This is a genomic window from Kitasatospora sp. NPDC096147 (genome assembly GCF_044763225.1).
Taxonomy (GTDB): Bacteria; Actinomycetota; Actinomycetes; order Streptomycetales; family Streptomycetaceae; genus Kitasatospora.
The window spans coordinates 1-57,671 of the sequence record NZ_JBIWFX010000021.1; the positions used below are offsets into that span (position 1 = coordinate 1).

Consider the following 57,671-nt stretch of genomic DNA (forward strand, 5'->3'; position numbering starts at 1 on the left):
GACCTGGGGCGGACGGCGAAGACGGGGGCGGAGGAGTTCAAGGAGGCGGTCAAGAACTCGGGGCAGACGTTCACGGAGTCGTTGCGGGACGGTCTGGGGTCGAAGGCGGGTTCGCACGCGCGGGGTGGGTTGGACCACGCGGCGGGGCGTGGTGGCGACTCGGGTGGGAGTGACGGTTCTGCGGGGACGGACGCCTCGCCGTCGACCAGGTCGGACGGTTCGCAGTCCGGGAGCTCGTCGCCGTCGACGGGTGGTACGCCGTCGTCCAACTCCTCGCCGTCCACGGGAAGTTCACCGTCGTCCAACGCTTCGCCGTCCACGGGCAGTTCGCCGTCGGGTCAGGGTGGCTCGCACAGTCCTTCCACGGGGAGCGGTGGTTCGGCGGACGGTGGTTCGCCGGGCCGGTCGTCGGAGGGTGGGCCGGAGGGCGGTACGCCGAGCCGTCCGCAGCCGACGGTGGCGCCGCAGTCTGCGGGGGACACCCGGAACTCGCCCGCGCTGGACCCGTTCGGTACGCGGGTGGGTCCGGAGGCGGCGGCTGACGGTCCGTCGCGGACGCCGGTGACGCCGACCTCCGCACCGGAGGGCAGCGCCAGTACGCCGCCGGCCCGCAACGACGACCCCGGATCGCGGACCAACACCCCTGCGCCGGAAGGCCGTTCGACGCCGGAGGGCTCCGGCCCGGCGCGCACCCCGGACCACGACCCGGGCTCCACGCGTCCGGCGGCGAACGACGGCCCGTCGCGTACGCCGGACCAGGACCCGGGTACGACGCGACCGGCGGCGAATGACGGTCCCTCCCGGACGCCGGACCAGGACCCGGGTTCCACGCGTCCGGCGGCGAACGACGGTCCGTCGCGCACGCCTGAGGGTGACAGCGGCACCCGCCCGGCCGCGAACGATGGCCCGTCGCGGACACCGGACCACGACCCGGGTTCCACGCGTCCGGCGGCGAACGACGGTCCGGCGCGTACGCCCGAGGGCGACAGCGGCACCCGCCCGGCCGCGAATGACGGTCCGTCGCGTACGCCGGACGGCGACACCGGGTCCACGCGTCCGGCCGCGAACGACGGCCCGGCGCGCACTCCCGACCACGACCCGGGTACGACGCGACCGGCGGCGAGCGAAGCCCCGGCCCGGTCGCCCGAGCAGCCCTCCTACGGGCCGGTGCGTCCGTCGGAGCAGGCACCCGCGCCGCAGCCCACACACACGCCTGCCCCGGAGGCGACCCGCCCGGCGGACGTCCCGACGCCGCGTCACGAGCCCGCCCCGGAGCCCGCGTCCACGCGTCCGGACGCCGCCGCCACGCCGGCCCCGCAGCAGCACCAGCCCTCGGCGGAGCGGCCGGCCCCGGCCGATCCGGCCGGCGCCCCGGCGGACCCCCGCACGCACGCGCCTTCGCAGGCGCCTGCGCCTGACGGTGCGTCGCCCGCGCCCACCCGGGTGGACCCGAGGACCGCGTTCGCCAACGACCCGACCCCCGGCGGCCCGACCCCCACGTCGTCGGACCCGTCCAGCGCGACCCCGGCCGGCACCCCGCGCCTCAACACCGCCGGCCTCGGCGCCACCGCGACCGCCCCGCCGCCGTCGGACCACCGACCGGCCCCGGGCCCGTTCCCGACCGGTGACCCGACCCCGGGCAATGCCCCCGGCACTCCTGGCACCCCCGGCACCCCCGGTGCCGCCCCGCACGTCGGAGCCCCGACGGCCGCGCACCCGACCCCCACCTCCACTCCGACGGGGAACCGGCCGACCGCGCCGAGCACCCCTGCCGGGCCCTCGACCCCGACCGGGCCGGTGCCCTCGCAGCGCCGCCCGGACTCCGACGGGCCGACCTTCGGGCCGCGCCCTGCCGCCGACCGGGGTCCGGTCCCCAACCGGCCCGACCCGCGCACCACCTTCGCCAACCCCCGCCCGGACATCGGCAACCGTCTCGATCCGAACGGGCAGAACACGGCGGCGCCGAAGCCGGACAGCACTCCGCGTCCGGATCTGGGCAACCGTCTGGACCCGGAGGGCCGGAGCACCACGCCGCCGAAGCCCGACACCACCCCGCGTCCCGACCTGGGCAACCGTCTCGATCCGAACGGGCAGAACACGGCGGCGCCGAAGCCGGACAGCACTCCGCGTCCGGATCTGGGCAACCGTCTGGACCCGGAGGGCCGGAGCACCACGCCGCCGAAGCCCGACACCACCCCGCACCCGGACCTGGGCAGCCGCCTCGACCCGGACGGGCAGAACGCCGCGCCCCCGAGGCCGGACACCGACACGGGCACCGACCGTCCTGACATCGCGTCACGTCTCGACCCCAGCGACCCCAGCGACCCGAGCAACCCCAGCGGCCCCAGCGACCCCAGCGGCCCCGACACCAGCGGCGACACCCCGCGCCCGCTCGCCGACAGCCGCCCGTACGACACCCCGGGTGGACTCGACCGGCCTGATCCGCAGCACCAGCAGGACCTGGAGAGCCGGATCCCCCGGGACCCCGACGGGACCCCGCAGCGTCACCCGGACCCGAACGGCGACTGGCCCGGTGCGGTCAACGGCGACGGCCACCGCGCGCCCGGCCGGGACAACAACTGCCTCGACGTGGCGCTGTCCACCGCCGACACCTACAGCGGCAATCCGACCGCCGCCGCGTCCCGCAACGACTCCGGTCCGGACGGCGAGCACGGCGGCCGGGACCGGGCGGAGCGCCAACTCGGCGCGCCGTTCCGGGACATGGGCAACGGGGACGACGCGTTCCGGCGGATCGAGGACCAGCTCCGGGACGCCGGGCACGGCTCGCAGGCGGTCATCGTCACCCAGGACGCCAACGGCCGGGCGCACGCCTGGAACGTGGTCAACCACGACGGGAAGATCACCTACCTCGACAACCAGACCGGTCAGCGCGGCGACAAGCCGCTGCACGACGGCGACCACGGCGTCTTCGCCGTCCCGCTCGACCCGGACCGCCGCCCGATCCCCGCCGACGCGACGCCCTCGGACCGTCCGAAGGACCGTCAGGACGACGGCACCGACCGGCGGCCCGCCGATCCGGCGGGCCAGCAGAAGCCCGGCCCGGACGACGGGAAGGGCGAGGACGGCAAGGACGAGCAGGACCCGAAGCAGAAGAAGCCGTCCCTCGCCGAGCAGCACAAGGACGACCCGACCCACCCGATCCACGAGCCGGCCCGGACCGAGCACGAGCGGCTCGCGGCCCCGGAGAAGCCCGACGACACCGTCTACGGCCTCAAGGGCGACGAGGTCCAGCGGGACCTGCGCACGACCAACGACGTCCGTCCCGTGGGCATGGAGTACGTCTACGACCGGATGAACGAGTGGGCGGACAGCGGCGACCTCGGCCGGGCGCTCGACCGCACCACCGGCGACAACCCGATGACGCTGCGCCGCTCCGACCTGGAGCAGGCACTGCCCGGCTTCCGGGACATGCACCCGGGCGAGCAGGGTGCGGTGGTCGCGGCGATGGGGCGGATGAGCGACTCGTTCCACCAGCAGCACGGGGTGGGCGTGAGCCCGGAGCCGAAGCCCTACCCCTACTCCGAGAACCCGGACGAGCCGGGACCGCTGCCCGGCCAGGACGAGCACGACAGCCGGGGCGGCGTCGACCACGAGGTCACCAAGTCCGACGGCGGGCTGAAGCTCTCGCCGGACTCCAGCGACCTCAAGCGCGAGATCAAGGAGACCTTCGGGGTCGGCAAGTTCGAGGACAGCTTCGACGCGGCCACCCACCGCCCCGACTTCACCGGGAAGAACTACGCGGTGCTGGAGGTCTGGGACCCCACCACCAAGCAGATCAGCTACGTGGTGGAGAGCTCGGTGCCGGCCAGCGGCGACCGGGCCGGCATCACGCCGCTGCACTCGGAGACCCATGCCGGGAACTGGATCCGCAACCTCAACAACGGCCGCTCCGAAGCGGACCGCTACCAGGTCCTGAGCCTCTACACCGAGCGCGAACCCTGTGGTCGGGGGCCCGGGCACGCGAACTGCTCGGGCTACCTGGCGGGCAGTCACGAGGGTGTGCCCGTGCACTACGGGACTGGTTATCGTAAGGGCGAGAAGGTGGGTCCGACCGGCATGCCCGACAAGCTGACCCCGCGCCAGCACATGAACCGGGACTTCGGTGACCACGTCGCCGAGGTCGCCAGGATCTGGCTGGTGACCGAGCAGCAGCGTCTCGACGGCTGAGGCGCCGTCGGGTCAGCAGGGTGAGCAGGGGCAAGGGCAAGGGCAAGGGAGCACGGAGATGACGGGGCTGGACGAGGCGGCGGTGGAGTCGGCCGTCGAGGCGCTGACCGAGCGGTTGCGGGACGGCGGCCCCGGCCCGGTCCTGGTCCAGGGCCCCTCGGGCAGCGGCCGGAGCGCGGTGCTCCGGGCCGTGGCCGAGCGGTTCCCGGAGGCGGTCCTGGTCGACGCGGCCGGCCGGAGCGCCGACGCGGTGGTGGCCGAACTCATCGAGCGGATCGGTGCGTTGAGCTCGCGGAGGCCGTCCTACCGCGACCTGATCGGCCTCGGATCGGCCCTGCGCAGGGAGCGCGCACCCCGGACCGTCCTGGTGGCCAACGGCGAGCTCGCCGGCTCGCTCCGCTCGGGGGGCGAGCCGCTGGTGGTGCGGGCGCTGCTGCGCACCCTCTGGTACGCGGCCACCGAGGGCAGGCTCCGGCTGGTGATCGAGACCGGCACCGCCGCTCCCTACGACCAGTGGCCTTCGAAGCCCGGGCTCACCGTGGTACCGCTGTCGGACGGTCCGGGGCCGGAGCAGCTCCGCGAGCTGACGGCGGCGGTGTCGGCCGAGACGCTGGCCGCGCTGCGCGCGCTGGCCGACGGCCAGCTCCGCCGGGTACCGGCGGCGGCCTGGGCGCAGCTCTGCGAGGCGGCCGAAGTGCCCGTCGACGCAGCGCGGTTGACCACCCTCGCGGCCGAGCTGCGATGGCTGGACGAGAGCCGGGACGGCATCGGCTTCAGCACGCCGGCCCTGGTCGCCGAGCTGCGCCGGCCGGCCGCGGAGGCCGCCGCGTTCCACTCCCGGATGACCGACCGCCTGCTGGCCGGTGACCTGGCCGAGGACTGGGCCGTCCGCTCGCTCCCCGGGCACGCCGTGGCCGCCGGGCGGTTCGACGAACTGCTCGCCGACGCCCGGGCGGTGGCCCGAGTCCCGCAGTCCGCGCTGGTCGAGGGATTCCGGGCCGGCTACCGGGAGACCGGCATCGCGCCGGACACCCACGCCGCCGCCCTGCACTTCCTCACCGGCTACGGCCTGGAGGGCGCCCCGCACGGCGAGTGGGTGGCGCGGCTGGCCCACGACGCCTTCACCCGCGGGCAGTCGGAGCGCGCGGAGGAGCTGGCCCGGGCCTGCCCGGAGCCGCTGCCGTTCCGCACCGTCTGGTCGCACTGGCGGCCGGCCGGGGACTTCACCCCGCCCACCGGCCCGGTGCACCACGGGGACGTGGAGATCGTCGAACCGGTCGACCTCGACGGCCGCCTCGCGGTGGTCACCGAGGGCAGCGGCGACGTCCGCCTGCTCCGGGACGCCGCCACCGGCGAGCTGCTCGCCGAGCTGTCCGACCCGGCGTACGACGGGCCGCAGCCCGTCGGCCTGCCGCCGGAGGCCGCCGCCCTGACGGTCCGTCCGAGCTGGGGGTACACCTACGTCCTGCCGACCGGCGCGGACCCGAAGGCCGAACCGCTCGGGGTCCTCCACCACCCGGAGGCCGACTACGCCAACGCCGTCGGCGAGCTGCTCGTGGTGACGGCGGCCCGGGGGGCCTACGCGGTCCGGCTGGACGCCGGGCTGCTCCGCGAGGGGCCGCACGGACAGCTGCGCTCCGTGGTCGGCGCGCACGGCCGCGTGCTGCCGAGGGCCTTCGACCCGTCGAAGGTGGCGGACCTGCGGGGGCTGCTGGAGCGGGCCTTCGGTGCCGAGCGGCTGCACCGGCCGACCGAGGACGAGCTGCCCGCCGGGATCACCGACCCGGCGACCCGGCGGCTGCTCACCACCGTCGGCCTGCCGCGGGTGGAGGGGCTGAGCGGGCTCTGGCTGACGCCGCAGGACGGGCTGCCGGTGCGGGAGTGGGAGTCCACCCCCGACGCCGGGCAGCCGTCCGGCAGCGGGCCGTTCCACCTGATCGGCGACTGGATGGGCGGTCCGCTGGTCCTGGACGGCTCCGACGGTCGGGTGCTGCGGATGCTCCGGCCGGACACCCCGGAGTACCAGCTGCCCCGGCAGCCGCTGGTGGGCCGGTCGCTGGAGTCCTTCCTCGCGATGGTGGGGCTGGAGCGGCAGTACCTGCGGGTGTACCGCACCGGCGGGCCGGACACCGCCGAGGTGCTGGCGGAGCTGCAGGTGCAGCTGGCGGGCGTGGACGGTGCGGCGGCTGCCTCGGACGTCTGGCAGTACGCCCTCGACCCCGACAACCGGGGCGACTGACGGCCCGTCGGCCGGCCCGGCGAGTCCCGGTGCCGGACACCACCACGGCGGCCCGGCGGACGACGATGCCCCGGACCGTCCGGCACCCGACTGAGCAGAGGAAGAGATGGCACCGACACCCGGCACTCCCGGCGCCCCGCCGAGCGCCGTCCTGCCCGACGGCGCGGCCGGACCCGACCGGGCCTGGCTGGAGCGGGTGTTCGGCGCGGACGGCCTCTGGCGCCCGGCCGACGCCGAGCTGCCGGACGGGCTGACCCACCGTCCGACCCGGTCCTTCCTGACCACGGTCGGCCTGCCCGCCGTCCGGATCGGGCGGCTCGGACTCGACGCCCGGTTCCTGCGGGAGGACGGTCTGTGGGTCCAGCAGGCGGACGAGCTGTACGGCGGGTCCCGCCCCCGGGGTGACGGCGCCCCCTCGGACGGCTGCGTGAAGCTGATGGAGCATCCGGACTTCCACTTCGTGCTGGACGGCGAATCCGGCGCCGTCGACCTGTTCCTCCCGGACGCGTGGGACCGGGGGGAGGGATTCGGCGGGCACTACGCGCGCTCGGTCCCGCGCCTGGTCGCGGACCTCGGGCTGGCGGCCACGGCGGTGGCCGGCGTGGACGACGTGGAGACGGACCTCGAACCGGCGCTGGAGACCTTCCTCGGTCACCTCCGCCACCTGGACCGGCTCGACCGGCCGGGTCCGCCGCCCGACCGCCCGGAGCTCTGGGCCGACGTCTTCGAGTACGTCGACGAGTACCACGAGTAGGCCGCCGGCCCCCGCGACCACCTGTCCCGTCCCCACCTTGGAGCCCACGAAATGACCGTCCCGGCCGTCCACCAGCCCCACCCGTACCTGGGCGGGAGGGAGCGTGCCCTGCGCGAGCTCGCGCACTGGCACTCCGACCGGCCGTCGGCGCCCAAGGTGCTGCTCGTCACGGGCGGTCCGGGCAGCGGGCGCTCGCGGCTGGTCGACGGATTCCTGATGCTCTGCGACCCGGAGCACCGGCAGGGCATGGACGTGGCCTCGCTCGATCCGGCCACGGTGCCCGCCGCCGACCGGCCGGCCCCGCTGGTCTTCGACGCCCGGGGCCTGACGGCCGCTCAGCTGCTCTGGTCGGTGGCCGACACCTTCGGGATGGAGGCCACCCGCACCGAGGAGGTCCACCGGCTGCTCGCCGAGCCCGCGGGTCAGGGCACCCCGCCGGTCCCGGTGGTGGTCCCCGACGTCGACCGGGCCGGGGTCCTGCGCCTGCGGGACGAGCCCGCCCTGGTCGCGGAGCAGGTGCTGCTCCCGCTCGCGCTCGCGCCCGCCGTGCGGCTGCTGGCCGACGTGCCACGGCAGCAGGCCCGCTGGCTGGCGGACCGGCTCCCCGCCGGATCGGCACTGGTGGTCGATCTCGACGAGGAGCCCTGGGCGGATCCGGCGGCTCTGCTGCTCCAGGCGGAGCACACCCTCGGCCGTCCCGAAGAGGCCCCCGAAGTGGCCCGGCACGCGGCCGGCCCCTTGGTGGTGCGGCTCGCCGCCGGAATGCTCTGGGCGGTGCCGGACGGCTCCCCGGCGGCGCACCCGGACAGCATCGGCCAGGCCCTCGACCTGCACGCCGAGCGCTGCGGCACCGACGAGTTGACCCTGCGTCGGCTGCTGGCCCCGCTCGCGCTCCTGGCGGACGGCGCCACGCTGCCGATCGCGCTCTGGGCCCCGCTGGCCTCGGCCGTGGCCGGCAAGGACCTGACCAAGGCGTTCGCCGACGGGCAGCGGCTGCTGCTCCCGTTCTTCGAGCTGGTCGAGGAGGAGGACGGCCCGGCGGTCCGCCCGGTCCACCCGGCCGTCGCCGCCGAGGTCCGGGAGCGGCTCGGCAGCACGACCCGGGAGGTCCAGCGGCGGATCACCGCCGCACTGCTCGCCACCGTGCCCGACGGCGCGGGCCCGGCCCGCTGGGCCGAGGCCCCGCCTTACGTCCGCCTCCGGCTGGCCGGGCACGCCCTGGAAGGCGGGGCCCTGCCGGAGCTGCTGGCCGACCCGGGCTTCGTGCTGCACGCCGGGCAGGCGCTGCTGCGCAGCGCGGTCGAGCACCTGGCCGCCACCGGCACCGAGCTGCCGCCGCTGGGCCTGACCTGGCTGCGCCTGGCCCCGCTCCTCACCCGGACCGAGGCGGGCCCGCTCCAGCGGGCCGCGCTGATGGAGCACGCCTGCCGCCAGGACGGCCTGCCGGCCGTCGACTTCGGCCTCGCGCTGCCCTGGGAGACGCTCTGGGCGGTTCCGCTCCCCGGGGTCGACGCGCTGACGGCCGCCTTCACCCCGGACGGAACCGCCGTCGTGGTGGCGCACGTCCCGGGGGACGACCCGGTGACCCTCGTGCACGACCAGCGGACCGGCGCCCCGGTGGACGTCGATCCGGAGCTGCTGGTGCTCCCCGGCGAGCAGCAGCGGGCCGACTGCCCGGTACGGTTGAGCGTCGGCGGTGACTACGTGCGGATCTGGCGGCGGGACGAGGGCGGTCCGCTGGCGGTGTTCCTGTCGCCGGGCCCGCTCGGCGGCGTCGACGTCAGCCCCGACGGCGTGCTGCTGGTCGCCGACGGGCGCGGCGTGAGCGCGCTCCGGCTGACCGCGCCGGAGCTCGGCTAGCCGTCCGGAACGGCCCGGACCACTCACATGACCTCAGAGGAGAACGACCGCGTGACGACCCGTGAGCAGGCGATCGAGGCGGCCCACCGGTGGATCAACGGTGCGCTGCCCGAGGACCGGTGGCACCCGATCGGTGTGCACGAGTTCGACCTGGGCTGGGTGCTCTGGCCCGAGCAGCCCGCCGCCGAGCCGGACCCGGCCACCGGTGCGCGCCGCGCGCCCGCCGAGATCGGCACCGCCTGCGCGGTGGTCGACCGGGAGACCGGCGAGCTGACGCACTGGCCCTCGGTGCCGGTGGACGAGGTGGTGCGGCTCTACCGGGACAAGCTCGGCGCCGGCACCCACGACCCGGCCCGCCCGCCGGTGGTCGGCCCGGGCGCCTCGGCGGTGCTCGGCTACCGGGACGCCGAGGGCGAGGAGCAGTCGCTCTTCCTGCTCTCCGCGCCCGGTGAGGGCCACCCCGAGGTGCGGGCCTGGCGCATCCTCCAGGAGCGCGGCGTCCGCCCGGAGGACGTGCTCTCGGTCTACACCGACCTGCGCCCGTGCGAGCTGCCCGGCGGTTACTGCGCCGCCGTGCTGCTGGCCGAACTCCCGGTCGCGTCCTTCTCGTTCGGCCACGACTACGGCCCGCGGTACGACCGCCGGGCGGCCGCCGTCCGGGCCCTGACCGAGGCCACCGAGGCCACCTTCCGGGCGGCCGGCCGCCCGCTGCCGCCCCGGCCCAACCGGGTGCCGTTCCCGCGCGCCGTCGCGCCGGCCGCCCCCGAGCGGGACGCCGCGCTGGGCCGCCGGCTGGCGGAGCGGTTCGGCACCGACGGCGTGCACCGCTTCGACGCCGACGACGCGGCGGCCACCGCGCTGCCCGAGACGACCCGTCAGACCCTGGTCTGGGCCGGGCTGCCGACCCGGGTCGAGGGCTTCTTCGAGCTGCTCCCCGGCCTCCCGGACGTGACCGGGCACCTCGCGGCCGTCGGCCGGGGGACCAGGCTCTCCGACCGGGCCCGGGCCCTGCTGGCCGAGTACGTCCTGCTCGGCACCGACGGCCACGCCCTGGTCGCCGTCCAGTGCACGGAGGACGGCCCCGGCCGGGTCTGGGCGGTGGACCCGGACACCGGCAGCGGCCGGTACCTCAACGCCGACCTCAACGCCTACCTCCGCTGCCTGGCCCTGCTCGCGGAGCGCCGCCCCGCCCTGCGCGGCCTCGACCCGCAGGCGGCGGCGGCCGTGGTGGACGCCTTCCAGCGCGACCTGGCCGCCCTCGACGGCACGGTCCTCGGGGACCCGGAGAACTGGTGGGCCGTCATCGTCGAGCAGCTCTGGGACGGCCTGCTCTGACCCCGGCCCCGCTCGGGGCGGCAGTACGTGGAACGGCCCGGCCGGAGGAATCCCTTCGACCGGGCCGTTCCACGTACCGGCATCCCGGGGCTGCCTCCTCGGTGGGGCCGGGCGGAGCAGGACCCCCTAGCACGGATGCTGCGGGCTGGGGGACGGTTCGCCGGAATGGTCGTCCTGACGGGCGAAACGGGGCGGATTCCGGTGTCCCGGGCGGTGGGCGGCGGAAGGCTGGAGCCTGCACCGGGCCGAGTGGCAGCGACCCCTTGAGGGGGGCATGTCGCTTGGGATGCACTAGCTCTGACGATTCGTCAGATCAGCACTCCGGAATCCGTACGTCCGTGCCGGTGCGCCGTCCCCGTCCCTTCGATCGTTTGAGGCGCTGATGCTGCGTGCTGGGCCGTCAGGCGGAGGCAGAGTCTCCGCGTCCGTACTCGGGTGGCTGCTGCCGGCGGTCGTGATGCCGGCCACCGCCGTGGTGGCGGTCTCGCTGAGCTCCGCCGGGGCCCGGGCCGGGGTGGTCTGGTGCGGGGTGGTGGGCACGCTGGCGGTCGGGGTGCTGACCGCCGAGGTGCTGCGGCGCGGGCGGGCGCTGACCGCCCTGAACGACCGGCACGCGCGGCACGAGATCGAGCTGCGCGGACGGCTGCTGCGGCAGGAGGCGGAGACCGTCCGGCTGGCCCGGGTGACGCTGCCGGAGACCGTCTCGCGGTTGCAGCGCGGCGAGTTCACCGAGGACGTGCTGCGGGCCTACGAGTCCCAGGACGGCGGCGCCGGCCCGGAGTTCCAGGCCGCCCGGCACGCGGTGCTGCGCACCGTGCTGGAGGCGGTGGACGCGGAGGAGGGTCTGCGTGAGTCGGCCCAGCGCGCGTTCGTGAACATCGCGCGCCGGGTGCAGGCGATCGTGCACCGGCAGGCGCAGGACCTGCGGGAGATGGAGGACCGGCACGGCAACGACCCGGCGGTCTTCGAGGACCTGCTCCGGCTCGACCACGGGAACGCGCTGGTCGGCCGCCTGGCGGACAGCATCGCGGTGCTGGGCGGGGCCCGTCCCGGCCGCCAGTGGAGCCGGGCCGTGCCGCTGTACAGCGTGCTGCGCGGTGGGATCTCGCGGATCCTCGACTACCAGCGGGTCGAGCTGCACCCGGTCTCCGAGGTGGCGGTGGTCGGCCCCGCCGCCGAGCCGCTGATCCACGCGCTGGCCGAGCTGCTGGACAACGCGACGCGCTACTCCCCGCCGCACACCGACGTGCACCTGACCGCCGTCGAGGTGCAGACCGGCATCGCGATCGAGATCGAGGACGCCGGTCTGAGCCTGAGCGAGGAGGGCCGGGCCCGGGCCGAGCGGATGCTCCGCGAGGCGCAGGAGGGCATCGACCTGAACGACCTGGGGGAGACGCCCCGGCTGGGCCTGGCCGTGGTCGGCCGGCTGGCGCAGGCGTACGGCTTCCAGGTCTCGCTCCGCCCGTCCGCCTACGGCGGCGTGCGCGCGGTCCTGATCGTCCCTCAGGAGCTGATCACCACGGCGCCCGCCACCGGGCGGGTGCACGGCATCGGTGCGGTGCCCGGCGTCACCGCCGTCGGCTCCGCCGGCGGGTCCTGGTCCGGCCCGGCCACCACCGTGCTGCGATCGGTCAACGACTCGCTGGGGGGCCGGCCGGGCGGCCTGACGGACGGTCATCCCGGCCTCCTGTCGGGCGGTCCGGTCGGCGGGACGCCGCCGTGGGGCACCAGCACCGGGCCGGGCCCGGACCCGGCGGAGACCGGCGATGCGGGCCGCCCCGGACTGCCGCAGCGGCGGCGGCACGCGGCGCCCTCCCGGGAGACCCCCGGCGAGGTCTTCGGATCCGGCTTCGGCACGGGTTACGGGGCGCCGGTCCAGGCCCCGCCGGTCCAACCCCCGGCCCCGGAGCCGGTGGTGCAGCCCGGGATGTGGCTGGCGGCGTTCCACGAAGGGGTGAACGGCGAGTCGCCGTACACCGGGGCGGCCGACCACAGCAGTGACGAGCCGGCGAGGAAGGGCGAGCAGTGAATCTGCAACGGACCAACATGGACTGGATGTTGAAGGACCTGGCGGACAGCGTCCCGCACGCCCGGAACGTCGTGGTGCTCTCCTCGGACGGTCTGCGGATGGCCCAGTACGGCACCGGCGACGACGCCGCCGACCGGCTGGCCGCCGCCTGCGCCGGACTGCAGAGCCTGGCGGCGGCGGTCGGGCACGAGTTCCCGCACGGCGACCGCCGGATGCGGCTGGTGGTGATCGAGATGAGCGGCGGCTTCTTCTACCTGATGGCGGCCGGCGCCCGGGCCTACCTCGCGGTGCTGGCCGACGAGGGCGTGGACGCCGGGCTGATGGGCCAGCGGATGCGGGACCTGGTGGCCAGGATCGGCGAGCACCTGAGCACCCCGCCGCGCCGCAGCGAGCAGGTCGGATGAGCCCGGCGGACGGCGACGGGTGCACGGTGCGAGGAACGGTGGTGAACGGGTGCGGCGCGGACGGCGGTTGAGGGCAACCGGGCCGGAGTGGGACGCGGGCGGTCCCGAGCGGCTCTACGTGCTCACCCGGGGCCGCAGCCTCCGGGCCGAGCGGATGACCTTCGACCTGGTCACCCTGATCGTGGCCCGCTCGGAGCCGACGCCGACGATGCAGCCGGAGCACGCGGCGATCCTGCGGATCTGCGGGTCACCGCTCTCGGTGGCCGAGATCTCCGCCCACCTGCGGCTGCCGGTGAGCGTGGTCACCGTGCTGCTGGCGGACCTGCTGGCCGAGCGGCGGATCGAGGCCCGGGCCGGCGTACCGAAGGCGATCCTTCCCGACATCGCCCTGTTGGAAGCGGTGATCAATGGACTTCAGAAGCTCTGAGCCGGCCCCGGGGCCGCAGGGCACCGACCGGCTGCCGGACACGGCCACCACGGCGGTCAAGGTGGTGATCGTGGGCGGCTTCGGGGTCGGCAAGACCACCCTGGTCGGCTCGGTCAGCGAGATCCGCCCGCTGACCACCGAGGAGACCATGACCCAGGCGGGCGCCGGGGTGGACGACACGGCGGGCGTCGAGCGGAAGACCGCGACCACGGTCGCGATGGACTTCGGCCGGATCAGCATCGACGAGGAGCTGGTGCTCTACGTCTTCGGCACCCCCGGGCAGGAGCGGTTCTGGTTCCTCTGGAACGGGCTGTTCGAGGGCGCGTTGGGCGCGGTGGTGCTGGTCGACACCCGCCGGCTGGAGGTCAGCTTCGACGTGATCGGGCGGCTGGAGGACCGGGGCGTCCCGTTCGTGGTCGCGGTCAACACCTTCCCCGAGTCGCCGAGTTACCCGATCGAGGAGCTGCGGACCGCCCTCGACCTGCCCGCCGAGGTGCCGATCGTCGACTGCGACGCCCGCACCCGTAGTTCGAGCCGCGACGTGCTGATGGCCCTGATGCGCCACCTCTACGCGCTCGCGGCCACCCCCGTGTGACGACCACCTCCCGCGACCCCTCCCTTCCCCCTCACCGCCCCCGGAGCCCCCGATGACCAATCCCTACGACGAAGCGCCACTCACCCCGCCGCCCGGCTGTCCGGCCCACGGCCTGGACATCGACGGCCTCGACCTGGACTCCCTGGGCGGGATCGGCCCCGGCGGCGTCCGGCGGATCTACGGACCGGAGGCGGAGGCCGACCCGGCGGGCCTGTACGAGAAGCTGCGGGCCGAGCACGGCGAGGTGGCGCCGGTCCTGGTGCACGGCGACCTCCCGGCCTGGCTGGTGCTCGGGCACTCCGCCAACCTCACCGCGATGCGCACGCCGTCCCGGTTCTCCCGGGACTCCCGCCGCTGGACGGCCTTCCAGCAGGGCCTGGTCACCCCCGACTCCCCGCTGACGCCGGTGATCGCCTGGCAGCCGCTCTGCGTTTTCGCCGACGGCGCGGAGCACCGACGGCTGCGCGGGGCGGTCACCGACGGCCTGAACCGCTTCGACCGGCGCGGCATCCGACGCTACGTCACCCGCTTCGCCGACCAGCTGATCCGGGACTTCGGGCCGTCCGGCCGGGCCGAGCTGATCGCCCAGTTCGCCGAGCACCTGCCGATGCTGGTGATGACCCACGTGGTCGGCATGCCCGAGGAGTACGGGCCCCGGCTGGTCGAGGCCGCCCGGGACCTGATGAAGGGCACCGAGACGGCGATCGCCAGCAACGACTACGTGGTCGCCACGCTGCGCCGGATGATGGAGCGCAAGCGGGTGGCGCCGGGGGCCGATCTGGTCTCCTGGCTGATGCAGCACGAGTCGGAGCTGACCGACGACGAGGTGCTGGAGCACCTGCGGGTGGTGCTGCTCGCGGCGAACGAGTCGACCGTCAACCTGATCGCCGACACCCTCAAGATGGTGCTCACCGACGTCCGGTTCCGTGCCCACCTGTCGGGCGGTCACATGACCCTGCCGGACGCGCTGGACCAGGTGCTCTGGGACTCCGCGCCGATGTCGCTGGTGGCCGGGCGCTGGGCCACCGGGGACACCGAGCTGGGCGGGCAGCAGATCAAGGCCGGGGACATGCTGCTGCTCGGCCTGGCGGCCGGCAACGTCGACCCGATGGTCCGCCCCGACCTGGACAAGCCGCTGCACGGGAACCGGGCCCACCTGGCCTTCGGCGGCGGGCCGCACGAGTGCCCCGGCCAGGACATCGGCCGGGCGATCGCCGAGACCGGCATCGACATCCTGCTGGCCCGACTGCCCGACCTCCAACTCGCGATTCCGGAGGAGGAGTTGGCCTGGACCTCGGCCTGGATCTCGCGCCACCTGATCGAGCTGCCGGTCCGCTTCACCCCGCAGGGCGTCACCCCCGTACCGGGCCCGGCCGTGGTCACTCCCGCCACCCCGCCGCCGGCCGCCCCGGCCCGTCCCGCCGTCCCGCCGGCCGTCCCGTCCGCCGCCGTGCCCCGGCAGCAGCGCCGTTCCTGGTGGGACCTGCTGACCGGGGTCTTCCGCCGCTGACGGCGCGGCCGTCGGCCGGGGAGGCCGGAGGCGCGGGGTGCCGGAGGCTGCTGCACCGCACGGTGGAGCACCCTCCGGGGCCGGGCGTGCCCGACCGGCGCTGCGAGGTGGCGGGCCGATCACCGAGCGGTGCCGGTGCGCCGATAATGGCCTGAGCACCCCGTCCTCTCGCCGAAGGAAGCACCGTGCTCGAGAAGCTGCTCGCCCTGCCCGTCCTGCGGGACCTGTCCCCCTCCGTGACGCTCCGTCGGATGGGCGCGATCCCGGTGCTGGTGATCGACCACCCGACCGGCCGCGGGGCGGTGAGCGTGCAGGGCGCGCAGCTGCTCACCTGGCAGCCGGCGGGCGAGCAGCCGGTGGTCTGGCTGAGTGACGAGGCGTCATGGACCGAGGGCGTGGCGATCCGGGGCGGCGTGCCGGTCTGCTGGCCGTGGTTCGGCCCGGCCGGCACGCCCTCGCACGGCTTCGCCCGGGTGGTGGCCTGGACCCCGGGCGAGGTGACGGAGTCGGCGGAGGGCGTGCGGCTGTCGCTCACGCTGGCCGAGAGCGAGCAGACCCTCGCGCTCTGGCCGCACGCCTTCACCGCGACGGTGCGGATCGGGCTCGGCCGCGAGTGCACCGTCGAGCTGGAGGTGGCGGGCGAGCACCGGAGCACCGCCGCCCTGCACACCTACCTCCAGGTGGGTGCGGCCGAGCGCACCACCGTCTCGGGCGTCGGCGGCGACTACCACGACCGGGTCGCGGAGGCCGACGGCCACGGTCCGGGCACCGTGGTGCCGGACCAGCGGGTGGACCGCACCTACACCGCGCCGGAGCCGGTCAGCCTGGTCGACGACGCGGGCCTCGGCCGGGTCATCGAGGTCCACCACCACGGCCACAGCGACGTGGTGGTCTGGAACCCCGGCGCACAGCTCGCCAAGGAGGCGGCCGACATCGCCGACGAGGGCTACCGGGGCTTCGTCTGCGTGGAGACCGGCCGGATCGGCGAGGAGCTGACGGCCGCTCCGGGCCGCCCGGGACGGCTGGCCACCACGCTGCGGGTGCGCCGCCCGGCCGCCTGACCGGGGACCCTCAGCGACCGCGCTCCGCCCGCCGGTTCTGCCGGGAGCCTGCGCAACTCGGTCCGCACGTGCGAGAGTTGGTACGAGCGACAGCAGCCGGGCGGAGCGGGGGTTGTGGCATGGGCAGTGAGGTGCGCACGGTCGAGGTGCCGTTGGGGGACGGCAGCGACGAGGTGGTGCGGGTGCAGATCCGCGAGGTCGACCAATCCCTGGTCCGGGTCGGGCGGGCGAGCGGTTCGGTGATCCGGGCGTCGCGGACGTTCGGGGAGATGGTGGACGGCATCCGGCCGATCGCCGACAGCTTCGTCGGCCGGCTGAGCGGGCTGGTGCACCGGCCGGACGAGATCACCCTGGAGTTCGGGGTCTCGCTCTCCGCCGAGGCGGGCGTGGTGATCGCCAGCACCGCGACCGAGGCCAACTTCTCGGTGACCCTGACCTGGAACTCCCGGCTGCCGCAGGCCAATCCCTGAGGGCCCGGCGATGACCGAGCCGAGCCCGCCGGCCCCGGACGACCGGGCCGACGCGGTGCTGAGATCCGCCCTGCTCCGGGTGCTGGGCCCGGACGGGGCGGTGTACGGGGCGGGCCTGCTGATCGCGCCCGGGCTGGCGGTGACCTGCGCGCACGTGGTCGCCGACGCGCTGGGCGTCCCGCCCGAGGACCAGCGGAGGCCGACGGGCCGCCTCGTCCTGGAACGGCCCCTGGTGCCCGGGGCCGGACCGGCCGCCGCCGAGGTGGCGCAGTGGGTGCCGGTCCGGGCCGACGGCAGCGGTGACGTCGCCGTGCTGCGCCTGACCGTCCCGGTGACCGGTGCGGTCCTGCCCGCCGTGGCCGCGCCGGACGGCTTCTGGCAGCACCCGGTGCGCGTCCCCGGCTTCCCCGGGGACGCACCCGACGGGGTCTGGCACAAGGGGCTGCTGCTCGGCCCGACCGGCCAGGGCTGGGTGCAGCTCACCGGCGCCGAGCGGCAGGGCGTGCCGGTCGACCGGGGCTTCAGCGGCGGCCCCGTCTGGGACGACGCGGTCGGGGCGGTGGTCGGCATCATGGTGGCCGCCGTGGTCCACGGCGAGCACCGGCAGAGCTTCATGATCCCCACCAGGACCCTGCTGGCCGAGGTGCCCTCGCTCGCCCCGGTGCTCGCGCCGCCCTCCCCGTTCCGAGGTCTGAGCACCTATCAGGAGACGGACGCGGCGGTGTACTTCGGCCGTGGCGCGGAGACCGAGGACCTGGTCGGCCGGCTGACCACCGGTGCCTGGCCGGCCGTCACCCTGGTCGGCCCTTCGGGGAGCGGGAAGTCCTCGCTCGCCTTCGCCGGGGTGGTGCCCGAGCTGCGCGCCCGGGGCTACGAGGTGCTGGTGCTGCGCCCGGCCGACGGGGCCCCGCTCCGCACCGCACTGGCCCTGGAGCTGGCCCGCGCGGCGCGTGACGGCGGACCGGAGCAGGCCGCCGGTGGTTCGGAGGGGGCTGTCGGCGGTTGGGAGGGGGTCGTCGGCGGCCCCGGCCACGCCGTCGGCGGCCCCGGCCACGCCGTCGGCGGCCCCGGCCACGCCGTCGGGGGACCGGAGCAGGCCATCGGGGCGGCGGAGCTGCGGGAGTTGACGGAGGCGCTGGACCGGGACGGTCTGCTGGTGACGGCCCGGGCCCGGCTGGGCCGGCGGGCCGACCGGCTGTTGGTGGTGCTGGACCAGGCCGAGGCGCTGCTCACCACCGCGCACGGTCCGCAGGACGCCGTGGCGCTGCTCTTCCCCGAACCGCACCCGGCCGCCCTGCGGGTGCTCTGCACCCTGCGCGCGGACCTGCTGGAAGCCGCCCTCTCCCATGCCGAACTGGGACCGGCCCTGAGCCGTTCGGTGATCCGCCCGCTGCTGCCGATGACCCGGGACCAGCTGGCCGAGGTGATCCGCCGTCCGCTGGCCGACCTGCCCGCCGTCTCCTACGAACCCGGCCTGGTCGCCCGGATGCTGGACGACGCCGGCCAGGAGCCCGGGGCGCTGCCGCTGCTCGGCTTCGTGCTGGCCCGGCTCTGGGAGCGGCAGCGGTACGGACGGCTGGAGTTCGCCGCCTACCAGGAGACCGGCGGGGTGCGCGGCGCACTGGGCCGGCACGCCGAGCAGGCGTGGCGGTACGGCGTTCGGGAGGAGGAGCAGGACGAGGCGCTCCGGCTGCTCACCGCGCTGGTCCGGCGGCTGCCGGACAGCGAGTCCGTGCTGGCGACGGTGCTGCGCCGGTCCGAGGCGGGCGAGGAGCGGTGGCGGATCGCCGTCCGGCTGGCCGAGCAGCGGATCCTGGTGCTCGGCGCCGACGCCGACGGCGGCCAGACCGTCCGGCTGGCGCACGAGGCGCTGATCGTCGCCTGGCCCACCCTGGCCCAACAGGTCGAGCGGGAGCGGGACTTCCTCGCCTGGCGGGCCGCCGTCCAGCACGATCTGGGCCGATGGCAGGAGCTCGGCCAGGCCGCGGACCAGCTGCTGACCGGCGCGGTGCTGGACGCCGCGATCGATGCGAGCACCGGCCGGGAAATGGAACTCGGCCGGGAGGAACGGCAGTTCATCACGGCGAGCCTGGCCCGCCGGGCCGCCGAGGCGGCCCGGGCCCGCCGTGGCCGAGCGCTCCGGCGGGCGGGCATCACCGCGCTCAGCGTTCTGCTGGTGGTCGCGGTGCTGGCCTCCTGGCTGCTGTACGGCGCGAACGGCCGGCTCGACGAGGACCTGCGACGCGCGGCCTCGCCGCGGATGGCCCAGCTGGCGGGCGGCTTGGACGACGTGTCGCTGGCCAGCGCGGGCCTGATCAGCGCAGCCGCGCTCCGGACCGCCGAGACGCCCGAGGCGCGGACCGCGCTGTTCGAGCAGTACGTCCGGATGCGGCACGTCGAGCAGATCGTGGTGGAGGGTCGGGGCGCGGTGAAGCAGGCGGTCCTCACCGAGGACGGGACGCGCCTGGTCACCCTGCTGCACTCGGGCGAGGGCCTGCTGAGCGACCTCGGCGGCGCGGTCCCGGGGTCGGCGTCCGGATCGGGGCCGGCCCCGGTGCCGGGGCCGGTGAAGGTGATGGAGGCGGCCGAGCGGTTGGCCGTCTCGCCGGACGGGACGGCCTTCGTCTCGACCAACGTGCACGGCCGGATCGACCTCGGCATCCGGAAGGCCGGCGGCGGCTGGGCCGGTGTGGTGAGCGTGCGCACCGCCGAGCAGGCGCTGCTGAACGCGCGGCCTGCCTCCGACCTGCGCTTCGACGCCACCGGGCGGCGGGTGCTGGCCGCCGTGGAGGAGGAGGGGGTGCAGGTCTGGGAGGTGCCGAGCGGTGCCCGGGCGGGTGGCCTGCTGGTGCCGCCGGCCGGCTGGACGGCGGTCCAGGCGTGGTTCGGGCCGGACGGCACCACCGTGGTCGGACGGATCGTCAGATCGGGCCCGTACCCGGCCGTCCGGTCCGCCACCACCGGTCGGCTGGTGCGCTGGCGGATCGCCGACGGCGCTCTCGAACAGCCGTGGGGTGAGCAGGAGTACGGCACGGCGGCGGTCAGCGGCGACGGCTCCACGCTGGTCGCCTGCGACCCGGACCTGACCCTGCACGTCTGGGGCCTGGCCGGGCGGCCGACCGAGCTCCGGCAGCTCACCGCCGCCCGGATGAACGGGCCGTGCCCGCTGAACGCCCCGGTGCTCGACCGCACCGGCCGCTTCCTGGTCAACCCCGTCCAACGGTTCGGCACCGAGCTGGGCCGCTACCGCTATCTGGTGCTGGACCTCCAGGAGCTGCTGCCCGCCGCCCTGGACCTTCCCGCACCGGCCCAGCGGACCGAACTCGCCCCGGGGGAGGGGGAGATGCCCTCGGTGAGCCTGGCCGGGCCGCCCGGAGCGATGAAGCTGGCGGTGAGCGCCGGCGGCACGGTGGTGACCACCACGGTGGCCGCCCCGACCGCCTTCGACGCCGCCATGCTCACCAGCCTGGTCCGCACCCTGAACGTGGACCACGACCGGATCGCCAGCGTGGACCGGGACGGCGGCACGCTGCGGATGTGGGACCTGCGAACGCACCGTCAGCTCGCGGCCGTCCGGCCCTCCGCACCGCTGGCCCGGCTCTACCCGACCTTCAGCCCCGGCGGCACCCGGCTGCTGGCCCTCCCGGCCGCCGGCCTCGACGTCCAGGTCTGGGACGTGGCACCGGACGGCGGGCTGACCGAGGCCCGGACCCTCGCCCTCCCGGTGCCGCCGGGGATCGATCCGGTGCAGCCCGATCCCCGTACCGGCCTGCGACCGGCCGTCACCAACATCTCGTTCGACGGCGAGGACCACGCGGTGACCACGGCCGTCGCCTACGTCGCCCGCTGGGACCTGCGCACCGGTGCCCAGGTAGGCGCGGTCCACCGGCCCCCGTTCCAGGAGACCGCGCACGTGGCGACCGCGATCGGCCAGGTCTTCGGGGTCCAGCGCCCGGGCCACGAGCAGGCGGCGGTGGCCACCGGCGGCGACGAGATCCAGATCTGGGACTTCCGGACCGGCCGGACGGTGGAGAGCTTCTCCTCGGAGCTCGGCGTCCCCCGGCAGATGGGTTTCGACCGGAGCGGCACCGTCTTCGCGGTGGTCACCTCCGACGGGGTGCTCCGGGTGCGGGACATGGCCGCCCACCGCTGGCGGACCCTGGCCCACCAGGGCGTCCGCTGGCTCAACGGCTTCCCGACCGGCTCGCTGCTGAGCACCACCAGCACGACGGGCGGCTTCGTCTTCTGGGACCTGGCGGCCGGCACCGAGCTCTACCGCTTCTCGCCGGGCCTCGGTGCGACGGGTGACTGGGCCTCGGACGGCAGCCGGTTCGCCTGGGGGGAGGGCTCGGCGGTGGAGGTCCTGGAGCTCGACCCGCAGGTGTGGCGGGCCCGGGCCTGCGCCCTGGCCGGCCGGGACCTCAGCGAGGCGGAGCGGGCCCTGCTGCCGCCGGGCGGCAGGGCCGACGCCTGTGCGGACACCCCGGGCTGACGCCGCGTCGGGCCGGAAGTCAGGGCGGCCGGCGACGGGACTGCGGTCCGGCCGGCGGACCTTCAGGAAGCCTCGTCCGAGGAGCGGGCCGTCCGACCCGGGCCCGGCTGGTGCGAGGCGGTGGGGCCCGGTCCGGTCAGCGGCCCGGCCGGGTGGGGAGACGGGCTCGCCGTCGCCCTGCCCGGCCGCATTCCGGCCCGCGGCCGTCCTCCTCCGGCACCGCAGCGGACCGGGAGGGAGGTCCTAGTGGTCGGCCATGGTGAGGCCGGCCCCGGCGGCCGAGCGGCTGAGCACCACGCTCCGGATGTGGTCGAGCGCCTGCGCGTAGGCGGCGTTGCCCGGGTCGCGGGTGAGGGCCTCCGGCAGGTTGAGCACCCGGTTGGTGCTCAGGTCCATCAGCTGCGGGACGAACTCGGCCTTGCCGACCGTCCAGGGCTGCTGCGGGCCGGTGGGCGGGGTGAAGGTGAAGCGGGCGATCGAGCTCTGGTTGCCCCGGGGGTCGAAGTCGCCCGAGTAGTTGAACATGTCGCCCGCGAGCTGGTCGCCCATGCCGTAGACCACCCAGGTGCCGTTGACCTGCTCGTACGCCTGTGGGATGTGCGCGTGGGTGCCGATGATCAGGTCGATGTCGCGCCGGCCGTCGGTCTGGGAGGCGGTCAACTCCTTGGCCAGGGTGAGCTGTTGCTCGTTCGGCTCGTCCTGCCACTCGGTGCCCCAGTGCATGCTGACCACCACCACGTCGGCCCCGGCCCGGCGGGCCGCCCGGGCGTCCGCCACGATCCGGTCACGGTCGATCAGGTGCACCGACCAGGGGCGGCCCTCGGGGAGCGGGATGCCGTTGGTGTCGTAGGTGTAGGCGAGTTGGGCGACGGAGGCGCCGCCGGCCGAGAGCAGCGCGGGGCGGGCGGACTCCTCCTCGGTGCGGGCCGAGCCGGCGTGCTGAAGGCCGACGGCGTCCATCGCGCCGAGGGTGCGGGCGATCCCGGCGGCGCCCGCGTCCAGGGTGTGGTTGGAGGCGGTGGAGCAGGAGTCGTACCCGGTGTCGCGCAGGGCCTTGGCCACCTCGGGCGGTGACTTGAAGGTCGGGTAGCCGGTGTACGGCCCGCCGTCGGCGCCGTAGACCGTCTCCATGTGGCAGATCGCCAGGTCGGCGGCGGCGACCACCGGTTGCACCCCGGCCAGCATCCTGCCGAAGTCGTACCCCGTGCCACCGGCGTCCGCCTGGGCCTGGCGGATGATCGACGCGTGCGGGAGCACGTCGCCGGAGGCCACCAGGGTGAACGGTCTCAGCGCGGTGGTCGGGCTCGCGCTCGCGTTCGGGCTCGTGGGGGCGGCCTCGACGGGGGCGGGCGCCGGGGCGGGGGCGGCGGCCTGCTGGGCGGTGGGGCCCGCGCAGCCGGCCGCCGTGGCCATCAGCAGGGCGGCGGCCGGCAGCAGGGTCCTGCGGTGGGAATGACGCATCATCAACTCGTCTCATGGTCGGTACGTCCGACCATGAGACGAGTGCGGGTGATATCCACCCCGCCACGCGATGCGGTCACCCGTTCGACCGAGTGCCCACCGGTGTGGCGGTCTACCACCAGCTGGTGCACCGGCCGGTGTCGACGGGGGAGAAGATCCGCGCGCAGGCCCGGAACAGGTACTGGTTGGACGCGTTGGTCGTCATCGCGGCGCTGGTCTTGCTCTGGCCCCAGCCCTGGTCCGCGTTGAACGGGCCGCACTGCAGCCAGGACGCGCCCCCGTTGGTCGTCCAGTCCAGCCAGACCAGGTCGGTGGGCTGGGTGGCCCCGCTGAGCTTCGCCCAGCCGCGCTGCGCGCCGTAGACGTTCCCGTACTGGAGCGTCACGGTGCGGCCGTTGCCCAGGTCGACGGAGCGGGCGACGCTGCCCGAGAGGTTGTCCGGGATGTCGACGAAGCCGTTGGCGCCGTGGTTGCAGTCCGCCACGGTGGCGGTGGCCGGACCGGCCGGACCAGCCACTGCCAGGGCGGTGCCGAGCAGCAGGGCGGCGCCCGCCGAGCCGAGGGTCTTCCTGAGGGTCGAACGCATGCTTGCCTCCTGGGAGTCGGGCCCGATCGGGCCGTGCGGCCACCATGCCGGTGCGGTGGGCGGACCGGACAGGCCCTGAAAGCACGGCTTAAACCCCGCTGGACCGGGGCCCGTCGGGTACCGGAGAATCACCTCGCGCCACTGGTGAGGGGCCGGAGGGGAGGCGAAGGGTGCTACGGATCCACTTCACGGCTGCGGACCTGGCGCGGACCAGGGTCGCGCCCACGGTCGGGGCGGCCGCCGAGACCTACCACGGCCTCGGTGTGCTGCGCGGGTTGACCGGCGGCGGCCCGTTCCGGCAGTGGCGGACGGAGGTCGCCGCCCGGCTCGGCCCCGAGGCGGGGCCGCTCGCCGCCCTGCTGCCCGTCGACGGCCCCGGGCTCGACCTGGCCACCCTGGTCGGCGCCACCGACTCCGCCGAGGAGGGCGCGGAGAACCTCCTGCGGGTCGGCCGGGTGCCGTTCGCCGCAGAGCTCTCGGAGATCACCTACCAACCCCGTCACCGGGCCTGGGCACGGAGCCTGGCGTCCGGAGACCCGGAGGCCCGCAAGCTGCTGGCCCGCTCCTTCCTGGCCGTCCACCGGACGGCGGTCGCCCCGTACTGGCCGCAGCTGACGGGCCGTCTGGAGGCCGTCCGGGCCGGGTACGCGTGCGCCGTCCTGGAGGGCGGGGTCGACGGTCTGCTCGCCTCGCTGGCCGGGCCACTGGTGCGCTGGCGCCCGCCCGTGCTGGAGGTGGCCAACGGCAGCGACCGGGACTTCCACCTCGCCGGGCGGGGCCTGGTGCTGGCGCCCACCTTCTTCGCCTGGGGCGTGCCGCGCCTGCTCTGGGACCCGGCCGACGACGACCAGCCGGTCCGCCTCAGCCTCCCCGCCGCCGACCGGAGCGCCCCGGTCTCCCTGCACCCGGCCGACCCGGCCGCCCCCGCCCTGGGCGCCCTGCTCGGCCGCACCCGCGCTGCCGCGCTCCGAGCCACCGCAGGCGGCTGCAACACCAGCCAGCTCGCCGCCCGGTTGAACGTCACCCCGGCCGCCGCCAGCCAGCACGCCAAGGTGCTCCGGGAGGCGCACCTGATCACCAGCAGCCGCCGCGGCGGCTCGGTGCTGCACCGGATCACGGCCCTGGGCGAGGAGCTGCTGGGCCGTCAGTGACGGCCGGGACGCATGGCACCGCCCGAGCCGACGGCCGGTGAGCCGCCTTCTGCCGAGCCGAGCTGACGGGCAATCAGGAGTCTGCGGAGCCGAGGAACGCGACCATGTGCGCCAGGCCGTCCTCGCCGAACACGTCCTCCATGCTCGCGGCGGACTCGGTGACCTCGTTGTGCGGGAAGAGCCCCTGCTCGTAGGTGGTCAGGGCGCCCTCCCGGTCGGTCGGGTGTGCGGCGAGGGCGAGGGCCGGTTCGGCGCCGTCGAGCATGGCGCGGTCGGCGCCCTCGCCGGCGAACGGGGACATCAGGTGGGCCGCGTCCCCGAGCAGGGTGACACCGGGCACTCGGGCCCAGCGGCGGCCGATCGGCAGGGCGTGGAACCGGCGCGGGGTCAGGGGGCCGTCGGCGTCGGCGACCAGGGCGCGCAGGCCGGGGCCCAGCCGTCGAACCCGCCCAGCATGGCGGCCTTGGCGGCGGCGGTGTCGGGAGCGGTGAGGTCGATGGTGCCCAGCCAGCCGTCGGCGGTCCGCAGTGCGGTGTGGACGTTCAGGCTGCCGTCGGTCTCGCGGTGGCCGAGGAAGCCCCGGCGGCGGTCGGGGCGGGGCGGTCGTCAGTCGGCGGCGGCCGGGGCGGGGCGGTCGTCAGTCGGCGGCGGCCGGGGCGGTGCGGCCGGGCGAGGTCAGCAGGCGGGCGGCCAGCGGGGCGGAGAGCAGGACGAGCAGGGCGGTGCCGGTGCCCAGCGCCCACCGGTGGGACAGCAGGTCGCCCGCCAGGCCGCCGATCAACAGGCCGAGCAGGGACGCGAGTTGGATGGAGGTGGTGGCGACGGCCATGGTGCGCGCCACCGTACCGTCCCGGGCCGCCAGGCCCTGGAGTTCGCCGAAGACGACGGCCATCACCAGGGTGCCGCCGAAGGCACCGGCCAGCTCGAAGTTGACGACGGCGGCCCAGGCACCGAGGCCCTGACCGACCATCAGCAGCGGCAGCAGCGACCAGACGGTGGCCGCGCAGCCGACCACCACGGTCCAGCGGCCGAACAGGCGGGCCGCCCGGCCGGTCAGGAAGCCGCCCAGGATGCCGCCCACCGCGCCGAGCGCCAGCAGCAGGCCCACGGCCGAGGGCGGGATGGCGACGGTGCGGACGCAGAACAGCACGAAGACCGCCTCCGTCACGCCGTTCGCGAGGGCGATGGCGACCAGGCACCAGACCTCGGTCCGGCGCAGCAGCCGTCCGGCGATCGCCTTGAGGCCGGGGTCGGACGGGCCGGACGGGCCGGACGGGTCGACCGGACTGCCCGGCTCGGCGGGACCGGTGGGTGCGGGTGCGTCGGCGGCGGCCTTGTCGACGGGTAGCCGGATGCGGCCGGCCAGGGCGGCCGAGGCCAGGAAGGAGACGGCGTCGACGATCAGGGCGAAGGGGGCCGAGAGGACGGCGAGCAGTGCGCCGCCGAGGCCCTGGCCGACGATGTCGGTGGCGCTCCGGGTGCCGTTGAGCCGTCCGTTCGCCCGGACCAGGTCGCCCCGGGGGATCACCTGCACGGCGACGGGGGCCGCGTACGCGTTCCGGAAGACCCCGGTCACGGCCTTCGCCGCCATCACGGCGAACAGGAACGGCAGGGTCAGCGACCCGGCCCACCAGAGCAGCGGCACCAGCCCGATCAGCAGGCCGGAGAACAGGTCCGCGACCACCATCACCCGGACCCGGGAGGCGGTGGTGGCGTCCGCCCGGGAGGCCACCACCACCTGGAGCAGGATCGCGGGGACGATCGCCAGGGCGGCCAGGATCGCCATCTGTCCGGCCGTGGCGCCCAGCACGGTGGCGGCGAGCAGCGGGATCACCACGCCGGAGACGGCCGATCCGGTGCCGGAGACGGCGGTGGCCGCCCAGTACCGGTGGAAGTTGCGGCTGTCGTCCCCGCGCTTCGCGGTGGGGGAGGCCGAGGGGGTCTCCGGGGTGTCCGCCTGCGCCACTGTGAGGTCCCGATCCGTCCGTGCCGGGCCGGGTGACGGGGCGTCAGCGGTCGGCGTTCGGATGCATGTTCCCATGCGGCCGGGTCGTGCGTGGGCGGATCACGGGATCGGCCCGCGCCACCACCCGCAGGGCTCCGAGGGCGCGCGGGCCGTCAGGGGAGGAAGCACTCCGACCGGGGCGCGGGGTGCGGGGCGGGCGGTCCGGTGCGGCGGGCGAGCGTGTCGGCCCGGGCGCCGTCGAGGACGGCGCGGTGGACGGCGCGGGCCAGCCGCGCACCCCACGGGGAGCGCGGGCCGCCGAACGGCTCGGTGGCCCGGCCGGGTACGGGGGTGCGGACCGCGACGCAGACCGCGTCGGAGGGGGTGCCGGTACAGGCGTAGCCGGCTTCCAGCAGGGCCTGCACCTTGGCCTCGGTGGCGGTGGCCAGCAGGTTGACCAGGCCGGCGTCGGAGACCGCCACGGGGACCACGGCGACGATGTTGACGGTGCCGGGCACGTACGCGGTCGGCACCGTCCGGTCCGCTCCGGGAGGGTCGGTCGGCTCCGGCGCCGCCGCCCAGGTGGGGACGCCGAGCCCGGTGGTCACCAGGGCGGTCACGCCGCCGTCCTCGGACCGTGTCGCCCGGTCCACCTCGGCGGCGGTCATCAGCCCGACGCCCGGGCCGGTCAGTCCCTCGGCGGCGGCCAGTTCGGCCAGGTGCCGGTCCGGGTCGAGACGGTCGTAGCCGGACCGGACCTGGGCGTTGAGCACCCACTGGCGTTCGCCGATCCCGCCGCCCAGGACCGCGCTGCTGACCATCCGCCAGCCCGGTCCGGCCCGCCAGAGCAGGTGGTGGCGGCAGGCCCCGTCCTCGGCTCGGGCCGAGCGGTCGACGAGGACCGGTGCGCTGCCGTCGACGGCCGCCGCGGCTCGCGGGACGCGGTCGGTCTCCGTCATCCGGGGCTGTCCTCCGTGCTCCGGCCGCCGGTCCGTGTGCCGGCGATCCGCCCCGATCCTACGGTCCCGCCTCCTCGGCGGGGCCGGGGCACGGGTCCTTCCTGCCCGGCACGGGCAGGAAGGACCCTTCGGCCGCGACGGTGCACGGTGTCACGGCCGTCCTCGGCGGTCGGCCGGATCGCGGTGCTACCAGATGAGGTTGACCCACTCGGGGTGGTCGATGAAGGGGTTCCGGTTCTTCTGGTAGGTGTCGAAGATGATCTGGTTGCGGCGCTCCTCGAAGGCGCTCGGCGGGTCCTGCTGGTTCCACTGCTTGAGCACCGAGAGCCGGCCGTGGAAGCGGGTGCTGCCGTTGATCGAGTCGTTCGCCTCCAGGTCCGGGAAGGAGTCGTCGCCCTCGTAGCGGACGGCCATGTAGAGGATCATCCGGGCCACGTCGCCCTTGTCGGCGTCCCGCGGCTCGAAGGAGTCGGCGTCGGTCAGGCTGCCCGGGGCGCCGGCCACCGGGCTGCCGCCCTTGTCGAAGTCCTTGTTGCCGCGGGTGCTGTTGACCTGGACGTCGGCCGCGCGCAGGTGGTGCAGGTCGGTGCCGGGGCCGGCCGAGGTGCCGAAGTTGCCGTGCGACTGGGCCCAGACGTGCTCGCGGTTCCAGTCGCCGACGTTGCCCCCGTTGAGGGACTTGCTGCGCGAGACGCCGCTGTAGAGGAGCAGCACGTTGGCGGAGTTGTTCGGGTCCTGGTCGGTGGTCTTGAGGGCGTTCCAGACCGCGTCGTAGGAGATCTTGCTGGTGCCGCTGCCGATGATGGTGTGCAGCGAGGACTTGAGGGCGGCGCCGGACTTGCCGACGGCGTTCTTGTAGTACGTGCTGTCGTACGCCGTGGTGGTGGCACCGGCGGGCGTGGCGGTGACGGTGGGCAGGGTGAGGCCGACCAGGACGGCGGCCACCCCGGCCGCCAGGCTCTTCCAACTGCCTCTGCGCGCAACGGACATGGGGACGGATCCCTTCGTGGGGGAGGGCACGCGAGTCCGGGTGCCGCCCTGGGGCACCACTGGTCTACGCGTGTTGACGTCATGTCAGGCGAGAGCATGACAGCTCCCGGTCGGTGCCCGAGTAACCAGCAGGAGGCGGTTCCGTGACGTTCTCGCATACGCCGCGTCGGCGCAGCCGGGTGGGGCCGCTGCCACCGTCGCGTCGCGCGGCGGCCCCACCCGGCTGCGCCGACACGGGTGCCGGTGGGAGAGGCGAGTCGGGCCCGGGTCAGCGGTGGATGGCGAAGTCCGGGTAGGTGTACTCGCCGGGCTTGTCGCCGATCTCCTCGATCGCGGCGCGGATCCGGTGGAGGTGGTCCACGGTGAGTTCGAGCCGGTGCTCGTCGGGGTGGTGGGTGGCGAAGTGGCGGAACTCGACGCTGGGGGTCGCGGTCATCTCGATGTGGCAGCCGAGCACGTGGGTGACGGGGCGGGTGGCGGCGAAGGCGATCAGGCGGTCGATCGAGCGGGTGAAGGCGGCCCAGTCCTCGACGTACAGCCGGCCCGGGTAGACGGTGTCCCCGGTGAGCAGGAAGCCGGTGTGGCGGTCGTGGAAGGCGACCGAGGCGGCGTGGTGGCCGGGGATGGCGAAGCAGTCGAGCACCCGGCCGCCGCCGAGGTCGAGGGGCACCACGGTGTCGGGGTCCGCGTCGGGGCCGGGGTCGAGGCCGAGGAAGGCGAAGGCCGCGTCCCGGTCGGCGGGCACCAGCCGGGTGGCCGGGCGGTCGGCGAACTGCGGGTCGCCGGCCTTGTGGTCGCCGTGGCCGTGGGTGTGCAGGACCAGCAACTCGTAGCCATCGCGCGGGTTTTCGGCCAGCCAGGCGTCGATCAGGCCGTCCACGGTGGCGCGCAGCGGGAAGTACGCGGGGGAGGCGGTGGCCCCGGTGTCGATCAGGACGGCGCGGTCGGCTCCGAAGAACAGGTAGAGGAACGGGGCCTCGTAGTGCACCGCCTTGTTCTGCCGCAGGATCACGGTGTGCTCGTCGTAGGCGTACACCTGGATGTCCGGGTCGGTGTTGTGCTTGGCCGATTCGGAGCCGTGGATCCAGCGGACGTCGATCGGGCGGGCGGTGGGCGTGCCGGTGCGGAAGTCGATCGTGTTCACGTCGGAGGAAGCTAGCGGGCGCTCAGCTGCTCGTCCAGCGGTTCGTCCGTCCACGGCGCGAGGGCGGTGCGGCAGGCGTGGTCGAGGTGGCGCAGCTCGCTGAGGTCGAGTCGCACGGGCCGGTCGGCGGGCAGGCGCTCCAGGGTTTCGAGCAGGCGGGGCAGGCGCAGGAAGGTGGCGTTGCCGGCCAGTCGCAGGGTGGTGCTGCCGTCGCTGTGGTCGGTCACCGAGAGGTGCAGGTGCGAGGTGTCCCAGGCGGACTTGAGGACGGCGAGCAGCAGGCCGAGCAGCACGCCCTCGAAGAGGTTGGTGGCCAGGATCGCGAGCGCGGTGACGCCGAGCACCACGGCCTCGCCCCGGTGTGAACGCCACAGCTGGGCCAGCGACTTGACGGGGAGGAGCTTGAAGCCTGCGTGCACCAGGACGCCGGCCAGGGCGGCCAGTGGGATCAGGGTGAGGGCGGCCGGGATGAGGGCGGCGAAGAGCAGCAGCCAGAGGCCGTGCAGGACGCGGGAGGCCTTGCTGCGGGCGCCGGCCTGGACGTTGGCGGCGCTGCGGACGATGACGGCGGTCATCGGGAGGGCGCCGAGCAGGCCGCAGACGGTGTTGCCCGCGCCCTGGGCGAGCAGTTCCTGGTCGTACCGGGTCGGCGGTCCGTCGTGCAGGCGGTCCACGGCGGCGGCGCTGAACAGGCTCTCGGCGGAGGCGATCAGGGCGAAGGCCAGCACGGTGCCGAGCACGTCGAGCCGGCCGAGCAGGGCGAACTCCGCTGCCCCGGGCGGCCGTACCGCGTCCAGCAGGCCGGCGACCCGGACCCGGGCGACGTCCAGGTCGAGCGCCCAGGTGGCCAGCGCGGCGAGGGCGACGGCGGCCAGCGGGGCGGGCAACAGCCGGGCGCGCGGCGGCAGGTGCGGCCAGAGCAGCAGGACGGAGACGGTGCCGCAGCCGAGCGCGGCGGCGGTCAGCGCACCGGGGGAGGAGGCGGTGGCGGCCAGCAGCCGGGGCAGTTCGGCCAGGTTGGCCAGGCCGTGGCCGGGGGCCGGGGTGTCCGTGAGGGCGTACAGCTGGCCGGAGATCAGCACCAGGCCGATGCCGGCCAGCATGCCCTGCACCACGGCCACCGAGATGGCCCGGAAGGCGCGGCCCCAGCGCAGCGCACCCATGGCGAGTTGGAGCAGTCCGGCGGCGAGCGTGAGCACGCCGAGGGCGGGCAGCCCGAAGGTGCGGACGGCCTCCAGCACCAGCACGGTGAGACCGGCGGCCGGGCCGGAGACCTGGAGGCTGCTGCCGGGCAGCAGGCCGGTCAGCAGACCGCCCACGATGCCGGTGACCAGGCCGAGTTCGGCGGGCACGCCGGAGGCGACGGCCACGCCGACGCAGAGGGGGAGGGCCACCAGGAAGACGACCAGGGAGGCGGCGAGATCCTGCCGCAGGAGGACGGGACGACGGGTCATCGGGTCCTTCGCATTCTCGAGACCGAATGGATCTGACAGTCAGTCAAGAATGAGTAAAACAAGATGGTCGGACCGGTCCGCAGACTGCTTCGGGGGCGCACGGCTGCACCCGCGCCGGGCCCGGTCGAGGGCGCGTGCGCGGGCGGTCGCCGGGTGGGCGGGGCAGGGCCGGGAGGCTTGCGGGGCGTTCGGGGCGCCTCTGTCGGGGTGTTCCGGGGGCGGGCCGGGCGTGTCAGGCGGCGCGGCGGAGCTGGCTGAGGGCCGCCGTGCCGAGCACCAGCACCACGGCGGCCACCACCCGGTAGCCCCCGGCCAGCCCCTCGCCCAGCGGCCCGGTGGAGATCGCGGTGCCGACCGCCGCCACCCCGAGGGCACTGCCCAACTCCCGGGTGGAGCTGTTGATCCCCGATCCGAGACCGGCCTGCCGGGGTGGCAGGGCGGCCATGATCCCGGCCGACAGCGGAGGAGCCGTCAGCCCGGCACCGGCGGCCATCAGCACCTGGTAGGCGGCGTACAGCGGGTAGGGAGTGCCGGCACCGATGGTCGAGAGCAGCAGCAGCCCGGTCAGCAGGCAGCCGAAGCCCGTCGCCACGACCGGCAGGCGGCCGAAGCGGGCGGCCAGGGCGGTGCTGCGCCGGGAGACCACCAGCATGCCGACCGCCAGCGGCAGCACGCCGAAGCCGGTGGCCAGCACCGAGAAGCCCTTCACCTGCTGGAGGTACTGCGCGTTCACGTAGAACAGCGCGAACATCCCGAAGAACACCGCACCGATCCCCAGGGCACCCGCCCGGATCGCCGGGAGGCGGAACAGGCGCGGGTCCAGCATCGGGTGCTCACGCCGGAGTTCGTACCGGACGAAGGCGGCGAGCAGGAGTACGGCGGCGGCCAGGCTGAGCAGTGCGGCCGGGGTGCCCCAGCCCCGGGACGGGCCCTCGATCACCCCGTGCAGCAGCGCCAGGAAGCCGGCCACCAGCAGCACGCTGCCCACCGGATCCTGCCGGGTCCCGCGCAGCGGGGTGGCCGGGACCACCGCCGTCACCAGGGCGAGCAGCAGCAGGGCGGCGGGCGCGCAGACCCAGAACAGCGACTGCCAGGGCAGGAGTTGGAGCAGCAGACCGCCGCCGAGATTGCCCAGCACACCGGCCAGGCCGGTCATCGAGGCCCAGGTCCCGATGGCCTGGGCCCGCTCGCCGGGCGGGAAGACGTGCACCAGCACGGCGAGGGTGGCGGGCAGCACGAGCGCGGCCCCGGCACCCATCACGGCCCGGCCGGCGATCAGCAGCGGGACGGCGGAGGCCGCCGCACAGAGCACCGCGCCGAGGGCGAGGATGCCGAGGCCGGCGAGCATGGTGCGCTTGTGGCCGTAGTGGTCGCCGGCCACCCCGGCCGGTATCAGCAGACCGGCGAAGACGATGACGTAGGAGTCGACGATCCAGAGGAGCTGGGTCGCCGTGGGGTGCAGCGGGCCGGCGGCGATCGGCGGGACCGCGAGGTTGATGGCGGCGACCATGGCGATGGTCAGCACCACACAGGCGCAGAGCAGGGCGAGGACGCGCTGCGGGGAGTGGGTCGTGGGCACGGGTGGGTCCGGCTTCCTGGGAAGGGTGGGGTGGGATGCGCCCAGGCTAGGAAGCGACGTGGGTTGCGTTCAAGTGCAAAGATGGCAAGGGAGAGTTGCGCTGGACGCAAGGAGGAGGGTGGTCGGATGGGCGAGCTGGACCTGAATCTGCTGGTGGCGCTGGACGCGCTGCTGGAGGAGGAGAGCGTGACCGGCGCGGCCGAGCGGCTGCACCTGTCGGTACCGGCCATGAGCCGTACGCTGGGACGGCTGCGCAGGGCCCTGGGGGACCCGGTGCTGGTCCGCTCCGGGCGTGCGATGGTGCCCACGCCCCGGGCCCTGGCGCTGCGTGCGCGGGTGCACGGCGTGCTGGTGCAGGCGCAGGCCCTGTTCGCCCCCGACGGACCGCCCGACCCGGCCGCCCTGACGGGCAGTCATGCGCTGCTCGCCCACGACGAGATCGTGCACTCGCTCGGGGCTGGACTGCTGGCGGCGGTGGGGCGGCTGGCCCCCGGGCTGACGCTGCGGTTCCTGGCGGAGCCGTCGAACGACAGCGACCTGCTGCGGCGGGGTGAGGTCGCGCTGGAGATCGGGGTGCTCGGGGACGCGCCGGCGGAGGTCACCGTGGAGCCGCTGCTGACGGACCGTCTGGTGGGCGTGGTCCGGGCCGGGCACCCGCTGGCCTCGGGCGGGCGGGTCACCGCGCGGCGGCTGGCGGGCGCGCGCCACCTGGCGGTCTCCCGGCGCGGACGGCTGACCGGCCCGCTGGACGAAGCCCTGGCCGGGGCCGGCCTGGCCCGGACGGTGGCGGCCACGGTGCCGACCTTCGCGGCGGCGCTGCTGCTGCTCCGGGAGGCGGATCTGGTCGGGATGGTGCCGGAGCGGCTCTGCCGCCGCACGGTGGAGGGGCTGGGGTTGCGGACCTTCCCGGTGCCGCTGGACCTCCCGGAGCTGCCGATCGCGATGGCGTGGCACCCCAGGTACGAGCTGGACGGGGCGCACGGCTGGCTGCGCGGCCAGGTCCGGGAGGTGGCGGCGGAGTACGCGGAGCAGTAGCCGAGAGGGCGCCGGGTCGGTGCTCGGTGCTCGGTGCCCGGCCCGGCGGTTCGGGCAGGTGGTTCGGGCAGGCGGTACGGGCAGGCGGTACGGGCGGGTGGTTCGGGCAGGCGGTTCGGGCGTGTGGTTCGGGCGGGTGGTTCGGGCAGGCGGTACGGCAGGGCAGCGACCCAGGGGCGCGAGGAACTGCGCGGGGCGGTAGGCGGCCCACCGTGAGGTCGGGGCAGGTGAGTCAGGTGCACGTGCGGCCGCTCCTGCGGGGACGCCGCACCACGTGCACCTGACCGACCTGCCCTCGGTGACGGACGCTGCCGTCCCCCTTCGCGCAGTTCCTCGCGCCCCTGAGCGCCTGCCCCGCCGCCTCCTCGCGTTTGGCCCTGCCGTCTCCTCGCGGAGCGCCTGCGGGGCCGTCCCGGTCAGCGGGTGAGGCGGAGGGTCACCAACTCGAAGGGGCGGAGGTGGAGTTCGATGGTGGAGGCGTCAGGGTCGGCGGGGCCGGTGGGGCGTTCGAGGAGGTCGCAGTACTGGGCGCCGGTGAGCGGGAAGCCGGCGCTGAGGCGGGCCCGGGCCCGGGCGCCGTGGGCCTCGTAGAGGCGGACCACCACGTCGCCGCTGCCGTCGTCGGCGAGCTTGACGGCGCTGAGCACCACCGCGTCCTGATCCACCGTCACCAGCGGTGCCACTCCCTCCGCCGAGCCGACCGCACGCCGCTCCGGCAGGTTGATCCGGTAGCCCTCCCGGACCGCGTCGGCGACCGTGGCGCCCGGGACCAGGGCGTGGTGGAAGTGGTGGGTGCCCTGGTCGGTGTGCGGGTCGGGGAAGCGCGGGGCACGCAGCAGTGAGACCCGGACGGTGGTGGTGGTGCCGTGGTCCTCGGGGCGGACGGTGCGGGTGACGTCGTGGCCGTAGGTGGAGGCGGTCACCACGGCGACGCCCCAGTCCGGCTCGGCGAGGTGGACGAAGCGGTGGTTGCACGCCTCGAACTTGGCCGCCTCCCAGCTGGTGTTGGTGTGGGTCGGCCGGTACAGGTGGCCGTACTGGGTCTCGGAGGCGTACCGCTCGGTGTGCAGGTCCAGCGGGAAGGCGGCCTTGAGGAACTTCTCGGTCTCGTGCCAGTCCACCTCGGTGTCCAGGTCGAGCCGCCCGGAGCCGGCCGTCAGGGTGAGGGTCTGGACGACCGAGGAGGAGCCGAAGGACCGGGTCACCCGGACCGCGACCGCGCCGGGCGAGTCGGCGGCGAGCTCCAGCGTGTCCAGCCCGGTCAGGTCGGTACCGGTGTTGCGGTAGAACTGGTCGACGTCCCAGGCGTCCCACATGTTCGGGAAGTCGGGGTGGAGTTGGAGCAGATTGGCCGCCGCGCCCGGGGCCACCGCCTCCCGTCCGGTGGCGTCCTCGACGGCCGAGACCACCAGGCCGCGCCCGTCCACCTCGACCGTCAGCAGCCCGTTGGCCAGCCGGAAGCCGCCGTCCTCCCGCGCCGTCACCGAGCAGCCCGCGCCGGCCGGCACCGCCGCGCCCGCCCCGGCCGGCACGCCCGTCCGGGTGTGCGGGGCGGCGTTGAAGACCAGCTCGGTGGAGCCCTCGCCGGCCAGCGCGGCGAGCGCCGCCTCGATGATGCCGGTCAGCTCGGCGGCCACCGCCGCGTACGTCGCCTCGGCCTCCCGGTGCACCCAGGCGATCGAGGAGCCGGGCAGGATGTCGTGGAACTGGTGCAGCAGCACGGTCTTCCAGATCCGGTCCAACTCGGCGTGAGGATAGGGGAATCCGGCCCGGACGGCGGCCGTGGCGGCCCACAGCTCGGCCTCCCGGAGCAGGTGCTCGCTGCGCCGGTTGCCCTGCTTGGTGCGGGCCTGGCTGGTCAGGGTGGCCCGGTGCAGTTCGAGGTAGAGCTCGCCGACCCAGACCGGCGGGGCCGGGTACTCGGCCTCGGCCTTGGCGAAGAACTCGGCGGGGCGCTCCCACCGGACCCTGGGCGAGCCCTCCAGATCGCGCAGCCGGGCCGCCTTGCCGACCATCTCGCGGGTGGTGCCGCCACCGCCGTCGCCCCAGCCGGTCGGCGCGATCGAGTGCGAGGCTCGGCCCTTGTCCTTGAAGTTCCGCACCGCGTGGGCGAGTTCACGGCCGAGCATGGAGCAGTTGTAGGTGTCGATGGGCGGGAAGTGGGTGAAGATCCGGGTGCCGTCCAGGCCCTCCCAGAGGAAGGTGTGGTGCGGGAACTTGTTGACCTGGCTCCAGGAGATCTTCTGGGTGAGCAGCCACTTGGAGCCTGCCGCCTTGATGATCTGCGGCAGCCCGGCGGCGAAGCCGAAGGTGTCCGGCAGCCACGCCTCCTCGTTCTCGATCCCGAACTCGTCCAGGAAGAAGCGCTTGCCGTGGACGAACTGGCGGGCCATCGCCTCCGAGCCGGGCATGTTGGTGTCCGACTCCACCCACATGCCGCCGGCCGGGACGAACCGGCCCTCGGCCACCGCCTTCTTCACCCGGGCGTAGACCTCCGGCCGGTGCTCCTTGATCCAGGCGAACTGCTGGGCCTGGGACATGGTGTAGACGAAGTCCGGCTCGTCCTCCAGCAGGGCGGTCATGTTGGCGGTGGTGCGGGCCACCTTGCGGACGGTCTCGCGCAGCGGCCAGAGCCAGGCCGAGTCGATGTGCGCGTGGCCGACCGCACTGAGCCGGTGGGCGGACGGTTCGGCGGGCACCGCCAGTACCCCTGCCAGCTCCGAACGGGCTGCGGCGGCGGTGGAGTTGACGTCCTGGAGGTCCAGGGCATCGAGGGCCCGCTCGATCGCCCGCAGGATGTCCCAGCGCCGGGCCCCCTCGACCGGTAGCTCGGCCATCAGCTCGCCGAGCACCTCCAGGTCCAGCACCAGCTCGTGCACGGTGAGGTCCAGCACCGCGAGATCCAGCCGGACGAGGCGGTACTGCGGCTCCGAGCCGGCCGTCGCCCTCTCGCCCAACTCGGTCGGCACGAACGGGTGGTAGTCCATGATGACCGGATTCGACGCGGCCTCGACGTGCAGCAGCACCTGCTCCCCGCCGGCCGCCGGGGAGGCGATCCGCACCCACTGGTTGCGCGGGTTGAGCCCCTTCACCGGGCTGCCGTCGGGGCGGTAGACCAGGCCCTCGCACTGGAAGCCGGGCATGTTGGCGTCGAAGCCGAGGTCGATCAGCGCCTCGACGGTGCGGCCCGCCCACTCGGCGGGGACGGTGCCGCTGACGGTCAGCCAGCTGGTGCCCCAGGGGGCGCCCCAGCGGTCCCCGGCGGCGATCGGGGTGCGCGGCGCGGCGATCCCCTCGGCCACCGGCACCGGCTCGTCCGGGGCGGTCCAGATCCCGGCGGTCAGCGGCACGCTCTCGGGGTAGAGCGCCGGGCGGATGCGCTCCTCCAGGACGCGCTTGAGCCGGGCTTCGACGAGGCTGCGGTCATCGTGCATGGGTGAAGGCTCCCTGAGGGTGAGGGACGGATTCAGCGGACGTCGTCGACGGTGAGGATCTCGGTGATGCCGCGCGTCGCCAAGTAGGCGTCGTCCTCGGCGTGTTCGATCAGGACGGCGGTCGGCCTGGCACCGTCGGCAGCCAGCCGGGCGAAGGCCTCGAAGTAGGCGCCGCCGGGCGCGCAGACCGAGCGCTTGGGTGCCTCGCGCTCGCCGCCCACGTCCAGCACCAGTGCGGTGGAACGCGGGGCGGGCGGGTGCCAGCCAGCCCTGGCCCCGGCCACCGCGGCGGCCAGGGCCAGGCCGGCCGGCTTGGGCCGCCGGTCGTTGGTCAGCAGGCCCAGGGTGTACTCCAACTCGGGGAAGTCGGCCAGTGAGCGGCTGACGTCGTGCGAGCACCACCAGGTGACGCCCCAGAGGTCGGGGCAGTCCAGCGCGGCGGTCACCGTGGCGGCGGTGAAGTGGTCGGCCCGCTCCGGCGGGACGTGCGGGGCCGGGGCACCGACCTCCTGGAGCCAGACCGGCCGGTGCGGGTCCTCGGCCCAGGCCTTGGCCAGCTCGATCAGGTAGGCGGCGTGGCCGGTGGTGGCGGGGGCGTCCGGGCCGTGCCGCTGGGCGGTGCCGTTGAAGACCCAGGAGTGCACGGCGGTGACCCCGCCCAGCCGGGCCGACTGGCCGGGGGTGAAGGGATGGTCGTCCTGGTAGTACGCGGCGTCGTACTCGGCGTGCAGGTGCAGCCGCCCCGGGGCGCCGCGCTCGCAGGCGGCCAGCATCCTGGTCAGCCAGTCCTCGGCCTGCTGAGGGGTGATCAGGTCCGGGTCGGGGTGGGGGCCGGAGGAGAACTGGTTGATCTCGTTGCCGACCGTCATGCCGAGGAAGTTCGGCCGGTCGGCCAGCGCGGCGGCCAGGGTGCGCAGGTACTCCTCCTGGGCGGCCGTCACCTCCGGGTCGGTGAAGAGGTTGCGCCGGTGCCAGGTCCGGGTCCAGGCGGGGAGGAAGTCGAAGCTGGACAGGTGGCCCTGGAGGCCGTCCACCGCGACGTCCAACCCCCGCTCGGCCGCCGCGTCGGCCAGGTCGACCAGCTGCTCGACCGCGCGCGGCCGGATCAGCGTGCGGTTCGGCTGGAACAGCGGCCAGAGCGGGAAGACCCGGAGGTGGTCGAGGCCGAGCGCGGCGATCGAGTCCAGGTCGGCCCGGACGGCGGCCGGGTCGTAGTCCAGCCAGTGGTGGAACCACCCCTCGCTCGGTGTGTAGTTGACGCCGAAGCGCGGGACGGCGGCGGCCCCGGGGACGACGGGGGTGGCGGACACGGAAGTTGACCTGGTCAACCCTTCACAGCTCCTTCCTCGACCCCGCGGAAGAAGAACCGCTGGAGGGTGGCGAAGACGACGACGATCGGGAGGAAAGCGATCATGGTCCCGGCGGCGATCAGCCGGGGGTTGGCGCTGAACGTGCCGTTCAGGTACTGGAGTCCGACGGTGAGGGTGTACTTCTGCGGGTCGTTCAGCACGATCAGCGGCCAGAGGAAGTCGTCCCAGGCGCCGATGAAGGTGAAGATCACCACCACGCTGAGCATCCCGCGGACGTTCGGCAGCCCGACGTGCCAGAGCCGCTGCCAGACGGTGGCGCCGTCCACCAGCGCGGCGGCGTCCAACTCCGGTGGCACGGCGGCGAAGGCGGTCCGCATGAGCAGCACGTTCAGCATCGCCAGCGCGCCGGGCAGCGCCACCCCGAGCAGGGTGTCGGCCAGGCCCAGGCTCCGTACGGTGACGTACTGCGAGACGATGGTGACCTCGCCGGGCAGGATCAGGGTGGCCAGGAAGAGGCCGAGCACCAGCCGGGCGCCCCGGAAGCGCAGCCGGGCCAGCGCGAAGCCGGCCAGGGTGGCACCGACCGCGTTGCCGAACACCGCGACGGCGGCCACCAACAGGGAGTTGGCGGCGTAGGTCCAGACCGGGATGGTGTCGGCGACGGCCCGGTAGTTTGCCAGCGTCGGGTGGTCCGGGAGGAAGTCCGGGGTGCGGGTGTAGATGTCTTCGGCCGGACCCTTGAGCGAGGTGGAGAGCTGCCAGAGGAAGGGGCCGACGGTCAGCAGCAGCACCAGCAGCAGGAGGGCGTAGCGGGCGGCACTGCCGCCGGGGGAGGGGGAGTTGAAGCCGCGTCGGGTGGCGGGGGCGCGCACGGTCAGTCCGCCTTCCGGTTGAGCCGGGCCAGCAGGAGCATCGGGGCCAGCGTGATGGCGAAGAGCAGCAGGCTGAGCGCGGAGGCGTAGCCGAGGTGGCCGGTGAAGCCCCGGCTGTACATCTGGATCAGCATCACCACCGACATGTCCCGGCCGCCCGGGCCGCCGGTGCCGTTGGAGAGCACGTAGAGCTCGGAGAAGACCCGCAGCGCGGAGACCGAGATCAGCACCGAGACCAGCAGCATGGTGGGCCGCACCCCGGGCAGCGTGACGTGCCAGAACCGGCGGAGCGCGGAGGCGCCGTCCACGGCGGCGGCCTCGTGCAGCTCACGGCCGACGTTGGCCAGTGCGGAGAGGTAGATGACCATGTAGTACCCGAGGCCCTTCCAGACGGTCAGGGCGATCGCGCTGAGCAGCAGCAGCCAGCGGTCGGTGAGGAACGGCACGGGGGCGGTCACCACCCCGAGCTGCTGGGCCATCCCGTTGATCACGCCCCGGTCGTCCAGCACCCAGCCCCAGATCAGCGCGACCACCACGGCGGAGGCGATCACGGGGGTGTAGAAGGCGGTGCGGAAGAAGGTGATGCCGGGCAGCCGGCGCTGCACCAGTAGCGCCAGCAGCAGCGGGAGCAGGGTGAGCAGCGGCAGGCAGACCAGCAGGTAGACGATGCTGTTGACCAGGGCGTCGGCCAACTGCTCGTCTCCGAAGGCCCGTTGGTAGTTGTCGAGGCCGGTGAACCGGCCGCCGCCGAGCGGCTTGGCGTTGGTGAAGGAGAGCACCACCGTGTTCAGGGTGGGCCAGAGGTTGAAGACCACCAGCCAGACCACGGCGGGGCCGGCCAGCAGCCAGGGGGTGAACCAGCGGCGGTGGGTCATCCGATCCTTCCTGGGGCCGGGAGGGGTGTGCGGGGTGGCGGGGCCGGGGCTCAGTGGGGGTGCGGTCCGGCCCCGCCGGTCCGGAGGGGCCGTCAGTCCTTGAGCAGTTGGTTGCACCGGGCCACGGCGGTGTCCAGGGCGGCCTTCGAGGTGGTGTCCCCGCTGATCGCCAGTGCGATCTGCTGGTTGATCACGTCGCTCATGGCGTCCTGCACCTGGACGGGCTGGAGCATCCGGGCCTTGGCCAGCGAGCCGAAGGCGATCACCTTGGCCTCGCTCGCGTTGGTGCCCTCGCTCTTGGCGAAGTACGGATCGCTCGCGGACGCCTTGGTGGAGGGGAAGATGCTGGTCAGGTGGGCGAACGCGGCCTGGTTGGCCGGGCTGGTGACCCAGCGGGCCAGTGCGACCGCGGCCGGGGCGTTCTTGGTCGCCTTCGGTACCGAGACGCCCTGGACGTAGAGCGGCGGGGTGCCGAAGGCGGCCGAGGGCACCACCTTGGGCGCCAGGGTCGGGTTGTCGGCGGCCAGCGAGGTGATCAGGTTCCCGCCGCCGGTGGTCCAGGCGACGGTGCCGGCGGTGAAGAGCTTGGAGTTCCCCGCGTACTTGTCGGTCAGCACGTCGCGCGGGAGCAGGCCCTCCTGGAAGGCGGCCCGGTACTTGTCCAGCAGGGCGGCGGCCTGCGGGGTGTTGAAGGTGAAGGAGCGGCCGTCCGCGGCCATGATCGGCACACCCTCGTTGGCCAGGTCGCCGAGGCCGGGCTTACGGCTCATCAGGTAGGCGTCCGTACCTGCCTTCTGTTTGAACGTCCTTGCCTGGGCGATGAGTTCGTCCAGGTTGGTGGGGAGCTTCTGCGGATCCAGGCCGTACTTGGCGAGCAGCTCGGAGTTCCAGTAGTTGACGTCGGTGTTGAGGTACCACGGGTAGCCGAAGGCGCCGTCCCGGCCGGGGAAGCGGTAGGCGTCGATGCCGCCGGCCACGTACTCCTCGGTCAGCTTGGGGTCGGACTTCGCCAGGTCGAGCAGCAGGCCCTGCTTGGCCAGCGGCAGGGCGAAGTCGGGCGGCAGGTTGACCACGTCGGGCAGGGTGCCGCCGGCCGCCTGGCTGAGCACCTTGTCGGAGTACCCGTCGCCGGGCTGGTCCAGCCACTCCACTTCGGTGCCCGGGTACTGCTTCTCGAAGGCGTCGATCACACCCTGCACGTAGTCGGTGAACTTGGGCTTCAGTGCCCAGGTCTGGAGCGAGACCTTGCCCTTGACCTCGCCGCCGACGGCGGTGTCGGCGCTCTCGGTGTCGTCGCTCAGGCCGCAGCCGGTGAGCGCGGTGGCGGCGAGCACGGCGGTGGCCAGTGCTGCGGGGATGCGTCTCATGAGGGTCCGGTGTCCGTCCTGCCGAGGGTGGAAGAGGAACGTGCAGCGGCCGGCCGGCGATGGGGGAGGAGTCGCGGTGTCCGGACGACCTAAACCGGTCTAGTGACCCGGGGAGCATGCTCCTGGCTACACTCCGGTGTCAAGAGAGAGGTCAGGTTCGATGGGCAGACCGACGATTGCCGACATCGCCCGCGAGGCGGGCGTCTCGAAGGGCGCGGTCTCGTTCGCGCTCAACGGACGGCCGGGGGTGAGCGAGGCGACCCGGGAGCGGATCCTCGCGGTGGCGGAGCGGATGAACTGGCGCCCGCACAGCGCCGCCCGGGCGCTCGGCGGGGCCCGGGCCGGGGCGGTCGGGCTGGTGATCGCCCGCCCGGCCCGGACCATCGGGGTGGAGCCGTTCTTCGCCCAGCTGCTGTCGGGCCTCCAGGCGGAGCTGTCCGCCCGCTCGGTGGCGCTGGAGCTGATGGTGGTCGAGGACACCGCCGCCGAGATCGGGGTGTACCGCCGCTGGGCCTCCGAGCACCGGGTGGACGGCCTGGTGGTGGTGGACCTGCAGACCCGGGACCGGCGGATCGCCGTGCTGGAGGAACTCGCCCTGCCCAGCGTGGTGTTGGGCGGCCCGGGCGGTCACGGCTCGCTCTCCAGCGTGTGGGCCGACGATCGCGAGGCGATGCTGTCGATCGTGGACTACCTGGCCGCGCTCGGGCACCACCGGATCGCCCACCTGGCCGGCCTGCCGGCCTTCCAGCACACCCGGCGCCGGATCCGGGCGGTCCGGGACGCGGCCCGCCGGCTCGGCCTGGAGGCGGTCTCGGTGCCCACCGACTTCAGTGACGCCGAGGGCGCCGCCGCCACCCGGGCCCAGCTGGCGAAGCCCGCCCGCCCCACCGCGCTGGTCTACGACAGCGACGTGATGGCACTGGCCGGGCTGGGCGTGGCGGCCGAGATGGGCGTCTCGGTGCCGAGGGAGCTCTCGGTGGTCTCCTTCGACGACTCGGTGCTGACCCGGGTGGTGCACCCCGCCCTCACCGTGCTCACCCGGGACACCTTCGCGCTCGGCGAGCAGGTGGCCCGCACCCTGCTGTCGGCCGTGGACGAACCGGGTGCCCAGCTGGTGCTGAAGATGCCCACGCCGCGCCTGCTGGTCCGGGAGAGCACGGCGGTCCGCGACCCGGCGCACCCTTGACAGGGACAGCTAAAACGATTTAGGTTCCCGCCCAGCCCGGCCGCCGCCGTCACGGCCGGGCACAGCGCCATCCGCACCAGCCCACCCTCTCGGCGCCAGCGCGCCGGATCGGAGCACTCGGATGAGACGAACCCTGGTACCGCTGCTGCTCGGCGCCGCCCTCGGGGTGGCCACGCTCGCGGCCCCGCCCACCGCCGGTGCCGCACCCGCCCCGGCCGTCACCGCCGCCGGGAACCAGCCCTACGCCTCCTACTGGCACCCGAGCACCCTCGTGAACTGGGACCCGGCCACCGACCCGGACGCCCGCTTCAACCGCTCCTCGGTGCCGCTCCAACCCCGTTTCACCGACCCGCAGTTGAAGGCGAACCCGAACGCCCGGGCGGGCGAGGGCAAGGTGGTCTCGCTGGTCTCCTTCGGGCCCACCTCCAACAACCCCTCGCAGGGCTCGGCCAGTCCGGACTACTACGCCTTCACCCACTGGCAGTACGTCGACACCCTGGTCTTCTGGGGCGGCTCCGCCTCCGAGGGCCTGATCCTGGCCCCCAACTCCACCGTGATCGACGCCGCCCACCGGAACGGGGTCAAGGTCTACGGCACCGTCTTCTTCCCGCCCGCCGCTTACGGCGGCCAGCTCCAGTGGGTGCGGGACTTCACCAAGAAGACCGGCTCGACCTACCCCGTCGCCGACAAGCTGGTCCAGGTCGCGCAGCAGTACGGCTTCGACGGGTGGTTCGTCAACCAGGAGACCGGTGGCGGTGACGCGGCGCTGGCGAGCGAGGTGCGCAACACCATGCGCTACGCCAAGTCCCGTGGCGCGGTGGACTTCATGTGGTACGACGCGATGACCGAGGGCGGCTCGGTGAGCTGGCAGAACGCCCTCACCTCGGCCAACGACGCCTTCCTCCAGGAGGGCGCCCAGCGCACCTCCGACTCGATGTTCCTGAACTTCAACTGGAGCTCCTCCGGGCTCGACTCCTCGAAGAACCTGGCCCGTTCGCTCGGGCGCAGCGAGTACGAGCTGTACTCCGGCATCGACACCGAGGCGAACGGCTACAACTCCTCGGTGGACTGGGCCTCGCTCTTCCCGGCCGGCCGGCCGCACACCACCTCGCTCGGCCTCTACCGTCCGGAGTGGACGTACAACTCGTCCAGCTCCCGGGCCGACGCGCAGGCCCGCGAGGCGCGCTACTGGGACGGCGCCAACGGCGACCCGTCGAACACCACCACCTCCTCGTCCTGGAAGGGCCTGGCCGGCTACGTGCCGGAGTCCTCCCCGGTGACGGCCAAGCCGTTCGTCACCTCCTTCAACGGCGGCCAGGGCGACTTCTGGAACGCCGCCGGGGTGCGGGTGAGCCCGACCGGCTGGAACAACCTCTCGCTCCAGGACGTGCCGCCCACCTACCGCTGGCTGGTCTCCTCGACCGGCAGCAGGCTCACCCCGTCGATCGACTTCACCGACGCCTACGAGGGCGGCTCCTCGCTCCGCCTCTCCGGGAAGCTGGACGCCGTCAACACCGTCCGGCTCTACCAGAGCCGGCTGCCGGTGACCGCCGACACCAGGCTCTCGGTGGTGCTGAAGACCCCGGCCGCCGGGGCCGGCAACCTCAAGGCGGCGGTGGCCTTCACCGACGCCCCCACCACCTTCGTCCCGCTCGACCTCGGCGCCACCACCGGCACCGGCTGGGAGCGCAGGACCCTGGACCTCTCGGCGTACGCGGGCCGCACCATCGCACAGCTCGGGCTCCAGGTCACCGGCAGCGCCGCCGCCTACGACGTCAAGGTCGGCCAACTCGCCGTCTACGACGGCACGGTGGACAGCCCTGCGGCGCCCACCGGCCTGACCGTGCTCGGCGCCACCGACGTCACGGCGGCGCAGAAGTCGCTCCGCCTCGCCTGGACGCCCTCCTCCGGCGGTGCCCCCGTGCACCACTACGAGGTCTACCGGCGCAACGCCGACGGCAGCCGCACCCTGCTCGGCGCGACGCCGAACGACGCGCTGTACGTCCCGAAGCTGGACCGGGCCGGCACCGAGGCCACCGCCACCCTGGAGGTGGACGCGGTCTCCACCGAGTACGGTCGCGCCACCGGCGGTACGGCGACGGTGAGTTGGAGCGGCACCACCCCGCAGACCAACCTGGCGCTCAACCGCCCGGCCACCGCCTCCGGCACCTGCAACGCCAACGAGGGCCCGGCCAAGGCCGTCAACGGCAGCGTCTCGGGCGGCACCACCGACAAGTGGTGCGCGCTCAGCTCCGCCAAGTGGCTGGAGGTGGACCTCGGTGCGGCCAGGGCGCTGACCGGCTTCACGGTCAAGCACGCGGGCGCGGGCGGCGAGAGCGCCTCCTACAACACCCGGGACTTCACCGTCCAGGTCCGCAACGCCACCACCGACGCCTGGACCACCGCCGTCACGGTGACCGGGAACACGGCCGGCACCACCACCCACCCGGTGAGCCTCACCGCGCGGTACGTCCGGCTGGTGGTGACCAAGCCGACCCAGACCAGCGATCCGGCGGCCCGGATCTACGAGTTCGAGGCCTGGGGTTCCTGATCCCTCGTCACCCCGGCACCCGGCCGGGCGCCCCGCCGGCCCGGTGTCGGTCGGGTGCGCTGCGGGTCGGGCGCGCTGCCGGTCGGGTGCCGGGCCCGGTCCGTCGCTCAGTGCGGGAGCTGGAACACCTGGAGGTTGTTGCAGACCACGAAGCCCTCATGGGTGCCGTCGGACACGATCAGGGTCCGCCAGGAGCTGCGGATCTCCCGGTCCAGGTCGGCGAACTTCTGGATCTCCGCCGCCTGGGCCCGGCTCGCCCGGGTGATGGTCAGCGGATTGAACACCCGGCGGAGCTTCATCGCCGCCACTCCGACGAAGAGGGCCTCCAGGGCCGGCTCGGTGTCGGTCTCCGAAGCCCGAAGCACCAGCTCCCGATGGGAGACCGAGTACCGCCACGGCCGGAACGCGCGTTCGTAGGACAGCGGGAGGTCGCCCCGGTGGGCTATCAGTGTCATGCCACCAGTGGATCACGCCGACGCGCCCTCGCGGAGCAGGAGTTCACGCAGTGAGCCGGCCGCGGCCGAGGGCTCGGCGGGGGCCAGCACCACCTGGTCGGCGGTGGTCGACGGCCCGGTGAGCGGGACCACGGCGATGCCGGGCGGCGCCACGTCCAGGGCGGATTCGACGGTGATGCCGATGCCCGTCCCGGCGGCCACGTGGGCCGCTATGGCGTGCACGCTGTCGGCGGTCCGGATGATCCGCAGCTCGGCCCCGCCGGCCCGGAAGGCGGTCAGCAGCCGGTCGCAGAGGCCGCTGTTGATCTGGTGCGGCCAGGTCAGCAGGCTGCTGCCGGACAGCTCCGAGGTGCTCAACTCGCCCTGCCAGGAGAGCGGGTGGGAGGCCGGCAGGAGCGCGACGAACCGCTCGCTGGAGAGCAGGCTGGCCCGCGCGCCGGTCAGCTCGCCGGTCGCCCAGCCGATGCCGAGGCCGATCGTCCCGGCCCGCAGCGCGCTCACCTGGGCGGCCGTGGACATCACCTCCGGCACGATGGTCACCTCCGGATGTCGCTCGCGCAGCAACGGCAGGCAGCGCAGCAGCAGTTGGTGACAGGTGTACTCGGCGTGCGCCACCACCAGCGTGGCCCGCGCCCCGTCCCCGGAGGCCAGCGCCCGGCCGCGCTGCTGGAACCGGCTCAGCTGGGCCAGGGTGGCGTGCGCCTCGGGGAGCAGCGCCTCCCCGAGCTCGGTCAGCGCGACCCGGCGGCTGGTGCGGTGGAACAGCCGCCCGCCGAGGGTGCCCTCCAACCGCCGGACGGCCTCGCTGACGGTGGGCTGCCCCCGGTGCAGCCGGGCCGCCGCCCGTCCGAAGTGCAGCTCCTCCGCGACCGTGACGAAGGCTTCGAGTTCGATCCTGTCCACCGGAGCAGGCTAGCGCGATCGATCGGTGCGGCCGATCGCTGCACGCCGGAGAACGCCGTTGATGCCGCGCCGGACGCGCGGTCAGATGGTGGGCAGACGGATCGTCCCCCAGCGGAGAGCAGTGAACAGCCATGACCCTGAACGCCACCGACACCCAGCCGGGCACCGACGCCCTCCCCACGGTCACCCTGACGGTGGTCTACCACTCGGTTCACGGCCACACCGAGGTGCTGGCCGAGCACCTGGCGGCCGGGGCCCGGTCGGTGCCGGGAGCGGCGGTGCACCTGGTGCGGCTACGGGCCGAGGACGTCAACGCGGGGCGCTGGTACGACCCGGAGGTGATGGCGCTGCTGGAGCGGTCCGACGCGATCGTGTTCGGCTCGCCGACGCTGATGGGCAGTGTCTCGGCGGTGTTCAAGGCGTTCATGGAGGCGGCGTTCACGCCGTTCACCACCCAGGCCTGGAAGGACAAGCTGGCCGGGGCGTTCACCATGTCCGCCTCGCAGAGCGGTGACAAGCTCACGGTGCTGGAGCAACTCGCGGTGTTCGGCGCCCAGATGGGCATGCAGTGGGTCGGCGTCGGCGACATGCCCGGCAACAACTGGAGCGGCGGCTCCCGGGACGACCTCAACCGCCTCGGCTCCTGGCTCGGCCTGATGAGCCAGAGCCACGCCGACCTCGGCCCGGAGAGCGCCGGCTCGCGTGGCGACCTGCTCACCGCCGAGCGCTACGGCGAGCGGATCGCCCGGCTGGCGCAGCGCTGGGTGAACGCGGTGCCGTACACCACGCCCCGGATGACCGAGCACGAGGCGCGGGCGCTCTCCGCCTCACTGCGGGAGCCGGCGGGCGCACTGGCCGGGGCCTGACGCGGCGCCGCCCGCGCGAGCCGGGCCCCGGCCCCTGCACCGGCCCCGGTCGTCCCGAGGGGTCGTCAGGAGTGGTCGTCAGGAGGGCGCCGGGAAGCCCGGGTCCGTCCGGGGACCGGCTCGCGTGGCGACCTGCTCACCGCCGAGCGGATTGCCCGGTTGGCGCAGCGCTGGGTGAACGCGGTGCCGTACACCACGCCCCGGATGACCGAGCACGAGGCGCGGGCGCTCTCCGCCTCGCTGCGGGAGCCGGCGGGCGCACTGGCCGGTGCCTGACGCGGCGCCGCCCGCGCGAGCCGGGCCCCCGCACCGGCCCCGGGCGTCCCCAGGGATCGTCCCGAGTGGTCGTCAGGAGTGCGCCGGGAAGCCCGGGTCCGTCCGGGGACCGGCTCGTGCGAGCGGCACCGGCCGGGCCCGGAGGTCCGTCGAGTCTGGGGCTCCGCCGGGCCTGCCGCGCAGGACGCCCGGTCGGCTCCTGGGCCTCGCCGTGCCCGGTGTCAGGCCGGCCCGGCGAGGGCCGCGACCGCGAGGGCGGCCACCCGGCCGATCGCGGCACTGATCGCGGCATCGTCCGCGCCGGGGGCGGAGCGGGTGAGGACGGCGGCGGCGTAGCGGTGGCCGTCGGGGAGGGTGATCACGCCCACCTCGTTGCGGACCACGCCGAACAGGCTGCCGCTCTTGGCGGCCACCCGGACGGGCGGGCGGAAGCCGCTGCCGAGCCGGTGCCGGGTCAGCTGACGGGCCATCACCGATCTGACCCGGGCGCAGGCTTCGGCCGGCCCGGCCCGGTCGGTCCAGATCAGCTCCAGCAGGCGGGTCATGTCACGTGCGGTGGTGCGCAGCGGGCTGTGCACCGGGTCCAGGGCCCGGACGGTGGGCACCAGCCGGTCGGACTCGGCCACCTGCTCGGGCGTCGCGGTGGCGGCCCAGGACTGCAGGTCGGCCCAGCCGGCCCGGCCGAGGTCCCGGCCGACGTCGTCCAGCAGGGTCCGCAAGTCGGCGTCGACGGCGGTGCCGGTCAGGCCGAGCCGCTGCGCCGTGGCGTTGACCGTGTCGGTGCCGATCCACCGGAGCAGTTCGTCGGTGCTGGGGTTGTCGCTGATGGTGAGCATCAGCGGCACCAGGTCGCGCAGCGAGAGCTCGACGTCGTCGGCCAGCAGCGAGACCCCGGTCGGCCCGTCGGTCCGGTCGTCGGCCCGCAGGGTGACCCGTTCGCGCGGATCGAGCCGGCCGTCGGCGAACCGGGTCTCGGCCTCCAGCGCGATCAGCACCTTGGCGGTCGAGGCCGCTGCGGCCGGGGAGTCCGGAGCGAGCGCCACCTCGCCCCCGCCGTCGAGGGACCGGACGCAGAACGATCCCTCGCACCCGGCCGCTTCGAACGCGTGCCGCATCTCGTCCGTCATGGCGCCGATTGTGACAGCCCCCCTGCCCCGGCCGGAGGCGGGGCAGGGGGCGGCGGTGGCGGTCAGGGGAGCCGGGCCTCGGAGAGCGGGCGGACGGCGGCCAGCGTGCCCACCGTGGTGGCGGCCACGGCCGCACTCCGGTGGCCCTCCCGGCGCTCCGCGTAGCGGAGGAACTGCGGCAGCCGGTCCACCCGGCGCAGGTGACCCTTGATCAGGGCCAGCCCGTGCACGTGCTCGCCGTCCTCCCGCCAGCAGACCAGCGGGACGCGGTAGGTGTCGCCCTCCGGAGTGCCGAAGACGGCCTCGAAGGTCTGTGCGTCGAGGAGGCTCACGCCGCGCCGTCCTTCGGGGTGACGGTGAACAGGTGGCCGTAGTCGGTGACGGCGGCGGCCAGGTGGGCGGCGTCGGCGAGGTGCAGCGCGTGCCACATGATGACCTGGTTGGCCGTCAGGACGTGGAAGCCGAGCTCCTCCTCCAGCGGCTTGATCGTGCCGACCGCGCGGATGCCGTTGCCCGCCACCAGGACCGCGTCCGGGCGGTGCGCCGCCACGGTGGTGCGGATCCAGGCGGAGAGGTTCTCCGGGGTGATCGCCTGCTGGTTCGAGGGCAGTCCGCACGGGCCGTGGTGCACCACCTGGTAGCCGAACTCGCCGAAGTAGTCCGCGCCCTTGGTGGAGAGCGCGTCGTCGAACCACGGCGGGTTCACCACCGCGATCCGGCGGGCGCCGAGCGCGTCGAAGGCGGCCCGGGCGGCCTTGGTGGTGCCGGTGATCGGCAGGCCCCGGGTGACCGGCCGCAGCCGCTCGTAGAGCTCCTGCTCGCCCTGCGCCTTGAGCGCGTAGCTGGAGGAGGTGAAGCCCAGGGTGAGCGCGTGCAGCGGGGAGGCGGCCAGCAGTTCGACGGCCTGATCCAGGTACGGGGCCTGGACGAAGGAGAGGATCGGGTCGTACGGGATCTTCTCGTCCATCTCGCCGCCGGCCCGCATCGCGGCGAAGTGCACCCGCGAACCGTGGACCGTCACCGACTCCGGTGCCAGTGCCTGGAGTTCGGCCTCCGGGCCGACGTCCGCGTGCGGGACGACGACGCCGATCCGGGTGGAGGCGTCCCAGCCGTCGACGGGCGGGGGAGTGCTGCTCATCGGGGGTCTCCTAACCGGGTGGGTGTGCTGCTAGCGCGTGAGGGTGCCGGCCTCGTCGGCCAGCCGGCCGCCGGCCACCGTGCCGGTGCCGGTGCTGTCCAGGAACTTGGGGTGCTTGCGGCGCATGTTCGCCAGCACGAAGTCGTACGGGAGGTCGTCGTAGGCGCCGTGGTCGGTCAGGAACTCCATCGAGCCACCGCCCTCGGCGGTCGGGTGGTAGAGGCTGTCGGTGCGGCCGTCGAACTCCAGCGGCTGCATGCCGTAGAGCTTGCAGAGCAGCTTGTTGAAGACCGGGGTGGCCTTGACCCACTTGCCCTCCAGGTGCACCTGGGTGAGCGAGTGGAAGAACACGTCGCTGCCGATGTGCTCCAGCAGCCGGGGCGAGGCGAGGTGGTTGCGCACGTCGGCGTAGACCAGCCGGGAGGGGATGCCGACGGCCCGGACGGCCGCCGCGTAGAGAACCGACTTGTGCATGCAGAAGCCGGACTTGGTGGTCACGGTGTTCGAGGCACGCAGGCCGTCCTGGTCCAGCGGGGCACCGTAGACCTCGTAGAAGACGCCGTCGCGGACGGCGTAGTAGAGCTCGATCGCCTTGGTGACCGGATCGGCGGAGCGGTCCTTGACCGCGTGGTCGACGAAGGACTGCACCTCCTCGGTCTGATGGTCCAGGAAGGCGGTGGGCTTCGTCAGGTGGTCGAACTGCTCGGTCATGACGGGGAGTTCCTCTCAGAGGCCGAGAAGGGTGGCGATCCGGTTGCGCTGGATCTCGGAGGTGCCGGAGTAGATCGTCCCGGCGATCGAGTTGCGCAGGTCGCGCTCGATGCCGTACTCGGTGAGCACGCCGCGCCCGCCGTGGATCTGCACCGCGTCCAGCGCGGTCTGCAGGTTGGCCTCGGAGACCACGGTCTTGGTGGCCGCGAGGTCGAGGGCGGAGTCCTCGTTCCGCTCCACCTTGGCGCCGGTGTCGGTGAGCCACTTGCGGGCGGTCTCGACCCGGATCTTCATGTCGGCGATCTTGTGCGAGACGGCCTGGTAGTCGCCGATCGGCCGGCCGAACTGCTGCCGCTCCTTGGCGAAGGCGATGGTGCTCTCCAGCCGCCTGGTCATCTCGCCCAGGGTGAGCGAGAAGCCGAACAGCACCTCGCGCTTCATTACGTGGTCCAGCACCAGGAAGCCGGTGCCCTCCCGGCCGACCCGCTGGCTGACCGGCACCCGGAGGCCGTCGAAGGCCAGGGTGCCGACCGGGCTGGTGCGCAGGCCGATCTTGTCCATCGAGGGGCCGACGGTGAGGCCGGGGGTGCCGGCCTCGACCAGCAGGGTGGTCAGGCCGAACGGGCCGGGCTTGCCGGTGCGCACGTAGAGCAGGAAGAGGTCGGCCACCGGTGCGTTGGTGATGAACATCTTGCCGCCGTCGACCACGTAGTGGTCGCCGTCGCGGCGGGCGGTGGTGGCGATGTTCATCGCGTCGGAGCCGCCGCCGCTCTCGGTGATGGCGTGCGCGGTGATGGCCTCGCCGGACATGATGCGCGGCAGGTGACGGGCCTTCAGCTCCGCGCTGCCGAAGCGCTGGAGCGGCACGCCGACCGAGACGATCTGGGTCGAGGCGGAGAACGACAGGCCGGCGTCGTGCGAGACGTACCCCAGGCCCTCCAGGGCGCGCATGGTGGCGGTCAGGCCGTGGCCGGCCCCGCCGTACTCGGTGGCGAAGTGGGTGCGGAACAGGCCGCTCTCCCGGAGCGCCTTCCACTTGTCGTGCGGGAATTCCCCGGCGGCGTCCAACTCGGCCAGTCCGGCGTTGAGTTGATCGGCCCACGGGGCGGTCAGCTGGTACAGGTCCTCGGTCACGTCGGGCTCCTCGGGTGGGCTCCTCGGCAGGGCGGCGCGGGTGTCCGGCGCGGGCCGGGCCCGCCGCGCAGGGGGCGCGGCGGGCCCGGTGGCGCGGGACGCCGGGGCTGCTCAGTACTGCGAGAAGCCGTCCTCGGAGAGGGTGTGCTTCTCGGTGCCGACGATCGGCGGGTTGAAGATCGACACCAGCAGCAGGTCCTCGTCGTCCGAGGCGATCAGGTAGTGCGGGTCGTGCTTGTCCAGGACGTAGATGGTGCCCTTGGTGATCTTGTGGCGGGTACCGTCCTTCTCCACGACCTCACCGGAGCCGCCGACGCAGTAGCACGCCTCCAGGTGGTTGCGGTACTGCAGCGCGCTGGACGTGCCCTTGCGCACCAGGGTGTCCGCGACGGCGAAGCCCATGCCGTCGGACTTGGTCAGCAGGCGGTGGCTGGTGCCGTTGCCCCACTCGACCGGGGCGACGTCATCGAGGCTGCGAACGAACATCTCTGTTTCTCCTTGGGGGTGCGGAAGCTGTTCCGCGAGTGGGTGTGGGAGGTGGTGCGGGTGGAGCGGGGTGGTGCGGTGCGGGACTCAGACGGTGGCGGGACGGTGCGCGAGGACCAGCGCCACCATGGAGTCCAGGGTCCGGAAGTCGTCGGGGGAGAAGTCCAGGTCGTCGACCGGGAGTTCGTAGGTCTCGGTGAAGTGCGACAGCAGGCGCACCAGGCCGAGGCTGTGCAGGACGCCGGACTCGATCAGGTCGTAGTCGCCCGTCAGGTCCGAGGTGTCCTCGCCGGCCAGGAACTCGGCCACGACGTAGGCGCGGACCTCGTCGGCTATCCGGGTGCTGCTCATGCGTCGATCTCCTTCAGGCGGTTCTGCTTGATGAGGTTGCGGTCGGGCTTGCCCGTCGAGGTGCGGGGCAGGGCGGTGCCGGTGACGTGCACGGAGCTGGGGATGGCGTGCCGGGGCAGGTGCCGCCCCAGGTGGGTGCGCAGCCGCAGTCCGCTGAGCGGGCTGTCGGGGTGGTGGGTGACGTGGGCGTGCAGGCGCACGCCCGCCTCCGGGTCGGGCAGCGGGACCACCACGGCCTCCGCGACGTCCGGGTGGGCGGCGATGACGTTCTCCACCTCCTGGAGGTTGGTGCGGATGCCGCGGACCTTCACGTGCCAGTCCGCGCGGCCCTCCAGGAAGTACCGGCCGTCCGGCGCCCGGCTGACGATGTCGCCGGTGCGGTAGAAGACCGTGCCGTCCAGCTCGGTGAAGACCGCCGCGTTCAGCTCCCGGCGCAGGTAGCCGGTGGTCTGGAACGGGGTGGCGACCAGCAGTTCGCCGCTGCCCGCCGCGGTGAGCCGCCTGCCGTCCGGGTCCAGCACCAGGGCCTCGGTGCCCCGGATCGGGCGGCCGATCGGCATCGGGCCGGTCAGGTCGGCGCGGTCCAGGCGGTGGATGAACGAGTCGTTGGTCTCGGTGCAGCCGAACACGTTGTGGAACGCGGCCTTCGGGAAGGCCGGTGCGGTCCGGCCGAGCAGCTCGACCGGCATCCGGTCGCCGGTGAAGACCGCGTGCCGGACGGTCCGGAAGACCCCGGCCCGCTCCAGCATCAGCCGGTACATCATCGGCACGCCCTGGAGGAAGCTGACGGTGTGCCGGGAGACCAGCGCGGCCAGGTGCTCGCCGTCGGTGGAGCGCTGCCGGTCGACCAGCACCACGCCGGCCCCGAGCCGCAGGAAGGTCCAGACGTCGAGCAGGGCCAGGTCGAAGTTGAGCGGTGCGTAGGAGAGCGCGGTGTCGCCGGCCGAGAGCTCGAACTCCTCGGTGGCCCAGTCGGCGAACGCCTCGAAGCCGTCCTGCTCGATCGGCACGATCTTCGGCGTGCCGGTGGAGCCGGAGGTGGTCAGCAGCAGGCGGGTGCGGGCCGGGTCGGCGACCGAGAAGCCCTCGGCCTCCTGCTCGTCCGCCTCGACCGGGGCGGCGGTGAGGCCGCCCGTCTCCTCGGCGGTGAGCAGCCGGACCGCCCGGGCCTGGGCGGCGAGCCGCCCGAGCACCTCGCCGCCCAGGTCGGGGGAGGGCGCCAGGGCGACGTGCCCCCGGCCGGCCAGGGCCAGCAGCAGGGCCACCGTGCGGGGCGTCTTGTGGGCCGGGACGCAGATGGTGCTGCCGTCCGGCAGCCCCAGCTGAGCCAGCTCTGCACTCAACTCTTCTGTGAGGTTGAGCAGTTGACCGTAGGTCACGGTCTGGTCGTGGTGGTGGAGGGCGATCTGGTGGGGCCGAGTGCGGCCGTGGGAGGCGACGGTCTCGGCCAGGCGGGACGATGGCACGGCGGGATTCCTCGCGGTCGCAGCCTCTCGGCAGTCGGTGCCGTTCGGCTGTTCGAATCGTGCGCTGTCGAGATAAAAGTTAGCCGAGCAGGTACATGCTTGGTCAAGCATCCACTTGGCGAAGTGGTTGTGACGCGGACCACTCAAATTGCACGTGCAAATAAAAAGGACCCCGAACGCGGTGGCGTCCGGGGTCCGGTGCGAGTCTGCGGCGGGGGGTGGTCAGCCCTGGGCGCCGCGCAACGCCTGGACCGTGGGGCCCAGTTCGGGGTCGGCAGTGAAGGTGTTCAGTGCGGAGGAGAGCACCTCCGCGTAGGTGGCGCGGGCGGCCTGGTAACGCTGGCGGCCCTCGTCGGTGATGACCGCGTAGACGCCCCGCTTGTCGGAGGGGCAGAGGTCCTTGAAGGCGAAGCCGGCCGTCTCCAGCCGGCCGACCAGCCTGGTGATCGAGGACTGGCCGAGGCCCACCTTGTCCGCCAGGTCCTGCATCCGCAGCTCGCTGCTGGCCGAGTGCTGGAGGTGCTCCAGGGAGCGGTACTCCGACAGTCCGATGCCGTGCCTGCGCTGCAGGGCCAGGGCCAACTCGCGTTCCACGTAGGTGTGCAGCGTCAGTACGCGGTTCCACACCGCGTGGTCGGAGGTGGGTAGGGACACGGGTGGAGAGCTCGCCATCGTTCCTCCCTCTGGGGTTGCTTCGGTCTTCCGCGAATGATACATGCTCATGCAAGTTTCTGGGCCGGTCGGTCGGTTTGCCGGGTCCCGGGGCGTTCGGTGAGGTCACGCCACCCGCCGGGAGCCGCAGGCGGCTCGTGCTGACGGAGGGGCGGCCGGATTCCGTCGGAACGGTCCTCGGAAAGTAATTCCGAACTGACGGAGTGCGCGGCCGACTTTTGGGTGGTGGAAAACATGGCGGACGTTCCTTACTGTGAGGGCGGCCCGAATTGACGCCGCCTATCCACCGCCACGGAAGGGACCAACGGCATGAGCAGACGGGAACCGATAGCCCGTTTCACCGACGAGTTGTTCGCCCATTTCAGTCGGGCGGACCAGCGTCGGTGGGCACACGCCTATGTGTACGGCCTGCTCGGCACACCGGGGAAGAAGACGGTGCGCCGGCTGGCGGAGCTGGTCAGCGACTCGCCCACGGCGGCGCAGGCGCTGCACCAGTTCGTCAACGAGAGCCCCTGGAGCTGGGAGCCGGTCTGCGACCGGCTGAGACAGTGGGCCGAGGACCGGGCCAGCCCGCTGGCTTGGACGGTCGCCCCCGTGGTGCTGCCCAAGCGCGGGGACAAGTCCTGCGGCGTGCACCGCCGTTTCGTCCCCGGGGCCGGACGGACCGTCAACTGCCAGGTCGGCGCCGCCGTCTTCATGGCCACCGAGGCCGGTGACCTCCCGGTGGGCTGGCGGCTGCTGCTCCCGGAGGCCTGGACCCGGCAGCCGCTGCGCCGCGAGCAGGCCAGGATCCCGTCCGCCACCACGGCCACCACCGAGGAGGAGGTGCTCCGGCTGGTCGACCAGACGGTCCGGCGCTCCCACCGCCAGGACGTGCCGGTGGTGGTGGACCTGGACGGCTACCTGGATCCGGCGGTCGTCGCGGAAGGACTGAACCGGCGCGGCCTGGAATTCCTGCTGGCCGTCCCGGACGGATTCCCGCTGGCACCGCTGGACGTCCGGGCCTGCAATTCCGGCCGGGCGGTGCTGCCGGCCGTGCGCATCCTGGCGGACTGCGCCGCCGAGCCCGCCCGAGCTCCGCTCGGCCGCCCGGCCCGGGTGTCGGGGCCGGCCCCGCTGGTCCAGGTGCCGGGCGCCACCGCGCCGGGCGGCCGGGCCCAGCCGCACCGGCTGCTGGTGCGGCCCGCGCTGCGCGCCAAGGACGTCGACCAGCTCTGGATCACCAACATGGTGCACCGCCCGGTCGAGCAGCTGCTCGACCTCACCGAGTACGGGACGGCCACCGGCGAGACCGTCTCGATGCTCCAACGGGGCTTCGGGCTAAGGGACTTCGAGGGCCGCTCGTACCCCGGCTGGCACCACCACATGACCTTGGTCTCGGCCGCCTACGCCTTCAGTCGGCTGGCCACGGCGACCCCCTCCGGGCAGGCCGCCGACCCCGCCCCGGCCGTGCTCCGGGCGGCCTGAGCTCGGCGCTTGACAGCTAGATGTTTGCTCATGCAAGCTTTATCCATCGCACAGACTCGGCAGTGCCGGAGTCTGCGAGAGATGAACATGCATATACATACAAGTTCTCGGCTCTGAGCAGGGGGAAGCATGCGTCACTCCGACATCTCGGAGAACGAGCTGACCGAGTACGTCCACGAGGCGGTCCGGCTCAGCCGGGAGCACGTGGCCAAGGGGGGCATCCCGTTCTCCGGAGTGGTGGTCAACCACGGCCGCATCCTGGGGACCGGCTTCAACCGGGTCCGCGAGGACAACGACCCCACGGCGCACGCCGAGGTGGTCGCGCTCCGCGAGGCGGCCGGCACTTACGGGCTGCACGCCACCGCAGGGGCCGTCCTGATCGCCTCCGGGGAGCCGTGCGCCCTCTGCTACATGGCCTCGCTCTACTTCAACGTGGCCCACATCGTGCACGCCGTGGACCGCCGGACGGCCGCCCAGTACGGCTTCGACTACACCAGCTCGTACTCGATCTTCGCGGAGGACCCGGAGACCTGGCCGATCCGGGTCACCTCGCTCCGGACCCCCGGGGACACCAAGCCGTTCGAGGAGTTCCTCACCCTCGACCGGGCCAACCTCCGTACCGCCAACCGCACTTCCGACCGGGAGCGACCGTGAACGAGCCGCAGGCCCCGACCGCGTACGACCTGACCGGGGAGGGGGCCGACAGGGTCCACATCAAGGTCTGGTCGGACTACGTCTGTCCGTTCTGCATGCTGGCCGAGGGCCCGCTGCACGAGGCCACCCACGACCTCGACGTCGAGATCGAGTGGATGCCGTTCGAGCTGCGGCCCCACCCCACCCCGACGCTCCGTCCGGAGGACGCCTACCTGCCCGCCGTCTGGGCCAGGTCGGTCTACCCGATGGCCCGCCGGATGGGCGTGGACATCACCCTGCCCACCGTCTCGCCGCAGCCCTACACCCGGCTGGCCTTCGAGGGGTACCAGTACGCCGCCGAGCACGGCAAGGCGGCCGAGTACACCCCGAGGATGCTGCGGGCGTTCTTCCAGGAGAACCGGGACATCGGACAGGTCGAGGTGCTCACCGACATCGCCGTCGAACTCGGCCTGGACGGTGCCGGCTTCGCCGGGGCCCTGGAGGCCGGCACCTACACCGAGACCCACCAGGCCGCGCTGCGGACCGCCGAGGCGTACCGGGTCTCGGTCGCCCCGACCCTGATCATCGGCGAACGCCACCGCATCGAGGGCGTCGCCACCGCGGCCCAGATCCGCAAGGCCGTGCTCGACGTCCGGGCCGAGCAGGCCATCACCCGGGGCGCCGCCTGCGGGATCGACGGGTGCTGAGCGAGCACCGAGCCGG

The 57,671-nt window shown here is 74.0% G+C and carries 45 protein-coding genes and 2 pseudogenes; 21 read left to right on the forward strand and 26 right to left on the reverse strand.

Features of this window, described 5'->3' with window-relative positions:
- Positions 1-320 (reverse strand): annotated as a pseudogene (locus ACIRBX_RS35760) (hypothetical protein); the annotation flags it as partial.
- A gap of 1,123 nt (positions 321-1,443) precedes the next feature.
- Here ACIRBX_RS35760 and ACIRBX_RS35765 point away from each other — a divergent pair.
- The 13 genes from ACIRBX_RS35765 (at position 1,444) to ACIRBX_RS35825 (ending at position 21,364) form a co-directional block, all read left to right on the forward strand.
- Positions 1,444-4,188, forward strand: a complete 2,745-nt coding sequence (locus tag ACIRBX_RS35765; RefSeq protein ID WP_402303984.1) for a toxin glutamine deamidase domain-containing protein — start codon at positions 1,444-1,446, stop codon at positions 4,186-4,188.
- Between the two features lie 58 nt (positions 4,189-4,246).
- Complete coding sequence (locus ACIRBX_RS35770; protein WP_402303987.1) at positions 4,247-6,427, forward strand: SUKH-4 family immunity protein; 2,181 nt, start codon at positions 4,247-4,249, stop codon at positions 6,425-6,427.
- A gap of 106 nt (positions 6,428-6,533) precedes the next feature.
- Positions 6,534-7,181, forward strand: a complete 648-nt coding sequence (locus tag ACIRBX_RS35775; protein WP_402303990.1) for an SUKH-4 family immunity protein — start codon at positions 6,534-6,536, stop codon at positions 7,179-7,181.
- 51 nt (positions 7,182-7,232) lie between these two features.
- On the forward strand, positions 7,233-9,041 hold the full coding sequence (locus tag ACIRBX_RS35780; protein WP_402303992.1) for an ATP-binding protein: 1,809 nt from the start codon (positions 7,233-7,235) through the stop codon (positions 9,039-9,041).
- A 51-nt stretch (positions 9,042-9,092) separates the two neighbouring features.
- Positions 9,093-10,376: an SUKH-4 family immunity protein gene (locus ACIRBX_RS35785; protein WP_402303995.1), complete on the forward strand. Its 1,284-nt coding sequence runs from the start codon at positions 9,093-9,095 to the stop codon at positions 10,374-10,376.
- A gap of 382 nt (positions 10,377-10,758) precedes the next feature.
- Entirely contained in the window at positions 10,759-12,405 is a 1,647-nt protein-coding gene (locus ACIRBX_RS35790; RefSeq protein WP_402303996.1) for a sensor histidine kinase, read from the forward strand.
- Between the two features lie 17 nt (positions 12,406-12,422).
- A complete protein-coding gene (locus ACIRBX_RS35795; RefSeq protein WP_402304183.1) occupies positions 12,423-12,809 on the forward strand; it encodes a roadblock/LC7 domain-containing protein in 387 nt (128 codons plus the stop codon).
- A 67-nt stretch (positions 12,810-12,876) separates the two neighbouring features.
- A complete protein-coding gene (locus ACIRBX_RS35800; RefSeq protein ID WP_402303999.1) occupies positions 12,877-13,236 on the forward strand; it encodes a DUF742 domain-containing protein in 360 nt (119 codons plus the stop codon).
- A complete protein-coding gene (locus ACIRBX_RS35805; protein ID WP_402304001.1) occupies positions 13,217-13,831 on the forward strand; it encodes a GTP-binding protein in 615 nt (204 codons plus the stop codon). Before ACIRBX_RS35800 ends, ACIRBX_RS35805 begins: the two co-directional genes overlap by 20 nt.
- A 52-nt stretch (positions 13,832-13,883) precedes the next feature.
- Positions 13,884-15,341 carry a cytochrome P450 gene (locus tag ACIRBX_RS35810; protein WP_402304003.1) on the forward strand — a complete coding sequence of 486 codons (1,458 nt, stop codon included), beginning with the start codon at positions 13,884-13,886 and terminating at the stop codon, positions 15,339-15,341.
- Positions 15,342-15,526: 185 nt separating this feature from the next.
- Positions 15,527-16,402 carry a D-hexose-6-phosphate mutarotase gene (locus ACIRBX_RS35815; protein ID WP_402304005.1) on the forward strand — a complete coding sequence of 292 codons (876 nt, stop codon included), beginning with the start codon at positions 15,527-15,529 and terminating at the stop codon, positions 16,400-16,402.
- 119 nt (positions 16,403-16,521) lie between these two features.
- Positions 16,522-16,872, forward strand: a complete 351-nt coding sequence (locus ACIRBX_RS35820) for a CU044_2847 family protein (protein WP_402304008.1) — start codon at positions 16,522-16,524, stop codon at positions 16,870-16,872.
- Positions 16,873-16,882: 10 nt separating this feature from the next.
- Complete coding sequence (locus tag ACIRBX_RS35825) at positions 16,883-21,364, forward strand: trypsin-like peptidase domain-containing protein (RefSeq protein ID WP_402304009.1); 4,482 nt, start codon at positions 16,883-16,885, stop codon at positions 21,362-21,364.
- Positions 21,365-21,607: 243 nt separating this feature from the next.
- On the opposite strand, the gene ACIRBX_RS35830 is transcribed toward ACIRBX_RS35825, so the two are convergent.
- A complete protein-coding gene (locus tag ACIRBX_RS35830; RefSeq protein ID WP_402304010.1) occupies positions 21,608-22,828 on the reverse strand; it encodes a CapA family protein in 1,221 nt (406 codons plus the stop codon).
- Positions 22,829-22,937: 109 nt separating this feature from the next.
- Positions 22,938-23,411, reverse strand: a complete 474-nt coding sequence (locus tag ACIRBX_RS35835; protein WP_402304012.1) for a hypothetical protein — start codon at positions 23,409-23,411, stop codon at positions 22,938-22,940.
- A gap of 170 nt (positions 23,412-23,581) precedes the next feature.
- On the opposite strand from ACIRBX_RS35835, the gene ACIRBX_RS35840 reads away from it, so the two are divergent.
- A complete protein-coding gene (locus ACIRBX_RS35840; protein ID WP_402304014.1) occupies positions 23,582-24,562 on the forward strand; it encodes a winged helix-turn-helix domain-containing protein in 981 nt (326 codons plus the stop codon).
- Between the two features lie 73 nt (positions 24,563-24,635).
- On the opposite strand, the pseudogene ACIRBX_RS35845 reads toward ACIRBX_RS35840, so the two are convergent.
- The 7 genes and pseudogenes from ACIRBX_RS35845 to ACIRBX_RS35875 all read right to left on the reverse strand — a co-directional run.
- Positions 24,636-25,147: pseudogene (locus tag ACIRBX_RS35845) on the reverse strand (FAD-dependent oxidoreductase); the annotation flags it as partial.
- A 52-nt stretch (positions 25,148-25,199) separates the two neighbouring features.
- Positions 25,200-26,528, reverse strand: coding sequence for an MFS transporter (locus tag ACIRBX_RS35850; RefSeq protein WP_402304017.1), 1,329 nt, complete (start codon positions 26,526-26,528; stop codon positions 25,200-25,202).
- A 152-nt stretch (positions 26,529-26,680) separates the two neighbouring features.
- Entirely contained in the window at positions 26,681-27,466 is a 786-nt protein-coding gene (locus ACIRBX_RS35855) for an adenosylcobinamide amidohydrolase (protein ID WP_402304019.1), read from the reverse strand.
- A 186-nt stretch (positions 27,467-27,652) separates the two neighbouring features.
- Positions 27,653-28,456, reverse strand: a complete 804-nt coding sequence (locus ACIRBX_RS35860; RefSeq protein ID WP_402304021.1) for an endonuclease I family protein — start codon at positions 28,454-28,456, stop codon at positions 27,653-27,655.
- 268 nt (positions 28,457-28,724) lie between these two features.
- Entirely contained in the window at positions 28,725-29,600 is an 876-nt protein-coding gene (locus ACIRBX_RS35865) for an MBL fold metallo-hydrolase (RefSeq protein WP_402304024.1), read from the reverse strand.
- Positions 29,601-29,611: 11 nt separating this feature from the next.
- Complete coding sequence (locus ACIRBX_RS35870; protein WP_402304027.1) at positions 29,612-31,054, reverse strand: SulP family inorganic anion transporter; 1,443 nt, start codon at positions 31,052-31,054, stop codon at positions 29,612-29,614.
- 232 nt (positions 31,055-31,286) lie between these two features.
- Positions 31,287-32,633, reverse strand: coding sequence for an MFS transporter (locus ACIRBX_RS35875; RefSeq protein WP_402304029.1), 1,347 nt, complete (start codon positions 32,631-32,633; stop codon positions 31,287-31,289).
- A gap of 126 nt (positions 32,634-32,759) precedes the next feature.
- On the opposite strand from ACIRBX_RS35875, the gene ACIRBX_RS35880 reads away from it, so the two are divergent.
- Positions 32,760-33,668, forward strand: a complete 909-nt coding sequence (locus ACIRBX_RS35880; RefSeq protein WP_402304031.1) for a LysR family transcriptional regulator — start codon at positions 32,760-32,762, stop codon at positions 33,666-33,668.
- A gap of 416 nt (positions 33,669-34,084) precedes the next feature.
- Here the strand turns inward: ACIRBX_RS35880 and ACIRBX_RS35885 are convergent, their stop codons facing one another.
- The 5 genes from ACIRBX_RS35885 to ACIRBX_RS35905 all read right to left on the reverse strand — a co-directional run bounded on the left by ACIRBX_RS35885 (position 34,085) and on the right by ACIRBX_RS35905 (position 41,526).
- Positions 34,085-37,102, reverse strand: a complete 3,018-nt coding sequence (locus ACIRBX_RS35885; RefSeq protein WP_402304033.1) for an alpha-mannosidase — start codon at positions 37,100-37,102, stop codon at positions 34,085-34,087.
- Positions 37,103-37,134: 32 nt separating this feature from the next.
- On the reverse strand, positions 37,135-38,412 hold the full coding sequence (locus tag ACIRBX_RS35890) for a glycosyl hydrolase (RefSeq protein WP_402304036.1): 1,278 nt from the start codon (positions 38,410-38,412) through the stop codon (positions 37,135-37,137).
- A 14-nt stretch (positions 38,413-38,426) separates the two neighbouring features.
- Entirely contained in the window at positions 38,427-39,284 is an 858-nt protein-coding gene (locus ACIRBX_RS35895) for a carbohydrate ABC transporter permease (protein WP_402304038.1), read from the reverse strand.
- Between the two features lie 2 nt (positions 39,285-39,286).
- Complete coding sequence (locus ACIRBX_RS35900) at positions 39,287-40,159, reverse strand: carbohydrate ABC transporter permease (protein WP_402304041.1); 873 nt, start codon at positions 40,157-40,159, stop codon at positions 39,287-39,289.
- A gap of 92 nt (positions 40,160-40,251) precedes the next feature.
- Complete coding sequence (locus tag ACIRBX_RS35905; RefSeq protein ID WP_402304043.1) at positions 40,252-41,526, reverse strand: extracellular solute-binding protein; 1,275 nt, start codon at positions 41,524-41,526, stop codon at positions 40,252-40,254.
- 160 nt (positions 41,527-41,686) lie between these two features.
- Here ACIRBX_RS35905 and ACIRBX_RS35910 point away from each other — a divergent pair, with 160 nt between their 5' ends.
- On the forward strand, positions 41,687-42,712 hold the full coding sequence (locus tag ACIRBX_RS35910) for a LacI family DNA-binding transcriptional regulator (RefSeq protein WP_402304045.1): 1,026 nt from the start codon (positions 41,687-41,689) through the stop codon (positions 42,710-42,712).
- A gap of 121 nt (positions 42,713-42,833) precedes the next feature.
- Entirely contained in the window at positions 42,834-45,263 is a 2,430-nt protein-coding gene (locus tag ACIRBX_RS35915; protein WP_402304047.1) for a discoidin domain-containing protein, read from the forward strand.
- Between the two features lie 107 nt (positions 45,264-45,370).
- Here the strand turns inward: ACIRBX_RS35915 and ACIRBX_RS35920 are convergent, their stop codons facing one another.
- Positions 45,371-45,718, reverse strand: coding sequence for a hypothetical protein (locus ACIRBX_RS35920; protein ID WP_402304050.1), 348 nt, complete (start codon positions 45,716-45,718; stop codon positions 45,371-45,373).
- Between the two features lie 12 nt (positions 45,719-45,730).
- Positions 45,731-46,621: a LysR substrate-binding domain-containing protein gene (locus tag ACIRBX_RS35925; protein WP_402304052.1), complete on the reverse strand. Its 891-nt coding sequence runs from the start codon at positions 46,619-46,621 to the stop codon at positions 45,731-45,733.
- 131 nt (positions 46,622-46,752) lie between these two features.
- Here ACIRBX_RS35925 and ACIRBX_RS35930 point away from each other — a divergent pair, with 131 nt between their 5' ends.
- Positions 46,753-47,487: a flavodoxin family protein gene (locus ACIRBX_RS35930; RefSeq protein ID WP_402304054.1), complete on the forward strand. Its 735-nt coding sequence runs from the start codon at positions 46,753-46,755 to the stop codon at positions 47,485-47,487.
- A gap of 497 nt (positions 47,488-47,984) precedes the next feature.
- Here ACIRBX_RS35930 and ACIRBX_RS35935 read toward each other — a convergent pair whose 3' ends face one another.
- The 9 genes from ACIRBX_RS35935 to ACIRBX_RS35975 all read right to left on the reverse strand — a co-directional run bounded on the left by ACIRBX_RS35935 (position 47,985) and on the right by ACIRBX_RS35975 (position 54,848).
- The gene (locus ACIRBX_RS35935) at positions 47,985-48,890 is read right to left on the reverse strand and encodes a serine hydrolase (RefSeq protein WP_402304056.1); all 906 of its coding nucleotides are present in this window, start codon (positions 48,888-48,890) and stop codon (positions 47,985-47,987) included.
- Positions 48,891-48,952: 62 nt separating this feature from the next.
- On the reverse strand, positions 48,953-49,222 hold the full coding sequence (locus ACIRBX_RS35940; RefSeq protein ID WP_402304059.1) for a DUF6253 family protein: 270 nt from the start codon (positions 49,220-49,222) through the stop codon (positions 48,953-48,955).
- Positions 49,219-50,028, reverse strand: coding sequence for a maleate cis-trans isomerase (locus ACIRBX_RS35945; RefSeq protein WP_402304061.1), 810 nt, complete (start codon positions 50,026-50,028; stop codon positions 49,219-49,221). Before ACIRBX_RS35945 ends, ACIRBX_RS35940 begins: the two co-directional genes overlap by 4 nt.
- Before the next feature lie 30 nt (positions 50,029-50,058).
- Entirely contained in the window at positions 50,059-50,739 is a 681-nt protein-coding gene (locus ACIRBX_RS35950) for a transglutaminase family protein (protein WP_402304063.1), read from the reverse strand.
- A 15-nt stretch (positions 50,740-50,754) separates the two neighbouring features.
- Positions 50,755-51,873 carry an acyl-CoA dehydrogenase family protein gene (locus ACIRBX_RS35955; protein ID WP_402304065.1) on the reverse strand — a complete coding sequence of 373 codons (1,119 nt, stop codon included), beginning with the start codon at positions 51,871-51,873 and terminating at the stop codon, positions 50,755-50,757.
- Positions 51,874-51,984: 111 nt separating this feature from the next.
- The gene (locus ACIRBX_RS35960; protein ID WP_402304068.1) at positions 51,985-52,359 is read right to left on the reverse strand and encodes an ectoine synthase; all 375 of its coding nucleotides are present in this window, start codon (positions 52,357-52,359) and stop codon (positions 51,985-51,987) included.
- Positions 52,360-52,446: 87 nt separating this feature from the next.
- The gene (locus ACIRBX_RS35965) at positions 52,447-52,710 is read right to left on the reverse strand and encodes an acyl carrier protein (protein ID WP_402304069.1); all 264 of its coding nucleotides are present in this window, start codon (positions 52,708-52,710) and stop codon (positions 52,447-52,449) included.
- On the reverse strand, positions 52,707-54,176 hold the full coding sequence (locus ACIRBX_RS35970; RefSeq protein WP_402304072.1) for an AMP-binding protein: 1,470 nt from the start codon (positions 54,174-54,176) through the stop codon (positions 52,707-52,709). Before ACIRBX_RS35970 ends, ACIRBX_RS35965 begins: the two co-directional genes overlap by 4 nt.
- Before the next feature lie 222 nt (positions 54,177-54,398).
- A complete protein-coding gene (locus tag ACIRBX_RS35975) occupies positions 54,399-54,848 on the reverse strand; it encodes a MarR family winged helix-turn-helix transcriptional regulator (protein WP_402304073.1) in 450 nt (149 codons plus the stop codon).
- A 309-nt stretch (positions 54,849-55,157) separates the two neighbouring features.
- Here ACIRBX_RS35975 and ACIRBX_RS35980 point away from each other — a divergent pair, with 309 nt between their 5' ends.
- The 3 genes from ACIRBX_RS35980 (at position 55,158) to ACIRBX_RS35990 (ending at position 57,655) form a co-directional block, all read left to right on the forward strand.
- Positions 55,158-56,315, forward strand: coding sequence for an IS701 family transposase (locus ACIRBX_RS35980; protein ID WP_402304074.1), 1,158 nt, complete (start codon positions 55,158-55,160; stop codon positions 56,313-56,315).
- A 129-nt stretch (positions 56,316-56,444) separates the two neighbouring features.
- The gene (locus ACIRBX_RS35985; RefSeq protein ID WP_402304075.1) at positions 56,445-56,969 is read left to right on the forward strand and encodes a nucleoside deaminase; all 525 of its coding nucleotides are present in this window, start codon (positions 56,445-56,447) and stop codon (positions 56,967-56,969) included.
- Positions 56,966-57,655, forward strand: coding sequence for a DsbA family protein (locus ACIRBX_RS35990; RefSeq protein WP_402304077.1), 690 nt, complete (start codon positions 56,966-56,968; stop codon positions 57,653-57,655). Before ACIRBX_RS35985 ends, ACIRBX_RS35990 begins: the two co-directional genes overlap by 4 nt.
- Positions 57,656-57,671 lie beyond the last annotated feature (16 nt).

Bases quoted from the DNA above. Each gene is read 5' to 3' on its own strand.
- ACIRBX_RS35770 (WP_402303987.1), top strand. From the start codon at position 4,247: ATGACGGGGCTGGACGAGGCGGCGGTGGAGTCGGCCGTCGAGGCGCTG.
- ACIRBX_RS35775 (WP_402303990.1), top strand. From the start codon at position 6,534: ATGGCACCGACACCCGGCACTCCCGGCGCCCCGCCGAGCGCCGTCCTG.
- ACIRBX_RS35780 (WP_402303992.1), top strand. From the start codon at position 7,233: ATGACCGTCCCGGCCGTCCACCAGCCCCACCCGTACCTGGGCGGGAGG.
- ACIRBX_RS35790 (WP_402303996.1), top strand. From the start codon at position 10,759: ATGCTGCGTGCTGGGCCGTCAGGCGGAGGCAGAGTCTCCGCGTCCGTA.
- ACIRBX_RS35795 (WP_402304183.1), top strand. From the start codon at position 12,423: ATGGACTGGATGTTGAAGGACCTGGCGGACAGCGTCCCGCACGCCCGG.
- ACIRBX_RS35805 (WP_402304001.1), top strand. From the start codon at position 13,217: ATGGACTTCAGAAGCTCTGAGCCGGCCCCGGGGCCGCAGGGCACCGAC.
- ACIRBX_RS35810 (WP_402304003.1), top strand. From the start codon at position 13,884: ATGACCAATCCCTACGACGAAGCGCCACTCACCCCGCCGCCCGGCTGT.
- ACIRBX_RS35820 (WP_402304008.1), top strand. From the start codon at position 16,522: ATGGGCAGTGAGGTGCGCACGGTCGAGGTGCCGTTGGGGGACGGCAGC.
- ACIRBX_RS35825 (WP_402304009.1), top strand. From the start codon at position 16,883: ATGACCGAGCCGAGCCCGCCGGCCCCGGACGACCGGGCCGACGCGGTG.
- ACIRBX_RS35830 (WP_402304010.1), bottom strand. From the start codon at position 22,828: ATGATGCGTCATTCCCACCGCAGGACCCTGCTGCCGGCCGCCGCCCTG.
- ACIRBX_RS35835 (WP_402304012.1), bottom strand. From the start codon at position 23,411: ATGCGTTCGACCCTCAGGAAGACCCTCGGCTCGGCGGGCGCCGCCCTG.
- ACIRBX_RS35855 (WP_402304019.1), bottom strand. From the start codon at position 27,466: ATGACGGAGACCGACCGCGTCCCGCGAGCCGCGGCGGCCGTCGACGGC.
- ACIRBX_RS35860 (WP_402304021.1), bottom strand. From the start codon at position 28,456: ATGTCCGTTGCGCGCAGAGGCAGTTGGAAGAGCCTGGCGGCCGGGGTG.
- ACIRBX_RS35870 (WP_402304027.1), bottom strand. From the start codon at position 31,054: ATGACCCGTCGTCCCGTCCTCCTGCGGCAGGATCTCGCCGCCTCCCTG.
- ACIRBX_RS35880 (WP_402304031.1), top strand. From the start codon at position 32,760: ATGGGCGAGCTGGACCTGAATCTGCTGGTGGCGCTGGACGCGCTGCTG.
- ACIRBX_RS35885 (WP_402304033.1), bottom strand. From the start codon at position 37,102: ATGCACGATGACCGCAGCCTCGTCGAAGCCCGGCTCAAGCGCGTCCTG.
- ACIRBX_RS35900 (WP_402304041.1), bottom strand. From the start codon at position 40,159: ATGACCCACCGCCGCTGGTTCACCCCCTGGCTGCTGGCCGGCCCCGCC.
- ACIRBX_RS35905 (WP_402304043.1), bottom strand. From the start codon at position 41,526: ATGAGACGCATCCCCGCAGCACTGGCCACCGCCGTGCTCGCCGCCACC.
- ACIRBX_RS35910 (WP_402304045.1), top strand. From the start codon at position 41,687: ATGGGCAGACCGACGATTGCCGACATCGCCCGCGAGGCGGGCGTCTCG.
- ACIRBX_RS35915 (WP_402304047.1), top strand. From the start codon at position 42,834: ATGAGACGAACCCTGGTACCGCTGCTGCTCGGCGCCGCCCTCGGGGTG.
- ACIRBX_RS35920 (WP_402304050.1), bottom strand. From the start codon at position 45,718: ATGACACTGATAGCCCACCGGGGCGACCTCCCGCTGTCCTACGAACGC.
- ACIRBX_RS35930 (WP_402304054.1), top strand. From the start codon at position 46,753: ATGACCCTGAACGCCACCGACACCCAGCCGGGCACCGACGCCCTCCCC.
- ACIRBX_RS35935 (WP_402304056.1), bottom strand. From the start codon at position 48,890: ATGACGGACGAGATGCGGCACGCGTTCGAAGCGGCCGGGTGCGAGGGA.
- ACIRBX_RS35945 (WP_402304061.1), bottom strand. From the start codon at position 50,028: ATGAGCAGCACTCCCCCGCCCGTCGACGGCTGGGACGCCTCCACCCGG.
- ACIRBX_RS35950 (WP_402304063.1), bottom strand. From the start codon at position 50,739: ATGACCGAGCAGTTCGACCACCTGACGAAGCCCACCGCCTTCCTGGAC.
- ACIRBX_RS35960 (WP_402304068.1), bottom strand. From the start codon at position 52,359: ATGTTCGTTCGCAGCCTCGATGACGTCGCCCCGGTCGAGTGGGGCAAC.
- ACIRBX_RS35965 (WP_402304069.1), bottom strand. From the start codon at position 52,710: ATGAGCAGCACCCGGATAGCCGACGAGGTCCGCGCCTACGTCGTGGCC.
- ACIRBX_RS35975 (WP_402304073.1), bottom strand. From the start codon at position 54,848: ATGGCGAGCTCTCCACCCGTGTCCCTACCCACCTCCGACCACGCGGTG.
- ACIRBX_RS35980 (WP_402304074.1), top strand. From the start codon at position 55,158: ATGAGCAGACGGGAACCGATAGCCCGTTTCACCGACGAGTTGTTCGCC.
- ACIRBX_RS35985 (WP_402304075.1), top strand. From the start codon at position 56,445: ATGCGTCACTCCGACATCTCGGAGAACGAGCTGACCGAGTACGTCCAC.